We start from the raw sequence: 57,199 nt of genomic DNA on the forward strand, positions 1-57,199 counted from the left end.
GTACTGTTCTTTAAAACCGCGTACGGAGCTTTCCCCGCCGAGCGTCAGGCGCTCGGCGCCGTACAGCCGGTCGGGCGACCACTGGCCGTAGGCGCTGGTCAGCCACCACGCGTTGCGGGCAACAGGACGCTGGAAGCTGGCGTTCAGGCTCCATTTACGGAATTCCGCCCGCGGCATATCCCCGGATTTATTTTCGTCGGTTTCGGCATTGAACCACGGCATGCCGTGGCTCCAGGTCGGGTTGAAGGTCGCCACGCCGCCCAGCATTTTTTGCGTGTGGGTAATTCCCAGGACCAGGCTCGAGAGGTTGCGCGTGCTGCTCTTAAGCGGCGCGTCGTTCAGCCAGTTGCGGCTGGAGCGCTGAACCACGCCCGCCGCAATGCCGGTTTTGACATCCCCGTTGCGGAAAACCACCCAGGACGCGTTAAGGCGGTGGGTTTTCGTATCGCCCGTGGAGAGCCAGTTGAACCCCTGGTTACTGATGGTGGTCCGGTAGTTACTCCAGGCGTAGCTGTAGTCCAGCAGGCCGTAGCCAGACGGCACGCTGACGCCCGCCTGGAAATTCTGCGCATCGTACGCGCTGGCAAAATCGCTGCTGCGCCCGCCGCTGACAAACCATTTATCCGCCAGCCCCAGCATATTATTGGCGGTGAGCACGCCGTTAAGCTGGTTTTCACCGGTGCTCTTCTGCCCGCTATTATCCAGGCTCACGGATGCACTTAACGGAAATTCCGGCTTGCCCGTGAGATTAACGATGGAATATCCGGCCTGCGTTCCCGGCAGAATTTCAATCTGAACCGGTTCGGCGCGCAAACGGTTAATTTGCTCCATCCCCTGTTCGATGTCGCGTAAATTAAGGATACCGCCTGTCCGTCCCGGAAACGCCATTTTCAGCATGCGCGGCGTTTCACCTTCCAGACGGATCGCTTCCAGCCGCCCTTCCAGCACCACAATATTCAGCTGACCGCCGGAGAGATCCTGCTCGGTAAGAAAGGCGCGGCTGGTGATATATCCCCGGCTGATATACCAGTCAGAAATACGGGCGAGAAGCTCCGTTATTTTCGCCATATCCAGACACCGGCCCTGCCACGGCGCAACAAGGGCCTGCCGGGTTTTCGGGGAAATGAGGGTCGTGCCGGAAAGGGTAATGGTATCAATGGTGAAGCAGGGCCCGGCGCCGGCTGCAGGCAGAGGCCTGTCAGGCGCGGGACGAGGAATACTCCGCTCCAGCTCTTCACGCTGTTGCTGGTTCTGTAATAAAAGCTGCTGCTGTTGCTGCTGAATAGTATCGCGATCGGCTGGCGACAAGGGTGCAGCGTTAACGCTTGCTGAAAAAAGCGCACCCGATAAGATAAAAATAATATAATTTGCTAATGAAATTATTCTTCTTTCTATTTTATTGCTATTCATCCATGCCACAAAATTTATTCGCAATTAATATTTTCGAAATATAAGAGCATTCTTAATGCGAGTATATCTAATTTGCGTTAGGGCGAAGCAAATAAAATATTTTTTCAGAAAAATGAGAGGTGGATTAAGAAAAAATAAGAAGTGATTTAACTAACCCTTAAATCTTGAGTTAGCCGTAATACACTAGCTGTGAAGACGGAACGTTTTTCTCCATTCCGCAGGGCTCACCCCAAAACGCGCCTTAAACTGCTGCCGCCAGGTGACGGCGGAATTAAATCCCACCAGTTCGGCCACGCGCTCAATCGGCATATTTCCGGCTTCAAGCAGGAGCTGGCTGCGCCGCAGGCGTTCGGCGGTAAGCCAGTCGGCGACGCTCATCCCCGTGGCTTGAATAAAATGACGGGTCAGGGTGCGGCGGCTCATCGAAACCACCTCCGCCAGTGAGTCCAGGCTATGCGGTTCGGTAATGTGCTGCTGAAGATAATCGATCAGGCAGTTAATGCGTCCGTCGCGGGTATCTTTGGGTACCGGCTGGGCGATGAACTGCGCCTGACCGCCCTCGCGGTGGGGCGGAACAATCATCCGACGGGCAATCTGGTTGGCGACCACGCTGCCAAAGCGCTGACGAATGATATACAGGCAGCAGTCCAGCGCCGCCGCGGTTCCGGCGGAGGTGATGATATTGCCGTCATCCACGTAGAGCGCATTGATATCCAGCTGAACGTGCGGGAAAAGGGACTGGAACTGATGCTCGAACTCCCAGTGGGTGGCCGCACGTTTGCCGTCGAGGAGCCCCGCCCAGGCCAGCACAAACGATCCCAGACACAGCCCGACGATTTCCGCGCCGTTGTCTCTCGCCTGCACCAGGCTGTCGAGCAGCGTCTGGGGCGGGCGTTCAAGGACGTGCTGCCAGTAGGGAACGACGACAATATCGGCCTGACCAATGGCGGTGTAGTCCTGCGTGGCGTTGAGGGCAAATCCGTCTTTTGAGGTGAGAAAACCCGGCGTTTCGGCGCAGATCGTCACGTTAAAGCGCTTTTCGCCGGAGACCGAATCGCCAAACAGAATGCAGGGAACGGAGTAGTGGAACGGGCTGAACCCGTCTACCGCGACAATCGCGACGTTGATTAGCGACATCAGTTCCTCCTTTCCCTTTAATGCACTCAGAATATAACGGTTTCGCCATCCTGGGGAATGCTCACTGCGTCACTCACCTGATTGGCTTCAACGTACTCACGCAGCGCGCTGCGGGTCAACAGGCAGTGGTTAATCGCCTCCATATGGATCGCCACAATGCTGGCCTGCGGCAGCAGGAAATGAACGTTGAGCACGTCCTCCTGCCCCATAATAATGGGCCCAAAACCAATGACGTGGGCATAGCCAGCGTTCAGTACCACCACGTCCGGCTGGTGCTTTTGCAGATCGGCCGCCACCTCGTCACGCCAGACGGTATCCCCGGCAAGATAGAGCGTCTTCTCATCGGGATGACGCAGCACCACGCCGCAGGCCTCGCCCAGACGCTCCGCCAGCTCCGGCACGGCGTAAGCGCGATCGGTGCCGTGCTGCCCGCCGTGGGTTTTCGTAATCTGAATATCGCCGAAGAAGGTCGCGTCGGTCATGACCGTCAGGTTGCTGAATCCCTGGCTTCGCAGCAGCGCGGCGTCACGATCGTTTTGCACGTAGATCGGTTTGTCTTTGGCGATCAGCTCCGCCGCGGTGCGATCCCAGTGATCGTCATGGGTATGGGTGACGATCACCGCGTCGGTATCCAGCAGCGTGTTGACGTCAACGGGGAGTTCGACCGTCGGGTTACGGCGTTCGGCATACGCCGTGCCGGGAAAGCCCGGATAAGCCCCCTTCGGGGCCAGCATCGGGTCGATTAAAAGACGTTTTCCGGCGTAGGAAATCAGCTGGGTGGCGTTGCGAATGTGGGTAATGTTCATGGGCTATCCTCCGGTGGGTGTGATAAGGAGGATAGCCAGCCGTCGCACTTGCCGCAGTGGGTTAAAGGGCGATTACCGATGGAATCGGGCCAATTTAAGCAACCCGTTTTCCGTCAGATCGTTTACCAGCCCGGCACCGCCCCGCCGTTAAAGATCGTCTCAGCCGCTTTTGCCACTTCAGGCGACTGATACGACTGGATAAACGTCTTCACGTTCTCCGCGTCCTTGTTGTCTTCGCGCGTTACCACGATGTTCACGTACGGCGAGTTTTTGTCTTCAATAAAGACGCTGTCATGCACCGGCGACAGCCCGGTTTGCTGAATATAGGTAGTGCTGATGATGGCGACATCCACTTTCGGATCGTCCAGCACGCGCGGCAGCTGTGCCCCTTCCAGCTCCATAATTTTCAGCTGTTTAGGGTTGGCGGTAATATCCAGCGCCGTCGGCAGCAGCCCGGTGTCCGGCTTCAGGGTAATGAGCTTCTCCTTTTGCAGCAGCAACAGCGCGCGGCCAAGGTTGGTCGGGTCGTTTGGAATGGCAATGGTCGCCCCGTCCTTCAGGTCAGAGACGGATTTGATTTTGCGGGAATAGCCGGCCATCGGAAAAACAAAAGTGTTCGCCACGGCCACCAGCTTGTAGTTATGCGCCTTGTTATCCTCAGCGAGGAACGGGCGATGCTGGAAGACGTTGGCATCCAGTTCCCCCTGGTTGGTGGCATCGTTGGGCAACAGCGAGCCGCTGAAGCCGACCAGCTCCACGTCCAGGCCATATTTCTCTTTTGCCACCTTTTTGGCGACTTCCGCCACGTCCTGTTCAGCGCCGTTGATGACGCCCACTTTAATGTGTTTGGCATCGCTGCCACTTTGATCGCACCCTGCCAGCAGCAGGCCAGCAAGTACCAGAGCACCCAATCGACGTTTCACAAGACAGTTCCTTTTGCTAAATGTTGTAGTGACTATATCGACAACGAAGCGGTGAAATAAAAACCGAAAAAGAATCAATAAGAAGGATAAGTTATATGCGGGTTTTGCCGGGTGGCGCTGCGCTTACCCGGCCAACAGATCCGGGGCTTAAAGCGCTTTCGCCAGATAATGCCGCTGCATGCCCGGATAAGGATAATCCTGCAAAGACATCTGCAGCCGGTAGCCCTGTTTTTCATAGAACGGGCGCGCCTGGAAGCTGGCGGTATCGACCAGCGCGTGCTTGCAGCCTTTGCGTCTGGCTTCCTCTTCGGCCGTTTTGATGAGCTGGCTGCCCACGCCGGATCCGCGCACGGTCTCACTGACCCAGAGATAGTCGATATTCAGCCAGTCGCCTTTACGCACCCCAATTAGCCCGCCGAGCATGACGCCTTTATCGTCTCGTACGTAAACGCCAATGTCGCCGCTAAAGGTCGCCATATCCAAAAATTGCCCGTTATAGGCTCTTAACCCCACAAATAACTCTTCTTTTTCAGCGGGCGTTACATTATTTGTTATGCTCAGGTGCATTTTTCTCTCCTTATTTTCTATGCAATCTGAATATCTCATAGCTTAACCTCCACAAAAACTCCTCATTCCCTCCATTTTTTAAATACGGAAACATTCCCTCAATATCTAAATAAAAAAGGCCTTTCCAATACGCACCCAAAACGTATACTGAGAACGATCATTCTCACTTTTACACGGTAGCCGACGATGAGTACGAAACTGGAAGAACGACAAAAACAACGTCAGGACGAGATCATCACCGCCGCGCGTCGCTGCTTTCGCGCCAGCGGATTTCACGCCGCCAGCATGTCGCAGATCGCCAGCGAGGCGAAGCTCAGCGTCGGGCAAATTTACCGTTATTTCAGCAACAAAGACGCGATTATCGAAGAGATGATCCGCCGCATCATCGACTCGCGCATTGAGGAGATGCAGGGTAAAACCCTGGTGGAAGGGATGCCGCAGGCGCTCGCCTGGCGACAGACCCTCAACGAAGATGACGATGCGCTGATGCTGGAAATGTCCGCTGAGGCCACGCGTAATCCGCAGGTGGCGACGATGCTGATCGAAGCCGAATCGCGCATGTTCGCCAACGCCTGTGCGCACCTGAAAAAGCAGTTTCCCCACCTGAGCGACGAGCATATTCGCTGCTGCGTGGAGATTACCGCCGTGATGATTGAGGGGACGATTTATCGTCGATTAACCCCCTTAAAAGTCCCGTCAGAACAATTAGAACCCCTTTATCAGGATATTTTAAATATGCTTTTCTCTGCGAAGTAATCGCATATGAATAATTAGCGGGAATAAGTAATTCCCCTTTTTTACATTTCTGGCTCAGCCGGAGATGCGGTATCGCTGTGCCTTTAAATTGTCCTCCTCCCCGTTAAGCCATTAACGGGGCTGGCGTCGTTCACCCTGGAAAAAGATTATGAAAAACATAACAACCTCCATCGCGGCATTATTTCTCCTGACCGGGTGCGATAATGCGCAAACATCTGCTCCCCAGCGTCCTCTTCCGGATGTGGGGATTGTCACGCTCATGAGCCAGCCTGTTTCCGTCGTCAGCGAACTGACCGGCCGCACCACCGCCGCCATGAGCGCCGAAGTGCGCCCGCAGGTGGGCGGCATTATCCAGAAGCGGCTGTTCACCGAAGGCGATGCCGTGAAAGCCGGACAGGCGCTGTATCAAATTGACCCTTCCAGCTACCGCGCGGCGTTTGATGAAGCCGCCGCGGCGCTGAAGCAGGCTCAGGCGCTGGTAGCGGCCGACTGCCAGAAGGCCCAGCGCTATGCGCAGCTGGTGAAAGACGACGGCGTGTCGCGCCAGGACGCAGAGGACGCGAAGTCCACCTGCGCGCAGGACAAGGCCAGCGTCGAGTCAAAGAAGGCCGCGCAGGAGAGCGCGCGCATTAACCTCAACTGGACCACCGTTACCGCGCCGATTGCCGGACGCATCGGCATCTCCTCCGTCACGCCCGGCGCGCTGGTGACCGCCCAGCAGGATACCGCGCTCGCCACCGTTCGCGGACTGGACAGCATGTACGTCGATCTCACGCGTTCCAGCGCCGATCTGCTGCGTTTACGCAGGCAAATCCTTGCCACCAATAGCGATACGCTAAGCGTCTCCTTAATCCTCGAAGACGGCAGCACCTACGGTGAGAAAGGCCGCCTGGCGTTAACCGAAGTGGCGGTGGATGAATCAACCGGCTCGGTCACGCTGCGCGCCGTCTTCCCGAACCCGCAGCACCAGCTCCTGCCGGGGATGTTCGTTCGCGCCAGGGTGGATGAAGGCATCATGAACGACGCGATCCTCGCCCCGCAGCAGGGCATCACCCGCGATGCCAAAGGCACCGCCACCGCGCTGGTGGTGAATGCCAGCAATAAGGTCGAGCAGCGTCAGCTGGAGACGGGCGACACCTACGGCGACAAATGGCTGGTGCTGAGCGGCCTCAAGGCGGGCGACAAGCTGATTGTGGAAGGTATCGACAAAGTGACCGCCGGGCAGGAAGTGAAGGCCGAAGAGATGAAAGCTGCGGGAGGAAAAGCCTGATGTTTTCCCGCTTCTTCGTGCGTCGCCCGGTCTTTGCCTGGGTTATCGCCATTCTTATCATGCTCGCCGGGATGCTGGCGATCCGTACGCTGCCGGTCGCGCAGTACCCGGACGTCGCCCCGCCGTCGATCAAAATCTCTGCCACCTACACCGGTGCCTCCGCGCAGACGCTGGAAAACAGCGTGACGCAGGTGATCGAGCAGCAGCTGACCGGCCTGGATAACCTGCTCTACTTCACCTCCACCAGCAGCTCGGACGGGTCGGTGAGCATTACCGTCACCTTCGAGCAGGGAACCGACCCGGACACCGCCCAGGTGCAAGTGCAGAACAAAGTTCAGCAGGCGGAATCGCGCCTGCCGACCGAGGTGCAGCAGTCCGGCATTACCGTCGAGAAATCGCAGAGCAACTTCCTGCTGATCATGGGCGTGTACGACAAAACCGACTCCGCCAGCAGCTCGGATATCGCCGACTGGCTGGTGAGCAATATGCAGGACCCGCTGGCGCGCGTGGAGGGCGTCGGCAGCCTGCAGGTGTTTGGGGCGGAATACGCCATGCGCATCTGGCTTGACCCGGCGAAGCTGGCGTCCTACTCGCTGATGCCGTCCGACGTGCAGAGCGCGATTGAAGCGCAGAACGTGCAGGTCTCCGCCGGTAAAATCGGCGCGCTGCCCTCGTCGAACGCCCAGCAGCTGACCGCCACCGTGCGCGCCCAGTCGCGCCTGCAGACGGTCGATCAGTTTAAAAACATCATCGTGAAGAGCCAGTCCAGCGGCGCTATCGTGCGCATCAGCGACGTCGCCCGCGTGGAGATGGGCAGCGAAGATTATACCGCCACTGCGAAGCTGAACGGCCACCCGGCGGCGGGTATGGCGGTGATGCTTTCACCGGGTGCGAACGCGCTCAACACTGCGACGGCGGTAAAAGACAAGATCGCCGAGTTCAAAAAGTCGATGCCGGAAGGCTACGACGTGGCCTACCCGAAAGACAGCACCGAGTTCATCAAGATCTCCGTTGAGGACGTGATTCAGACCCTGTTCGAAGCCATTATCCTCGTGGTGGTGGTGATGTACCTGTTCCTGCAAAACATCCGCGCGACGCTGATCCCGGCGCTGGCGGTACCCGTCGTTCTGCTGGGCACGTTTGGCGTGCTGGCGCTGTTCGGCTACTCCATCAATACCCTGACGCTGTTTGCGATGGTGCTGGCGATAGGGCTTTTGGTGGATGACGCCATCGTGGTGGTGGAAAACGTCGAGCGTATTATGCGCGACGAAGGCCTGCCCGCGCGGGAAGCCACCGAGAAATCGATGGGCGAAATCTCCGGCGCGCTGGTCGCCATTGCGCTGGTGCTCTCTGCGGTATTCCTGCCGATGGCCTTCTTCGGCGGATCCACCGGGGTGATTTACCGTCAGTTCTCGGTCACCATCATTTCGGCGATGTTCCTCTCCGTGGTGGTGGCGTTGACACTGACGCCCGCACTCTGCGGCTCGATCCTGAGCCACACGACGCCGCACAAAAAGGGCTTCTTCGGCGCGTTTAACCGCTTCTACAGCAGGACCGAGCGCGGCTATCAGAACAAGGTCCTGCGCGCCCTGCGCCGTTCCGGCGGCATGCTGGTTATCTATGCCCTGCTCTGCGGCGCGATGGGCTTCGCCATGCTTAAGCTGCCGGGCAGCTTCCTGCCAACGGAAGATCAGGGCGAAATCATGGTGCAGTACACCCTGCCCGCCGGCGCGACGACGGTACGTACCGCCGAAGTCAGCCGCCAGGTGCGCGAGTGGTTCCTCACGAAAGAGAAAGCCAACACCAACGTGATCTTCACCATTGAGGGCTTCAGCTTCAGCGGCAGCGGCCAGAACGCCGGGATGGCGTTTGTCTCCCTGAAAAACTGGTCCGAACGTAAAGGCGATGCAAACACCGCGCAGGCCATCGCCCTGCGCGCCACGCAGGAGCTAAGCGCCATCCGCGATGCGACCATCTTTGCCATGACGCCGCCTGCGGTGGACGGCCTGGGCCAGAGCAACGGCTTTACCTTTGAGCTGATGGCCAGCGGCGGCACCGACCGCGACGCGCTGCTGAAGCTGCGTAACAAGCTGATTGGCGAAGCCAACCAGGACAGCTCGCTGCACGCCGTGCGCGCCAACGATCTGCCGCAGATGCCGCAGCTTCAGGTGGATATCGATAACAACAAGGCCGTGTCGCTGGGGCTGTCCCTGAGCGACGTTACCGACACCCTCTCCAGCGCCTGGGGCGGGACCTACGTGAACGATTTTATCGACCGCGGCCGCGTGAAAAAGGTCTACATCCAGGGCGACAGCGACACCCGCGCCGTGCCGTCGGATCTCAACAAATGGTTTGTGCGCGGCAGTGACAGCACCATGACCCCGTTCTCCGCCTTTGCCACCACCCGCTGGGAGTACGGCCCGGAAAGCCTGGTGCGCTACAACGGCTCGGCGGCGTATGAGATTCAGGGAGAAAACGCTAGCGGCGCGAGCTCCGGCACGGCGATGGGCAAAATGGAGCAGCTGGCAAACAGCCTGCCGTCCGGCAGCACCTGGGCGTGGAGCGGTTTGTCGTTGCAGGAAAAACTGGCGAGCGGTCAGGCGATGAGCCTGTATGCCCTCTCCATCCTCGTCGTGTTCCTGTGCCTGGCAGCGCTGTATGAGAGCTGGTCGGTGCCGATTTCGGTCATCCTGGTGATCCCGCTTGGCGTGCTGGGCGCGGCCATGGCCGCCTCGCTGCGCGGCCTGAACAACGACGTTTACTTCCAGGTGGCGCTGCTCACCACTATCGGCCTGTCGTCGAAGAACGCCATCCTGATTGTCGAGTTTGCCGAAGCCAAAGTCGCTGAAGGGTACTCTCTGACGCGCGCCGCGCTGCGTGCCGCCCAGACGCGTCTGCGGCCGATCATCATGACCTCGCTGGCGTTTATCGCAGGGGTTACGCCGCTGGCCGTGGCAACCGGTGCAGGCGCCAACAGCCGCGTGGCGATCGGTACCGGCATTATCGGCGGGACGCTGGCCGCGACGCTGCTGGCGATCTTCTTCGTCCCCTTATTCTTTGTACTGGTGAAACGTCTGTTCTCCGGTAAGCACGCAAACCGGAGGTCATAATGTTTCGTGTATCTATTTTAGCGTTAGCCCTGCTGAGCGCGGGCTGTGTGTCGTTAGATCCAACCTGGCAACGCCCGGACGCACCCGTCCCGGCAACCTTGCCCGGCGCGCACGGCGAAGCCACCGCCGTGGTGAGCCAGTGGCAGCAGGTGATGAACGATGCGCGGCTGAAAAGCGTGGTGACGATGGCGCTTAACAGCAACCGCGACGTGCAAAAAGCGATTGCTGATATCGACGCCGCCCGCGCCCAGTACGGTGAAACGCGCTCGTCCCTGTTCCCGACGGTGGACGCGGAGCTGAGCCACACCCGCAGCCGCACGCTGGCAAGCGGCGTCGCGACAAGCGATGAAGCCAACGGCGCGGTCTCCAGCTTCGAGCTGGATCTGTTTGGCCGCAACCAGAGCCTCTCCCGCGCCGCGCGTGAAACCTGGCTTGCCAGCGAGTTCACCGCGCAGAACACGCGCCTGACGATGGTCAGCGAGCTGACCACGGCCTGGGTGACGCTGGCGGCGGATAACAGCAACCTGGCGCTGGCGAAATCCACGCTGGAGAGCGCGGCGAATTCGCTGAAGATTGTGAAGCGCCAGCAGGACGTTGGCGTGGCGGCCGCCACGGACGTCAGCTCGGCAATGGCGGTGTACCAGCAGGCGCGCGCCAGCGTCGCAAGCTACCGGACGCTGGTGATGCAGGACAAAAATGCCCTTAATCTGCTGGCGGGCGATACGGTGCCGGACAACCTGCTTCCCGGCACGCTGGAGAGCCTGAGCGACAATGCCATCACGCTGATCCCGGCGGGCGTCAGCTCCAGCGCTCTGCTGCGCCGCCCGGACATTCAGGAGGCGGAACATAACCTGCTGAGCGCCAACGCCAACATCGGCGCGGCGCGGGCCAACTTCTTCCCGACCATTTCACTGACCGCCAGCGCGGGCGTCGGCAGCGACTCGCTCTCCTCCCTGTTCAGCCACAGGATGAAGGTCTGGTCGTTCGCGCCGTCCATCACCCTGCCGCTGTTCAGCGGCGGAAACAACCTGGCGCAGCTGCGCTACGCGGAAGCGGAGAAGAAGGGGCTGATCGCCACCTATGAGAAAGCCATCCAGAGCGCGTTTAAGGACGTGGCCGACGCGCTGGCGCGACGAGAAACCCTGAGCGAACAGCTCGACGCCCAGCGCGAATACGTCGCGGCGGAGCAAAAAACGCTGGACGTGGCAACGCGCAGCTATAAGGCGGGCGCGGGGGATTATCTGACGGTACTGACCGCGCAGCGGTCGCTGTGGTCGGCGCAGGAATCGCTGATCGCGCTGCAGCAAACCGACCTGGAGAACCGCATCACGCTGTGGCAGTCGCTGGGGGGCGGTATTCAGTAGCGCTTGCCGGGAAGTTCATGACAGGCGGTGAAGAGAAAATTCATACTTTCGGCTGGCGTCGCTACACTGAATGTAACGATATATTTCATGGGAAGCATGTGACTTCTAAAGGGGGTTGTTGATGAAAGCTGCGCACCTGGTCTGCCTGCTGGTTTGTCTGCTCTTCGCCGCGTTTGTCCATGCTCAGGAAAAGGATGACCCCGCGAAAGAGGCGCAAATAAAGCAGCAGGTCCTTAAAGATATTAAGAAAACCTGTACGCCACAGAAAAAGCAGAGCGATAAAGCCTGGCAGGAGATGATTTTGTCGTCCGAGGCCAATCAGCTGCTGATTAAAAATGCCATCACCGCCGTGAAGCGCGACAACCTGGATGCCTACTGGGGGGCGATTGGTCAGGTGGATTGTATGGAAGATTATTGAATTCCCGCCGGGTGGCGCTGCGCTTACCCGGCCTGGAAAACATGTTTAACGCTTCCGCATATCCGGAATGATGAGATCCCCGCGCAGAACATAGGACCCGAGCATCTGCGTTTTCTCCGTCAGCCAGCTCACAATACGCGCCGCCATCGCGTCCATGGAATATTCAATCGCCGGGATCACCGGAATGCCCGGCAGGTGCAGCGATCCGGCAAGGCTGAAGACCATAATGTCGTCCGGCACCGATTTATTAAACGCCTGCAGCTGCGGGATCACCCGCTGGGCTTCCTGCTCGTCCGCCACCAGCAGCGCGTTGAAATTCAGGGTGCTGGCGTTGTTAAGCAGCTCCTGCAGCGCAACGGATGAAGAAGTCGCGTCCATAAAGACCAGGCTGCGATTAAAAGGCAGGAAATTTTTCTCCAGCGCGTGCTTGTAGCCGAGCAGCACCTGGTCGGCAAAACCGCTGCCGTGGGGGTGGATCAGCGCAATCTGGCGACGCCCCTGGCTGGTGAGGTAGTTACATGCGGTTTCGGCGGCAAAGGCGTGATCGAACTGAATGCTGTTGGAATTATCAGACTCCATGCAGTCCACCAGAATGACGTTGTCCATCTCCACGTCCAGCGGGAAACGGGCGCCAATCACCAGGATATCATCGCAGAGTCCGCAGGAAAGTTCTTCAAGGGCGTGCATCACTTCCGCCTTGCTGTGCGCGAAGCGCAGCAGGAGGTGTTTTTGATGCTGGCTGAGCTGTTTTTCCAGCGCGTAGAGATAGCCGGTGGTCTGGTTAATATTTTCCTGCGCGCAAATGACTCCAATGCAGCCCGTCGACTGGCTCAGCAGCGACTGGGCAATCACGTTGGGACGATAGTTCAGCTCATCCACGGCCTTCAGAACGGCCTGACGGCTGGCTTCCTTTACGCCACGCGACCCACTCAACACTCGCGATACCGTGGCTTTAGACACCCCGGCAAGACGTGATACATCATTGATTGTCGACATCTCTTTCCCCTGGCAGGCTTACCTCGCGCCTGCAAATTCCATCACCGCTTCGGCTCACATTATAGCCAGAACGGAGTATATCCGTTTCCGTTTTCCATGGAAACCGATTTTCCGTTTCCACTCAAAATGATGTAAAAACAGCCAAATTATGTGACCCACATCCGGTTAATTAGCCTCATAAGTAAGGGATCTTGATGGTTGTCACACTTCTGTCTTTTATGAATGGAAACCGGTTTCCGTATAATGTCCAATCAACCTCGCAATAACTTTTTACATTTAGAGGATGGTTGTCGATGTTCAAGATTATGCTGTGCTGCTCTGCCGGGATGTCCACCAGCCTGTTGGTCAGCAAAATGGTCGATGTCGCGAAAGAGCGTGGTTTGCCGGTGAAGATTGATGCGTACGGTGTTTCCGAATTTGATACGCAGTTTCCGCAATACCAGGTTGTCCTTCTCGGACCGCAAGTGAAATACATGTTACAGACACTCTCAGACAAGGCGGCGACGCAAGGCATTCCGGTGCAGCCCATCGACATGATGGACTACGGCATGCAGCGTGGCGATAAAGTACTGGACTATGCTCTGTCGCTCATCGAAGCGGCACACTAAAAGGTGTTCACATGAGTTCGTTATATCAATCCATGGTCGCGGTGATTGAGCAGTCAATTACCCCGCTGGCCGCAAAGCTGGGCCAGCAAAAGTATGTGATTGCCATCCGCGACGGCTTTACCGCCGCGCTGCCGTTTATGATCATCGGCTCGTTTATGCTGGTGTTCATCTTCCCGCCTTTCTCGGCGGATACCACCAACAGCTTTGCCCGCGGCTGGCTGGATTTCTCCCAGACCTATCGCGAACAGCTGATGCTGCCGTTTAACCTCAGCATGGGCGTGATGACCTTCTTCATTTCGGTGGGGATTGGGGCAAGCCTGGGGCGTCAGTTCAACCTCGACCCGGTGATGTCCGGCCTGCTGGCCTTTATGGCCTTCCTGCTGGTCGCCGCCCCCTATGCCGACGGCAAAATTTCGACCCAGTATCTCTCCGGCCAGGGCATCTTCACCGCCCTGATCACCGCAATTTACGCCACCCGCGTTTACGCGTGGCTGAAGCAGAACAACGTGACCATTCGCCTGCCGAAGGAAGTGCCAACCGGCGTGGCGCGCTCGTTTGAAATCCTGATCCCGGTGATGGTGGTGATCGGCACGCTGCACCCGCTAAACCTTTTCATCGAAGCGCAGACCGGGATGATTATCCCGCAGGCGATCATGCACCTGCTTGAGCCGCTGGTGTCCGCCTCTGACTCCCTGCCCGCCATTCTGCTCTCCGTGCTGCTGTGCCAGATCTTCTGGTTCGCCGGTATTCACGGCTCGCTGATCGTCACCGGCATCATGAACCCGTTCTGGATGGCAAACCTCTCCGCAAACCAGGCGGCGCTGGCGGCCGGCGCGGCGCTGCCGCACGTTTACCTCCAGGGCTTCTGGGATCACTACCTGCTGATTGGCGGCGTAGGCTCCACGCTGCCGCTGGCGTTCCTGCTGCTGCGCAGCCGCGTTACCCACCTGCGCACCATCGGCAAAATGGGCGTGGTGCCAAGCTTCTTCAACATCAACGAACCGATTCTGTTCGGCGCGCCGATCATCATGAACCCGATGCTGTTTATCCCGTTCGTGTTCGTTCCGCTGGTCAACGCCTGCCTGGCGTATGCGGCAACCAAGCTCGGCTGGCTGGCGCAGGTCGTCTCGTTAACCCCGTGGACCACCCCTGCACCGATTGGCGCCTCGTGGGCGGCAAACTGGGCGCTGAGCCCGGTGGTGATGTGCCTGGTCTGTATGGTGATGTCCGCGCTGATGTACCTGCCGTTCCTGCGCGCCTATGAGCGTACGCTCATCAAAAACGAAGAGCAGAAGGCCCAGGCAACCGTCGGCGCCGCCGAGACCGCCAGCAATTAAGTCAAAGAGGAAGAGTCATGAAATACGCATTTCCCGATAACTTCTGGTGGGGCAGCGCAAGCTCCGCTCTCCAGACGGAAGGGGCAAGAGAGGGGGAAACCACGTGGGATTACTGGTTTGCCCGCGAGCCAAACCGTTTTCACAACGGCGTGGGGCCGCAGCAGACCTCCACGTTTTATCAGCACTGGAAAACGGATATTCAGCTGTTAAAGCAGCTGAACCACAACAGCTTTCGCACCTCGATTAGCTGGGCGCGCCTGATCCCCGACGGTATCGGTGAAGTGAACCCGGAAGCGGTCGATTTTTACAATCAGGTCATTGATGAGCTGAATGAACAGGGCATCACGCCGTTTATGACCCTGTTCCATTTCGACATGCCGATGGCGATGCAGGAGATCGGCGGCTGGGAAAACCGCGACGTGGTGGACGCCTACGCCCGCTATGCGCAGATTTGCTTTGAGCTGTTCGGCGATCGCGTGCTGCACTGGTTTACCTTCAACGAGCCGATCGTGCCGGTGGAAGGCGGTTATCTCTACGATTTCCACTACCCGAACGTGGTGGATTTTCGTCGGGCAGCCACCGTGGCGTATCACACCGTGCTGGCCCATGCGAAGGCGGTTCAGGCCTACCGCGCCGGGCATTACGCGGGGGAGATTGGGATCGTGCTGAACCTGACGCCGTCGTACCCGCGTTCGCAGAACCCGGCAGACGTGAAGGCGGCGCACATCGCGGATCTGATGTTTAACCGCAGCTTCCTTGACCCGGTCCTGCGCGGCGAATACCCGGCAGATCTCGTAGCGCTGCTGAAATCCTGCGATCAATTACCCGCCTGTAAACCGGAAGACGGTTTCCTGATAGCGGAAGGGAAAATCGACCTGCTCGGCGTGAACTACTATCAGCCGCGTCGCGTGAAGTGTCGCGACAGCGCGGTGAACCCGCAGGCGCCGTTTATGCCGGAGTGGTTCTTCGATAATTACGAGATGCCGGGCCGCAAGATGAACCCGTACCGCGGCTGGGAAATCTACGAGCCGGGTATTTACGATATTCTGGTCAACCTGCGCGACAATTACGGCAACCCACGCTGCTTTATTTCTGAAAACGGCATGGGCGTCGAAAACGAGCAGCGCTTTATTGAAAATGGCCAGATTAACGATCAATACCGCATCGAGTTTATTTCCGAACATTTAGCCTGGCTGCATAAGGGTATTAGCGAAGGGTGCAATTGTCTCGGCTACCATATGTGGACGTTTATTGATAACTGGTCGTGGTGCAACGCGTATAAAAATCGCTACGGATTTATCCAGCTCGATTTAGAGACGCAGAAACGCACCATTAAGAAAAGCGGAGAGTGGTTTGCCGCCACCGCGTTAAATAATAGTTTTGAAAAAGAGTAATGATGATGATCGCATTAGAAGAAGCCGTAATGGAAATTATCGTCAATGCCGGACAGTCCCGCAGCCTGTGCTTTGAAGCGCTGCACGCGGCGCGCCAGGGCAATATTGACGAAGCCAAAAGCCTGCTGCGCGAAGCCGACGGCTACGCGCGCCAGGCGCACAAGATGCAGACCAAACTGATCGAGCAGGATGCGGGCGAAGGCCGCCAGCCGATGACGTTAATTATGGTGCACGCGCAGGATCATTTAATGAATTCCTTATTAGCGCGTGAACTGTCCGAAGAAATTATTCATTTATATCAGAGATAGTCTATGGCGAAATAATTATTGTAATACCTCTGTACCCTAAATAGAGATCCACTTGTTCTGATGATAGCGACATACTCTGTCAGATCGGAGCGGGATGGTTATTGTCTGAATAAAATTAAACTATATTGAGATAACCATGAATACGATTAAAAAACTTCCATTAACCATGGCGGTTATCGCCGCGCTTTGCCCAATTTCCGTGCTCGCACAGGAATTCACCCAGGAGCAAATCGACGCCATTGTGGCGAAAGCGGTGGATAAAGCCCTGGCCGAACGTCAGGCTAAAATGGATGCGGCGGTCGCGAAAAAAGCGGACGTGGTGACCGAGCCGCAAAGCGCGGCGCAATCTCCGGATATGGCGATCCCGTTCGGAATTAAATTTACCGGCTACGCCCGCTACGGCGCGCACTTCCAGGCCGCCGATCAGAAATACGTGGCGGTGGACGGCTCGTACAACGGCGCGTCCGCCATTGGTCGTCTGGGCAACGAAGGCAACGGCGGGGAATTCCAGCTATCCAAGGCCTTCAAGGGTGAAAACGGCGCCATCTGGGACGTTAACGTGATGATCGACCACTGGGGCGACGAAGTTAACCTGAAAAAAGCCTACGCGGGGGTGACCAACATTATGGCCTCCAACCCGAACGCCTATTTCTGGGCAGGCCGTGACTTCCACCAGCGTCCGCAGCAGGGCATCAACGATTACTTCTGGATGAACCACGACGGCCAGGGCGCCGGGGTGAAGAACTTCGACATCGGCGGCGTGCAGTTCGACGTGGCCGCCGTGGCGGCGGTGGAATCCTGTAGCCCGGAAGTGATGGAAGATGAAGCCAACCCGTCGCGCATCACCTGTACCGGCGGTTCCGGCACGGGCGACAAAGGCAACTACGCCGCGACCTCAAAAATCCACGGCATGAAGCTTGGCCCGATCGACATGGAGCTGTACGCCAACTACGGCTTTGACTCCAAGGCGGTGGAGAGCGACGAGCGTCTGAACGCGTGGCAAGGCGGCGTGGTGTTGAGCCACACCAACGACAGCGGCGTGAACAAGGTGATCGCCCGCTACTCCGATAACGCGGACAACAGCGTGTTCAACAAAACCGAGGATCTGACCACGGTCTACGCCAGCTTCGAAGGGCTGTACAAATTCACCCAGGCCACGCAGGTGGAGTACATCCTCGCCTTCCACGACTACGACAACAGCCGCGATAAGACCGACAACCGCAAAAACTACAACGCCATCGTGCGACCAATGCACTGGTGGAACGACGTTCACTCCACCTGGCTGGAAGCGGGCTGGCAGCATGTTGATTACGACAACGGCGGCGACAACAAGGGCTGGAAGCTGACCCTGTCCCAGAACATGTCTATCGCCATGGGGCCGGAGTTCCGCCCGATGCTGCGCTTCTACGTGACCGGCGGCAAAGTGGATAACGAACGCACCGCGCGCGTGAACAACACCAAAGACGAAACGCTCGACGACTTCAACGTCGGCGCGATGTGGGAGGCGTGGTTCTAGGCAAGGTAGAAGCAAAACGGCAACGCAAGTTGCCGTTTTTAGTGTTTGCTCCCTCTCCCCGTGGGTGTACGGTCCGGGGTGAGGGCATCAGGCCGCACGCAACCATGCTATGCTGTTGACCGAATTAACGACAACATCGCAGGGGAGAAAATGGGTTCCACACGTAAAGGGATGCTAAACGTCCTGATCGCCGCCGTTTTATGGGGCAGTTCCGGCGTTTGCGCGCAGTACATCATGGAGAAAAGCCACATTTCTTCGCCTTACCTGACCATGGTTCGCCTGCTGTTTACCGGCGTGATCCTGCTGACGCTTTCTTTCGTGCACGGCGATAAGATTTTCTCGGTCATCAAACATCGCAAAGACGCCCTCAGCCTGCTGATTTTCTCACTCGTCGGCGCGCTCACCGTGCAGCTCACCTTCCTGCTGACGATTGAGAAATCCAACGCAGCCACCGCTACCGTGCTGCAGTTCCTCTCGCCGACCATTATCGTGGCCTGGTTCGCCCTGGCGCGGAAAAAGCGTCCCGGCGTGTTTGTGCTGTCGGCCATCATGACGTCGCTTGTCGGTACGTTTCTGCTGGTCACCCACGGCGACCCAACCTCGCTCTCCATCTCGCCTGCCGCGCTGTTCTTCGGCATCGCCTCGGCGTTTGCCGCCGCGTTTTACACCACCTATCCGTCAACGCTGATCGCCCGCTACGGCACGCTGCCGATTGTCGGCTGGAGCATGTTGATTGCCGGGTTAATGCTGACGCCGTTCTACGCCGGGCGCGGGACCACCTTTGTGATTGACGGCAGCCTGCTGCTGGCGTTTTTCTACCTGGTGGTGATTGGCACGGCGCTGACGTTCAGCCTGTATCTGAAAGGCGCGCAGATGATTGGCGGGCCGAAGGCGAGCATTCTGAGCTGCGCCGAGCCGCTGAGCAGCGCGCTGCTGTCGGTGATTTTGCTGGGAGTGGCGTTCACCCTGCCGGACTGGCTGGGGACGCTATTGATTGTGTCGTCGGTAGTGTTGATTTCAATGGATTCGAGAAGACGGGTTCAGACATCGGCGTAGCCTGATGTCCCCTCACCCTAACCCTCTCCCCACAGGGGAGAGGGGACGGCTCGGTGCTGTCTTTTCACCCTCGCCCCTTTGGGGAGAGGGCCGGGGTGAGGGGGGAAATTGACTTACTTCGCCTTAACCTTCCCCGCCACCAGCAGCGCGGTCAGCAGCATCAGCGTGCCGGAGATCACCAGAGGTGACGTCAGCCCCAAATGGTCGAGCGCCACGCCGCCAATGGCCGCGCCGCAGGTGTTCGCCAGCTGGATCACCGCCACCTGAATCGACCCGGCTTTTTCCGCCTGATCGGCCAGCGTGCGGGTGATCCACGTCGACCAGCCCACCGGCACCAGGGCAAAGGCCAACCCCCAGATAATCGCGATGGCAGACGCCACCCACTTATCGCTGCCCCACAGCACCAGCACCGCCGCGCTCGCTGCCAGCACCAGCGGCGCACCCGCCAGCGCCACCTTCAGGGAGCGTTTCAGGAACTGGGAAGACAGCGAGGTGCCGACAAAGCTGGCGATACCAAAGCTCAGCAGCACCAGCGTCAGGCCGTCCACGTCAAAGCCCGCCATGGTCATAAACACCGGGCGGATATAGGTGAAGAAGGCAAACTGCCCGGCAAAGGACATAAAGATGGCGGTCATCCCCGCCAGCACGCCGGGGCGCTTCAGCAGCGCGAACATGTTCTGTTTGTGGTGCGCCGCTTCGCCCGGCAGGGACGGCAGCGCTTTCCACACCCAGATGATGCAGAGCAGGCCCATCACCGCCGCCGCGTTAAAGACGTTACGCCAGCCGATAATCCCGCCGAGGAAACTGCCTAACGGCGCGGCGATCACCAGCGCGATAGAGACCGCACCGAAGATAACGGAAAGCGCTTTTGGCACCGTCCGCGCGGGCACCAGGCGCATGGTCAGCGAGGCCGACATCGCCCAGAAGCCGCCTAATCCCAGCCCCAGGCAGGCGCGCCCCAGCAGCAGCAGGGTGAAGCTTTCCGCGAAGGAGACCAGCAGGCAGGAGAGCGTCAGCAGCACGCTGAACAGAATGACCACCTTGCGGCGGTCGATGGTGCCAATCACCTGGGTGATAAACAGGCTGGCGAACATCGCCACGAAGGCGGTAACGGTGACGGACTGCCCCGCCACGCCCTCAGAAATGCCCAAATCCTGCGCCATCGGCGTCAGCAGGCTCACCGGCAGAAACTCAACGGTAATCAGGCAGGCGACGCAGAACGCCACGGCGAAAACGGCCGACCAGTTGGGGCGAGAAACCTCTTTGGTCTGCGGTCTGGTCGTGGGCTGGATATGTTCTGTCATGGCGTCACCTGAAGATAAAAACGTGCGGAAAAGTCGCGCAGTTTATCATCAAAAGTGTGACGGATTTAACGATTTGACAACTTTTGTCGTTTTTACAGGGGATCAGTGCAGGTAAAACACGCCCTCTTCCGGCAGGAAGAGCTGGTTATAGCGAAGCTGGAAAGCGTTTAGCTCCTGCGGATCGGGCTCCATCTCGCGCATGAAGCCAAGCGCCTGACGAATTTGCGCATCGGTAATGGGTGCGGCAAGGCGGGCTTTACGCAGCATGCGGTGCCAGGCGTGCAGGTTCTCCTCGCTGCCGTCGACGATGCAAACCTGCCAGATCAGCAGCACCTGCGCAGCGTTTTGCAGATGCGCCTCGTCGGGTCGCTCAAGGTAGCGGATAAACTCATTGCCGGGCGTTTTACCGAACTGGTCGATCATCGACTCGACCGGCATCGGGGTGATCCCCAGACGCTCGCTCAAACGTTTGATGGCGCGGCGGGAATCTGAGGTCAGGACGCGAAATCCCACCACAAACACCACGGCAAGCGTTGCCAGCATTATCCAGACCATGCGTTCTCCTATGAATAGCCGCTCATCATAGCGGGAAACGCAGGGCGTCGACAGCGACAGCCATAAAAAAGCCCGGCATCACACACCGGGCAAAGAAGTTACCTGCATACTCAGGCTGTTTTTAATTTCTGCGCACGATTCTCACGGCGAATTTTACGTTCTTCCAGCACCGCTACCATCGCCATCAGGACGATACAGCCGATGGCTGCCGCATCCAGCGCCGCGAAGGTGCCCGCCCAGCCGGTGAGGCCGAAAATTGGCGTGCCGTCGGCGATCATCCCCAGACCCAGCTTGGCGAAGCTGTCGCCGATCAGGTAGGCGAAGGTGCCTTTAATCCCATCGGCGGCGCCGATCGCTTTTTTCGGTACGAAGCCGACTGCCGCCACGCCGATTAGCAGCTGTGGACCAAACACCAGGAAGCCGAGCGCGAACAGGGACGCCAGGTAAATGTACTGGTTACTGGCGTGCTGGTAGACGCCGAGCGTGGCGATAATCAGCGCCAGCGCGACGCAGGCCACCAGCGCACGACGACCGTTGGCGAGATCCGAGAGCCAGCCCCACAGCAGGGTGCCGACCAGGGCGCCCACTTCAAACAGGGTGAAGCCCTGAATCGCCACTTCTTTAGAGAGCTTCAGCTCCTGGAAGGCATATACGGTCGACCACTGGTCAATACCAATACGCACCACGTACAGGAAGATGTTTGAGAAGCACAGCAGCCAGATCACTTTGTTTTTCAGCACGTACTCAACAAAGATCTGCCATTTGGACATCTCGTTTTCTTCGGTCTCTTTGTCCTCTTCGCTGATCTCCTCGCCGAACAGCTCTTCGGCTTTGCCGAGGCCGTAAGATTCCGGGGAGTCGCTGCCGTAGCGCAGGCCGATAAAGCCGACAATCAGGGCGATAATCGACGGGAAGATAAACATGCCGATCACGTGGCCGTCGAACAGGTAGTTTGCGCCAAACAGCGCTACGCCAGCCGCCCCCGCCCCGCCGAGGTTGTGGGAGATGTTCCACATGCCGAGGTACGAACCACGCTTGCGGCGCGGGGTCCATTTGGTGATGGTGGAATAGCTGCACGACCCGCCGGTACTCTGGAAGAAGCCGCTCAGGGCGTAGAAGGCGATCATCATGAACAGGCTGACGGAGCCCGCGCCCATGCTGGCGCTGAAGCCGAGCATACAGATGGCGGAGAGGATCAGCATAAACGGCAGGAACTGCTTGGTGTTTTTGCCGTCCGCATAGTAGGAAACGACGGTTTTACCCACGCCGTAGGTGATGGAGAAGCCCAGGCCAATCATCCCCAGCTGCGTCATGCTCAGCCCGTAGGTTGAGATCATGTCGTTCTGCGCGATGTTAAAGTTTTTGCGGATCAGGTACATGGTCAGGTAGCCGATGAAGACCACCAGATAGGACTGCATGAACGGTTTGAACCACATCTTGCGCCGCACGTCGAGCGGCAGATCCAGGGTCGGCTTGCGCACCTGGTTGAGGAAGGCCAGCATGGTTTGCTCCTGAGCTGATTTTTACCTGCGAATGGCAGGCATTGTAAAAATCAGCCGGGAGAGATGCCTGAGACAGCGTCCAGGTAAAACCGGGAAAATTTCCTGGTTTTGCGCCATTCGGGGTGAAAAGGTGAGACGCATCACGCTTCGCTCACCTCGCGCGGCGCCTGCGCGTGCAGGAAGGGCAGCAGCAGCAGCGCGGAAATCCCCGCCGCGATGGCGATCACCGCAAAGAATCCGCTCCAGTGCCAGACGTCGATCACCCGCGCCAGCGGCCAGCCGGAGAGCGATGCGCCGAGGTAGGCAAACAGCCCGACAAAGCCCGTCGCCGCGCCTGCCGCCTCTTTGTGCGAACACTCTGCCGCCGCCATGCCGATCAGCATCTGCGGGCCAAACACGAAGAAGCCGGTGGTGAAGAAGCACGCCGCCTGCATCACGTAGCTGGCGAACGGCATCAGCCACAGCGAGCCGACGGAGAGCAAAATCCCGGCGGCGAAAATCAGGTTCATCGGTCCACGATTGCCGTTGAACAGCTTGTCCGATCCCCAGCCCGCCACCAGCGCGCCGATAAACCCGCCCAGCTCGAACATCGTCACCGCCGAGTTGGCGGTCACCAGATCCACGCCGAGCGTCTCGGACATGTACAGGTTGCCCCAGTCGTTGATCGCCGCGCGCACCACGTAGACCAGCACGTAGCAGAGCGACAGCAGCCAGATGTAAGGGTTTTTCAGCACGTACTTGGTGAGGATCTCCCTGCGGGTCAGCCCCGCGCCCTCCTGCTGCTGGGCAATCTCCATTTCGTCATGCCGCCAGTCGCCCACCGCAGGCAGGCCGACGGTTTGCGGCCGGTCGCGCAGGCGCCAGCAGAGAAACAGCCCGGCAATTATCGCCAGGCCACCGGCAATCATCATCCCCGCGCGCCAGCCGTAGTGCAGCGCCGCCGCCCCCACCACCATCGGAATCAGCGCCCCGCCGACGTTATGCGCGGTGTTCCAGATTGCCCACCAGCCGCCGCGCTCGTTGCGCGAATACCAGGCGGTGAGCAGGCGGGCGCAGACCGGCGCGCCCCAGCCCTGGAAAAAGGCGTTCAGCGCCCACAGCAGGGCAAAGGCCCAAAGCGACGTCGAAAAGCCAAACAGGATATTCACCACCCCGGTGGCGATCAGCCCAACGCCCATGAAATAGCGCGCATTGGAGCGGTCGCTGACGATGCCGGAGAAGAACTTCGACAGGCCGTAGGTGATGTAAAACAGCGTCGCCAGCAGGCCGATATCGGTGCGCGTCATCACGCCGCTGGCGAGGATTTCAGGCGCGGCGGCGTTGAAGCTTTTGCGGGTGAAGTAGAACAGCGCGTAGCCGAGCCAGATGGTCATCAGGATATGGCGACGCCAGTAGCGGTAGCGGGCGTCGATTTCCGCTTTATCGCCAATCGGCGCGGCGCTGGCAGGGGTTTTAAACATGGTAACTCCGTAGCGGCAGGCTGACGCTGACGCGCGTCCCGTGGGTGCAGGAGAGGTTCAGCGTGCCGCCCAGCGCCTTCACGCGCTCGCGCATGCCCGCCAGGCCAAAGCCCTGCTGGCCGGAACCCGGCGGCAGGCCGCAGCCGTCGTCTTCAATTATCAGCTTCAGGCTGTCGTCCTGCTGCCAGCCCTGGATCGTGACCGCGCTGGCGCTGGCGTGCTTGACGATGTTGTTCAGCCCCTCCTGACAGACGCGGAACAGCGTCACGCGCTGGCCTTCGCTGAGCGTAGATTCGTTAATGCGCCAGTCGAGATGGCTGACTATTCCGCGGCTTTCCAGCTCCATCTCGCGCATCAGGGAACGCACCGCCTGCTCCAGCGTAAGGTCGTCAAGCTGGCGCGGGCGCAGCCGTCCTAACAGGCGACGAACGGAATCATAGACGCCCAGCGAAAGCTGTTCGATATGCGCCCCGCCCTGCTTCACGCCTGCGTTTTCTGCCGCCAGGCGCTGGACAATGCCCGCCTGGGTGCGGATGGCGGTGATGGTCTGGCCGATATCGTCGTGCAGCTCGCGGGCGACCTCCTGCCGCACGCTCTCTTCGGTTTCCAGCAGACGCTCCGCCAGACGGCGGTTGCGCGCCAGCTCGGTTTGCAGGGACTGGTTCAGCTCGCGCAGGCGCTGAATGCCCGCGCCGAGCAGCAGCCCGGTCAGGCTCTGTGCCAGCAGGGAAAGCAGTAAATCCACAGGGTGATCGTGCCAGGTCTGGCTGGCGATCAGCGCGATGGCGTTCATCAGCGTGGCGATCAGCGCCCCCTGCCAGCCGTAGTGCCAGGCCAGGGCGATAATCGGCAGCGCCAGACAAAACGGCGTGAAGCGAGAAAGCTCGGCGGGCAGGCCAAGCTGGAGCCACAGGCTCACCACAAACAGCAGCAGATACCAGATGAGGTGCCGGGCGCGCCAGTTCACCGGCTGGGAAACCAGCGCCGGGCCGAGAGGCTGCCAGACGGTGCTGGTGAGGTAGTGCCAGATCACCAGACAGGTTGGCGCGAGCGTCAGGCCGCCGGTGAGGGTCAGCAGCAGGGCGTTGAGCATCTCCTTCTCGCCGATCCACGGAAGCGACTGCAGCAGCAGCGTGCGCCAGTCGCGCTGGTGGCGGTAGCGGGAAATGAGGGCAACCGGGAGAAGCGTGAGCAGGCTTCCGGTCATCAATAAGGGCAGGTGCGCGAGGGCAACCTCCTGCGCCAGCCAGACCAGCATCAGCCATTCAGCACCGAGCAAAACGGGCCAGTAGGCGCGCGGACACTGGAGCATTAACCCCAGACGCAGGCCGAAGGGAAACAGCAGCACCGCCAGCTCCGGGCGTTCCACCAGGTGCAGGCTGATGCTCCACAGGCAAAACCAGGCGGCGGAGAAGATAAAAAAGCTGGCGACAACGGCGATCAGCCGTGAAAAAGCGGAACTCATTGCCAGCTGTCAAACATGCGGCGCGCCAGCTCGACGTCGTTGCTGACGTTGAGTTTTTCCATCAGGTTGGCGCGGTGGACGTGCACGGTTTTCGGGGACAGCTCCAGCTCGGCGGCAATCTCTTTCACCGACATCCCCTGCGCGAGCTTCTCAGCCACCTGGCGCTCGCGTCGGGTGAGCGGATCCTGACGTCCGGCCGCCAGCTTGATGGCGATATCCGGCGTTAAATAGCAGCCGCCGGTGGAGACGGTTCGCACGGCGGCGATCAGTTCGTCGGGGCTACAGCGCTTGGAGAGAAAGCCGCGCGCGCCCGCGTTGAGGGCCTGCTCGACCAGCGCCGGGCTGTCGTGGACCGACAGCATGATCGTCGCCATCCCTTTCGGCAGCTGGCTTAGCAGCTCCAGCCCGGAGAGATCCGGCATCGAGATGTCGCAGATACAGACCTGCACCCCGCGCCCCGGCAGGCCCGCCAGCGCCTCGCGACCGGAGCCAAACTCGGCCACGACCTGAAAATCCGGTTCGAGGTTTAAAAGCTGGGCAAAGCCGGAGCGGACGATAAGGTGGTCGTCGATGAGAGCGATGGTGGTCATGTGTCTTCCTGCGGTCTGAAAACGCCGGATGGCGCTGCGCTTATCCGGCCTGCAAGCGCGACGCCTACAGGCCGACCAGGGCGCTTACCTTAAGCGATTTATTCGAAAAACACCGCAATTTTGTTAAACATGGTGGGATCGGACTGGTTGCGCGCCACTCTGGTGACGTCTTCCAGCTTGTCGATCTGCGCCATCATCTGCTCCAGACGCTGGTCATCGTTGACCAGCAGCCAGATGCGGCTGTGCTCGCTGCCCTGAATCGGCAGACAGAGAATGCCTTCCACGTTAAACGCCCGGCGGGCAAAGAGCCCGCAGACGTGGGTCATGACGCCAGGGTGGTTGCGGACGGTGAGTTCCAGAATGACGTTATCATGTTGTTTCTGCATGGCTTATTCTCCCACCATCTCAGTATTTGCCGCTCCCGGCGGCACCATCGGATACACTTTTTGTTCAGGGTCGATACGCACGTGGATCAGCGCCGGGCCGGGGCGAGAAATCGCGTCCTGCAGCGCCGCGTGGGCATCCTCTTCGGCGTTCAGATCGCAGGTGTGCAGGCCAAAGCCGGCGGCAATCTGCATGAAGTTAATCATCCCCGGGTAGGTCGCGGCAAACACGCCCTGCTTGTAGAACAGGCTCTGCTGCTGGTGCACCAGCCCCAGCGCCTCGTTGTTCATCAGGATGATTTTCACGTCTAACTGGTTTTCGGCCGCGGTCGCCATTTCCTGAATGTTCATCATCAGGCTACCGTCGCCGGAGAAGCAGATGACCTTGCGGTCCGGGTTGGCGAGCGCCGCACCCACGGCTGCGGGCAGGCCGAAGCCCATGGTTCCCAGACCGCCGGAGGTCAGCCACTGGCGCGGACGGTTCAGCGGGTAGGCCTGGGCGGTCCACATTTGATGCTGGCCCACGTCGGTGGTGATAATCGCGCTGTCGTCCACGCAGGCTGCCACGGCGTTGATCAGTCCGTAGTGGCTCAGCGGGTCGCCTTCGGTTGGGATGGCGCCCGGGAACTCGCGCTGCAGATCGGCCACCAGCTGGCGCCAGTCGGCGCGGTCGGCTGCGTCCGTCTGCGGGATCAGCTGCGCCAGAACCTCGGCCACGTCGCCCTGAATCGCCACGTGCGGCTGCTTGATTTTACCCAGCTCGGCGCGGTCGATATCCACGTGAATGATTTTGGCGTTCGGGCAGAACTGCTCGGTTTTGCCGATCGCCCGGTCATCAAAACGCGCGCCCATAACAATCAGCAAATCAGCCTCTTGCAGGATGTAGTTGGTGCTGCGCGCGCCGTGCATGCCCAGCATGCCGAGAGAGAGCGGGTGCGCTTTAGGCAGCATGCCCAGCGCCATCAGAGTCATGGTGGTCGGCAGGTTGGCTTTCTCTGCAAACTGGCGGATTTCATCCGCAGCGTTAATCGCTCCGCCGCCCAGATAGAGCACCGGGCGTTTGGCGGCGTTAATCATGTCGGCGGCATCGCGCACGCTCTCAGCGCTGAATTCCGGCGCGGGGGCACGCTCGCCCGGCTCCGGCAGGACGTCGATCTCGATCTCAGCGGTCTGGACATCCTTAGGAATGTCTATCCACACCGGGCCCGGGCGGCCGGACTGCGCAATGCGGAACGCATCGCTGATAACCTGAGGAAGCTCGCTGATGTCGCGAACTAAATAGTTATGTTTGGTGATGGGGATAGAGATGCCGTAGGTGTCCACTTCCTGGAACGCATCGGTGCCGATCATTGAGGACGGTACCTGGCCGGTAATGCAGATCAGCGGAATGGAGTCGAGACGCGCGTCGGCGATGGCGGTCACCAGGTTGGTTGCGCCCGGGCCGCTGCAGGCCATACAGACCGCCGGTTTACCCTGCGTACGCGCCATGCCCTGAGCAATAAAGCCTGCCCCCTGCTCGTGGCGCGCCAGCACGTGGCGGATCTGCGTGCTTTGGCTTAACGCATCGTACAGCGGCAGCACCGTGCCGCCCGGGATGCCCGCAACCGTGGTGATGCCCTGCCGTTCCAGCAGATGAACGATCAGCTGCGCGCCAGTAAAACGCGTCTTGGTGGATGTTGTGCCCGAACTTGCCATGCTCCAGTCCTTTTCTTCTGGGCCGACGTTCCGGGGAGGGTCCTAAACGAAAAACCCCGCCCGGTTTGCGCCGGCGGGGTTTTGGATTCGTGTGTTGATCCAGTCCCTACGGCGCATTGCCGACGACCACCACCACACGCACGACGACCACTGCGGCTGGTTGCGCAGTTTTTAGTAGGGTCGAAGTGAAGATGGATGAAGTCATTGGGGACCTGTGTTTGGAATCATTGATGGAATTTATACAAACACAGGTTTTCGGGCGTGACAATGGAAATATTTTCATCTGCGCAAAAATGCGTCAGGGATCACGTTTCAGTAAGTTGCTCGCTCATTCCAGGAGTCACTATAGATGACATTGCCGTCGCAATGCTTCCAGGTGATTTTCTCGTAGCGGATGAGAACCGTCTCAAGGTGTGTTCCGGTGTTTGCGCCTGGGTACAGGTCTGGTGTGATTGAGGTGATTTTCACATTCTCGAGGAGGATATTAAAATATTCCTGTTCTAAACCCGCCTCATTAATCTGGTACATCTTAATGGTGGCTGACTGGAGCGTTCTTCCTGTACTCAGCGCCCGAAATAAAATCGGGGTTACACGATCAAATTCCTTCTGAAACATGACGGGCATGTGTATGCGCGTCCCCGTCAATTTTCCGGTATTCCCGTCGACTGGAATGTTAACATTATGAGTGAACGATTTGAGTTCAATTGCACCTTCACGCCCTGACACAAGGCAAGGTCCAACCATGGGAGAACCATTTTCATCTGTTAGAAACAAATAAGCTGGGTTTGACATATAAAATCCTTTTTATAAAATTTAATCGTACTTATCAAAGCGGCCGAAAATTATCGGATGCACAATAATAAATACAACAATAGAAATGAATGTTAGTAATACCCAGTGGTCAGGCATCAACCACAGGAACAAAGAGGCGCACGCAAAAATATAAACGGGGAATAAAACATCCGAAAACAGAATTGATAGCAGACTCTTAAACATGCTCCTTGTCCTTTAAGTCGTCATAAATTGTATCGAAATCCTTATAGAATCCCATTTGCACCTTCTTAATGAGTTCAGACAGGAAAGGCTCAAAAAAGTAGTAAAGCATCTCCAGTTGTGCGGCATACAGGGTCGCGTAATACCTGGGGTCCAACGTTTTCAGGCGACGGGCAGCAAAAGCGCACTTCTGTTCCGTTCCAATCAATTGAAGCGCCATGACAACGTTAGGTACGCGGCGTGCAAGCCGTTCGACGACGATTTCAGAGAGCAGGCCAGATTCGGAAAGGGATTTGGCCAGCCCCAATGCTATCGCTAAACGCGCGGCCTTGTTTGTTGGTATGTTTTTAACAAGCCCGGTGACTTTTGAATCCATCTTACGAACGCGATTTTGTTCATTTCCATTTTCAGAATCGGTAATAACACGTTCAAAATAAAGATAGAGCATGTGTTCTATTACATCGCGATAACGGTAAAGCGAGAGAATTGAGAGATACATCCTCTTTTCTTCTGAGAGAAGCTCATCACACACATCGTGATAGCTGGGGATTAAGCATGATGAGTACCAGCTTACACGCTCGATTCCTGAGTAAATATCAGAACCGATCTCCTTTAATGCTCTCCATGTCCCTGCAACGCCTTGCTGTCCATAAATAGCCAACTGCCTGTCACTCTGGAACTTCATCTTTAAATAATCAGATGCTTGCATAATGTATCCATACAATATTTGCGACTCCTGGAATATACATTGGAAAGCGCTGAGTTTCAAACAAGTGAAATTATTTCAACTAAACATTCACGTAAAAAATAAGTTGGCTCACTTTTATTTATTAGTGTTATACGCGAAGTAATTAAATTACTTGAGAGGTATTAGTAAGTTATATTAGTTTACATATTAAGTGGTGTTATCTTACAAAATGAATCTAATACCTCTCCATTAAACAGAGCGGCTTAAGCAATCCGGCTAGCCCACATCGAAGCCAAACAGCAGAACCCTCGCTCATCCAGCAGTTTTTTATGAGGCACATCAGAAAACAAAAAACCCCGCCGGAGCGAGGTTTTTATCAGGGTTTTGCGGTTGGTCGCCGCAGAACACACTGTGTTACGTCAACGCAAAAAGTATACGCGATCGAAGACGAACGCGCAATTCAGGCACGGATTTTGACGTTTTTGAGTATGGATCGCCTTCCTGATTTTGTCCAAAAAATACTGTTCATACATACAGTATTTATCTATACTGAGGGTGTTCGCAGTGAGCGAGGGGGCCGCAGTTTTACCGGCGCAACGAAGTCCTGGCTGAAACGGGTGGTGCCGTCAGTGCCTTAACCCCTGAAGTGAGCACACTGTGTTACGTCAATCCAGGTGCTGGCAACAGGCGGCGGAAAGGTACGCCAGCATCGTGCTCCTTTTAACCAAAAGGAGACGCGTATGAGCGTAGTGGATATGGTGATACTTATCCTCAAACTCATTGTTGCAGTACTGCAACTGCTTGATGCTGTCCTGAAATTCCTTCGGTAATTCAGGTTCAAGTCGCACCTGAGAGGGGCGGGCAACCGCCCCTCTTTAATAACGAGGGAATGCTATGTCGCGTCTGTTAATTGAGCCCGTCACACCGGATGAACCGGGGTATATCGCCCTGAAGGCTGAAAGTATCGCACTGAATTTCAACATGCTGCGCAGGCTGGAAGAGAACTGGCAGCGCGGCGAGAACCGCTTTAACGCGCCGGGAGAAAAGCTGCTGGGCGCGTTTCTTAACGGCAAGCTGGTCGGCGTATGCGGCCTCAACCGCGATCCGTTCAGCCAGCAGCCGCGCGCCGGACGTATTCGCCATCTCTACGTCAGCGAGAAGTGCCGCGGGCTGGGCATTGGCAAACAGCTTTTAACCGTGGTGATGGCCGATGCCAGCATCTGGTTTGATTTTCTGAATACCCACGCGCCGGACAGTGCCTACGGGTTTTATAATCGGGCGGGTTTTACGCTGGTCTCGGACGAACCGCGGGTGACGCACCGCCTTTTTTGTGCCGTGTAACCGGCTGGCAGCATCAGGGTGTGAATGTTACAGTTGAGTGACAATTCATCACCCGATACGCCATGACCACCACCGTTTTCTGCATTTTGCTCTTCGCCGCGCTGCTGCATGCCAGCTGGAACGCCATCGTTAAGGCCGGAACGGACAAGCTCTATTCCGCGATAAGCGTCAGCGGATCCGCCACGCTTATCGCTCTGGTCTTACTGCCGTTTTCCCCACAGCCATCTGCTGCAAGCTGGCCGTTTTTGATCGTCTCCTGCGCCTTACAGGTGGTGTACACCGTGCTGGTAGCGAAGACCTATCAGGTCTCCGATATGAGCCAGACCTATCCCCTGATGCGCGGCACCGCCCCGCTGCTGGTGGCGCTGATCGGCGTGCTGGCGCTCGGCGATCGTCTCTCCTGGCTCGCCTGGTCCGGCATCGGGGTAATTTGCCTTTCGATTCTGGCGATGGCGATGCATGGCCGCATGCAGTCACGCAAAGGGATCTGGCTGGCGCTGCTGAACGCCTGCTTCATTGCCGGGTATACGCTGGTGGACGGCACCGGCGTGCGGCTGTCGGACACCGCGCTGGGCTACACGCTGTGGACCTTCTTTATGAATGGCTTCTGCCTGCTGAGCTGGGCGATGGTGGCGCGTCGGCGCGAGGCGTCCGGCTACCTGCGCCTGCACTGGAAAAAGGGGTTACTCGGCGGGGTGGGCACCATGGGCTCTTACGGTCTGGCGCTTTGGGCCATGACGCAGGCACCGCTGGCGGTGGTCGCGGCGCTGCGTGAAACCTCGATTCTTTTCGGGGCGCTGATCGCGTTTGTCCTTTTAAAAGAGAAGGTTGCGGGCCTGCGCATCGCGGCGGCGCTGGGTATTGCCGCCGGAGCCATTCTGCTGCGCCTGGCGTAAATCACTGGCAACATTAGTTGCCGTTCTTGTTTACAAATCCTGCCTTTCCCGGTTTTTTCATTCACCACGACAATGCTTAAATTGTCATCTCTCTGTGGTAGATTCCTCGCGCATTTATGGGAATGCTCAGTCACTTATTCTTCATTTTTCTCTTTTGGCAAAAGTATTCAGCGACATGAAAAAACAAAGGAACGTTAACTTATTGTTGATGCTGGTGTTACTGGTGGCCGTCGGTCAGATGGCGCAAACCATCTACATTCCGGCGATTGCCGACATGGCAAAGGAATTGAACGTCCGCGAGGGCGCGGTGCAGAGCGTGATGGCAGCCTACCTGCTGACCTATGGCGTTTCGCAGCTCTTTTACGGCCCGCTGTCTGACCGCATCGGGCGTCGCCCGGTGATCCTGGTGGGCATGAGCATTTTCATGGTGGCGACGGTGATTGCCATTACCACGCACAGCCTGACCGTACTGATTGCCGCCAGCGCCCTGCAGGGCGTCGGGACCGGCGTCGGTGGGGTGATGGCGCGAACCTTACCGCGCGATATGTATCAGGGCACCCAGCTCCGTCATGCCAACAGCCTGTTGAATATGGGTATTCTGGTCAGCCCGCTTCTCGCCCCGCTGATTGGCGGCCTGCTGGACACGATGTGGTCCTGGCGCGCCTGCTACGCCTTCCTGCTGGTTCTGTGCGTGATTGTCACCTTCAGCATGGCGCGCTGGATGCCGGAAACGCGCCCGCAGGACGCGCCGCGCACGAAGCTTATCACCAGCTATAAAACGCTGTTCGGCAACGGGTCGTTTACCTGCTACCTGCTGATGCTGATCGGCGGCCTGGCGGGCATTGCGGTGTTTGAAGCCTGTTCCGGCGTGCTGCTGGGCGCGGGTCTGGGCCTGAGCAGCATGGTAGTGAGTATTCTGTTTATTCTGCCGATCCCGGCGGCGTTCTTCGGCGCGTGGTTTGCCGGACGCCCGAACAAACGCTTCTCCACCCTGATGTGGCAGTCGGTGATCAGCTGTCTGCTGGCGGGTCTGATGATGTGGATACCGGGGCTGTTTGGCGTGATGACGGTCTGGACGCTGCTCATCCCGGCAGCGCTGTTCTTCTTCGGCGCGGGGATGCTGTTCCCGCTGGCGACCAGCGGCGCGATGGAGCCGTTCCCGTTCCTCGCTGGCACGGCTGGCGCGCTGGTAGGCGGTTTGCAGAATATCGGCTCCGGCGCGCTGGCCTGGCTCTCGGCCATGATGCCGCAGACCGGGCAGGCTAGTTTGGGCCTGCTGATGACGCTGATGGGGCTGCTGATTTTACTGTGCTGGCTGCCGCTGGCGTCGCGTGTTCCGCATCACGAGCAGCCGGTTTAACCGCATGATGGCCCGGCTTCTCGCCGGGCTTTTCACAAACGGGCGCAATCATCGCCTGCAACAACGGCTCCGGCGCGGGCCGCCAGGCCCCCTCTTCCCCGTCGTAAAACTGGAAATCCGCGTTCAGCGCATACGGGATTTTCGCCTTTTGCAGCTCGCAGGCCATAAAGGTGGAGAACGCCATTTGCGAAGCGGTTGGCGTAAGGTGGTTTGACTCTCCCACGCCCCAGCCCCCGACCCAGCTCACGTGTCCGGTTTTTTGCTGCCAGCGCAGCGCGGTATTGATGCGATTATGGATAGCCGCTTTCTCCGCCGCCGTGCCGGACGTCCACGGATATTTACCGCTATTTTTCAGCGGCCCCCACGGGAAAATATGCCACTCCGCCAGCAGGTAGTTTTGGCTGTGCGCGGGCAGCTTCAGGCTGGATAAATCCTCCGGCGCGGCGCGCAGGCGTGGCGCAATAAAGATCATCCGCTGCGGGTCCATGTCGTGGATCGCTTTAATGGTTTTTTCATATACCCGGTTTAGCGACGCGAGGTTGTGGTTAAGCTTGTCGGCTGGCTCATAAATGAGATCAAAACCCAGCAGCGGATAGCTCTGACCGAAATAGTGCGCCACGGCAATCCACCAGTTAATCGTCTCTTTCTCGTTATCGGCTTTCGGGTCGTTTTTATACTCATCAGCCTGATAAGCGATAATCGGGATCACGCCATACTGCTCGCAGGCTTCCACCAGCTTGCGCAGGTGAATTAGCCGCGCTTCCGTCGGCTCATCGGCGACGCGAATGCGCACGTGGGTAATGCCTTTTGCACGAAAATCGCGTACTACCAGCGGGTCGAATTCGCGTATGCCGCGCTCGGTGCGCGCCCAGTCCACATCCATCCCGACGCCCAGCTGCTGCGCATAACGGGCAGCCGTCAGCGGCGGCTCAGCGGCAATCGCCCAGCCGGAAGAGATCAGTAATGCACAGGCAATAAAAGGCTTTAACACGGTTTACCCTGGATAAATCGAAAGCATTACCTGTATTTAGCACGCTTTTTCACATTTCGTGTAGAGCGAAAGCGTAATAATTCTTCAACCTGCCAGTTCTCTCAGCCAGCCGATAAAGGCGTCTATTTTCGGCCACTGTCGGCCAGAGAGCGTCGAGATATAGTAGTGCTGATGGCATTTCAGGGTCTTTTCACCAAACGGGGCGATAAGCTCGCCCCGTTCGAGCCGTTTCTGCACCAGCCGCTTTCTGCCCATCGCGACGCCGACGTGGTTGATGGCCGCAATAATCGCTAAATCGGAACGATCGAAACCAATACCCGACGATGGCGGCATATTCACCGCAAAATGTTGCGCCCAGCTCAGCCACTCATCCGTACCGGAATCGTTGCTCCAGGCCTGACGGTCGTGCAGCAGCGTGCAGTGGCTGAGGTTATCGGGGTTTTTCAGCAGCTCATGCTCGCGGGCATACTTCGGCGAGCAGACGGGCAAAATCTCCTCGTCCATCAGGAAGTGATGAGAGAGGTGGTTTGGCGGCGTATCGTCGAAATAGAGCGCCAGATCGACGCCCGTTCGCTGCATATTGACGTAATCATTGCCGGTCAGGATGGTGAGTGAAATCGACGGATAGCGGCGGGTAAAGTCCCCCAGCATGGGCACCAGCCAGCACTGAGCGATCGACGGCCGGGAGTAGACCGTCAGCGTGCCGGACAGCGCCTGGTTTTTGATGTCCAGGATCTCCTGATTCAGGGTGTCGAGGGACGACTTAAGCGTCCAGTAAACACGCTTTCCCTCCTGCGTCAGCTCAACTTTACGGTGCGAGCGGACGAACAGCTGAATGCCCAGCTCCTCTTCCAGCAGGTTGATGCGGTGGCTCACCGCGCTTGGGCTGAGCGACAGCTCCTCCGCCGCCAGGGCGAAAGACTCATGCCGGGCGGCCACTTCAAAGGTGTACATTTTCGACAGCTGCCAGCCGTTTAACAGGCGGTTTCTGGCTTCATTCGCATCGGTCATCACAATTCTCACGCGAGTTTTCTGCGCTCAGCATACCGCTCAAGGGTGAATTTATGTGAACCTAATACGAATTAAGTGCGCTTTTTAGACCGCAGTCACTCAGTTGATCCAATCTGGCTCACCTGAACGCCAATTTATATCGTTTGTCAGCCCACGCCGTTTTTTCGTCCAATACCCACAGATGACATAAGGGTGAGGTGAGATATGGGATCTCAGGTCTGGGTTGTGGCAACGCTGCTGGTCAGCATTGTGTTAATTGTTTTAACCATCGTTAAGCTGAAGTTTCACCCGTTCCTCGCGCTGCTGCTGGCGAGCTTTTTCGTCGGCGCGATGATGGGGATGAGCCCGCTGGATATGGTGAATGCCATTGAGAGCGGAATTGGCGGTACGCTGGGCTTCCTGGCGGCGGTGATTGGTCTGGGCACCATTCTCGGCAAGATGATGGAAGTCTCCGGCGCGGCCGAGCGCATCGGGATCGCACTGCAGCGCTGCCGCTGGCTATCCGCAGACGTGATTATGGTGCTGGTGGGTCTTATCTGCGGGATCACGCTGTTCGTGGAAGTGGGTGTGGTACTGCTGATCCCGCTGGCGTTTTCCATCGCCAAAAAGACCAACACGTCGCTGCTCAAGCTGGCCATTCCGCTCTGTACCGCGCTGATGGCGGTGCACTGCGTGGTGCCGCCGCATCCGGCCGCGCTGTTTGTGACCAATAAATTAGGCGCGGACGTCGGAACGGTCATTGTCTACGGTTTGATGGTAGGCCTGATGGCCTCGCTGGTCGGCGGCCCGCTGTTCCTGAAACTGCTCGGCAACCGTCTGCCGTTTAAACCGGTTCCGGCGGAATTTTCAGACCTGAAGGTGCGGGAAGAGCACACCCTGCCGTCGCTGGGCGCCACGCTGTTCACGGTGCTGCTGCCGATTGCCCTGATGCTGGTGAAAACCATTGCCGAGCTGAATATGGCAAAAGAAGGCACGCTGTATACGCTGCTGGAGTTTATCGGCAACCCGATCACCGCGATGTTTATCGCCGTGTTTGTCGCCTACTACCTGCTGGGGATACGCCAGCATATGGGCATGGGCACGATGCTGACGCACACCGAGCACGGCTTCGGCTCTATCGCCAACATTTTGCTGATTATCGGCGCGGGCGGCGCGTTTAACGCCATCCTGAAAACCAGCGGGCTGGCAGACTCGCTGGCGCATATTCTCTCGAACCTGCACATGCACCCTATCCTGCTCGCCTGGCTGGTGGCGCTGGTTCTGCATGCCGCCGTCGGCTCCGCGACGGTGGCGATGATGGGCGCGACGGCGATAGTCGCGCCGATGCTGCCGCTCTATCCGAACGTGAGTCCGGAGATCATCACCATTGCCATCGGTTCCGGCGCCATTGGCTGCACGATCGTGACCGATTCCCTCTTCTGGCTGGTGAAGCAATACTGCGGCGCGACCCTGAATGAGACCTTCAAATACTATACGACGGCGACGTTTATCGCCTCGGTGCTTGCACTTGGCGGCACATTCCTGCTTTCCTTCATTATCTGAGCGCGAAGAGACGTATTATGGAAAACGCAACTATCACTACTTTAACCGCACAGTTTCCTCTGGTTGAGGATCTGATCGCCCTGAAAGAAACCACCTGGCTTAACCCGCGCACCACGACGCTTGCAGAAGGGTTGCCCTATGTCGGGCTGACCAAAGACGACGTGGACGACGCGCACGCGCGCCTCAACCGCTTCGCGCCGTATCTGGCGAAAGCCTTCCCGGAAACGGCGGCAACGGGCGGGATTATCGAATCCGAACTGGTCGCGATCCCGGCGATGCAAAAGCGGCTGGAGAGAGAATCTGGTAAGCCTATTCCCGGCACGCTGCTGCTGAAAAAAGACAGCCATCTGCCGATTTCCGGCTCGATTAAAGCGCGCGGCGGCATCTATGAGGTGCTGACCCATGCGGAAAAACTGGCGCTGGAAGCCGGGTTGCTGAGCATAGACGACGACTACAGCATTCTGCTGGAGCCGCGCTTTAAGGACTTCTTCAGCCAGTACAGCATTGCGGTAGGCTCAACCGGCAACCTCGGGATGTCCATCGGCATTATGAGCGCACGCATCGGCTTTAAGGTGACGGTGCATATGTCCGCCGACGCCCGAGAGTGGAAGAAAGCCAAACTGCGCAGCCACGGCGTCATCGTCGTGGAATATGAGCAGGATTACGGCGTGGCGGTGGAGCAGGGACGAAAAGCGGCGGAAAGCGATCCGAACTGTTCCTTCATTGACGATGAAAACTCCCGCACCCTTTTCCTGGGCTACGCCGTTGCAGGCGAGCGGCTGAAGGCGCAATTTGCCGAACAGGGCCGCGTGGTGGATGCGGACCATCCTCTGTACGTTTACCTGCCGTGCGGCGTCGGCGGCGGCCCCGGCGGCGTAGCATTTGGCCTGAAGCTGGCCTTTGGCGATAACGTCCACTGCTTCTTCGCGGAGCCAACGCACTCCCCGTGCATGCTGCTTGGCGTCTACACCGGCCTGCACGATGAGATCGCGGTGCAGGATCTGGGCATTGATAACGTGACGGCGGCGGACGGGCTGGCGGTAGGACGCGCCTCCGGCTTCGTGGGCCGCGCGATGGAGCGCCTGCTCGACGGGTTCTACACCCTTTCCGACCAGAGCATGTATGACATGCTCGGCTGGCTCGCTCAGGAGGAAGGGATCCGCCTGGAGCCGTCGGCGCTGGCGGGGATGGCCGGGCCGGTGCGCGTTCATTCGCATACCAACGTTACCCACCTGGTGTGGGCGACCGGCGGCGGAATGGTGCCGGAAGACGAGATGGCGAAGTATTTAGCAAAAGGCCGTTAATCGTAGGCCCGGTAAGGCGTAGCCGCCACCGGGCTTACAGGCTCAAAATTTGCTGAATATGGGTTACCGCAAACAGCAGCGACAGCGAGAGAACAGCGAGCGCGATCAGGAACTTATCCCGCATCGCTTTCGGCTGTACAAAATCGTTCTGCGCCACGTCCATCAGGTTACGGCTGCGGGTATAGCGCCATAAAATGATGGCCACCAGCGCCAGCACAACAATAGAAATCCAGAATGGCACCCCCGTGCGGTGCCAGTTGTGCTTAATCGCCAGGGCAATCAAAGCGCCATACCCCAGCAGCGTGCGCAGCCAGGCCAGCGACGTCCGCTCCGGCTGCAGGCCGGGGTCCGCCTCGCGCCGCGCTTTGCGGCTATCCGCCATAGAACACCAGCACCATCACCACGCCCGCCACCGTCAGCAGAATCGTGCTGATAATCAGCAGCCCGCGCGTATAGGGCAGATCCTGCTTCAGACGCATCGCCTTCTCATTGCGCAGCCAGCGCAGGTAGCCGTAAATCGCCAGCACGCCCGCAAACAGGCACAGCAGCAGCGCCAGCACTTCACGGATCGGCGGCGTGGCGAAATCGGGCGCGAGCTGGTCGAGGCCGACGCCGGCGGCAAGAAAGCCCAGCGCGGTGCGGATCCACGCTAAAAAAGTGCGTTCATTAGCCAAAGAGAAGCGGTAGTCCGGCGCTTCGCCGAGGCGGGAAATTTTCATGAGGGTTCCTTGTCGTGCTCCAGGCAGGCTTCAGCATAGCGTAAATCGACAAGGACAAGGAGACCGGCATCGGGCGATGCCGGTCAGGACGATTAGTGCAGCGCTGGCCAGAAGTCCTTATTGGCCTCGATCAGGTCATCCAGAATCGCTTTCGCGACGGACGCGCTCGGCACGGTTTTCGACAGGGTGATCGCCTGCCAGAGTTTCTGGTACGAGCGCTGCTCCCAGGCATCCACCACCAGTTTTTCCACCGCCACCTGCTGGCTCATCAGCCCTTTCTGGAAGTGTGGAATATCGCCCACCGTAAGCGGCTCTGGGCCGTTATGGCCTACCAGGCAAGGGATCTCCACCATCGCGTCGGCATCAAAGTTATGGATGGCCCCGTTGTTTGGCACAATCAGCAGCATCCGCTCCTGGGTGTTGAAGGCAATCGCCGTCGCCAGATCGACGATGTACGACGCATGTTCGTCGATTTCCAGCTCACCGGCGGCGGAGTGACCGGCTTCAATAATCGCCCGGCAGGCGCTGAACACGTGCTTTTCACGGTGATCCATGACCTCATTGGCGCGGGTGCGTTCCGGGTTGGAGTGGGCGACCACGTAGTCCGGGAACAGGTAATACTTCAGGTAGGTGTTTGGCATGGTATCCGGATCAAGCGCCTGTACGTCTCTGGCTTTGGCAAAGGTATCGTTCCAGCTCGCTTCGGTATGCGCATCTTCCGAAGGCGGCACATAGCCGTTTTTCGCCACGTATTCGCGCAGTTTCGGCATCAGATCGTTGCCGTTGAGATCTTCAATCGACGTCCACCAGCCGAAGTGGTTCAGGCCGTAGTAGCGCACGCGCATCTCTTTGCGGTTTTTCAGGCCGACAATCTGCGCCATGCGCCCTTCAATGCCGATCGGCATATCGCAGATGTTGAGGATTTTGGCGTTCGGACGCAGGCGGCGCGTGGCTTCCGCGACAATCGCCGCCGGGTTGGAATAGTTCAGCATCCACGCGTTCGGGGAGTACTGCTGCATATAATCAACCAGCTCCAGCACGCCGCCGATAGAGCGCATGCCGTAGGAGATGCCGCCCGGTCCGCAGGTTTCCTGGCCCAGCACGCCGTGGCGCAGCGGGATTTTTTCATCTTTTTCACGCATCGGGTATTTGCCCACGCGGATATGCGCCATCACGAAATCCACGTCGGTAAACGCCGCTTTAGGATCGGTGGTGTAGCTGAATTCAATCTCCGGCGCCTGCTCCCTGAGGATGATTTTGCACGCTTCGGCGATGGTCTCTTGACGTGCGCCGTCGTTGTCATAGAACTTCAGCGCGCGCAGCGGGAAACGGTCACGGTTGGCTAACAGCATCAGGACGATACCAGGCGTAAAGGTGCTGCCGCCGCCTGCAATAACAACTGAGAATTTTTTCATGATATAGCCTCTGTCAGGGTGGTTTGTTCATTTGTTAAAGGGGTTTTCATCAGCGATTCCAGCTGGTCGCGCACCTGAGGAACGTGCAGGCCGACAATCACCTGAATGCCGTTGCCGCGTCGCACCACGCCGTGGGCGCCGAGGGCTTTGAAGACGTCATCGCTTTGGGTTTTCGCCATATCCACCAGCGCAATGCGCAAGCGGGTGGCGCAGTTGTTGATGCTTTCGATGTTGGCCGCGCCGCCGAGAGCCTGCAGGAATCCGGCGGCCTGCCCTACCTGCTGGCTGGCCGCCGCCGGGGCGGTGGTTTGCCCGCGCGCCGCCTTATAGTCGGCCTTGCTGTAGAGTTTGATTTCGCTCTCTTCCCGGCCCGGCGTTTTCAGGTTCAGACGTTCGATCAGCGTTTTGAAGACCACGAAGTAAATCCCGGTGAAGCAGACGCCAATGCCGATCTGGGTGAATACCGTCGAGGCGTGGTTGTGGAACATTGGGATCCAGTTTTGCGGCAGGAACTGGTCCAGCAGGCCGCCGCCCATGTTCCCGACCACGCCAAAGGCGTACATCACCGTTGCCATAGTCGCCGCCAGCACGGCGTGCACGGCAAACAGCAGCGGCGAGATAAACAGGAAGGTGAACTCAAGCGGTTCAGTGATGCCCACCAGCACGGCGGTGAGCGTGGCCGGGACCAGCAGCCCCGCCACCTTGACGCGGTTTTCCGGCGACGCGGTATACCAGATCGCCAGCGCAATCCCGACCGAGCCAAACACTTTTGAGTTGCCGTGCAGCGCGAATCCGCCTTCCGGGAAGAGGGTTTTCAGCGGCAGGGTGCTCTGGCTGAATTCCTGCAGGTGCTGTGCCCAGTAGACCTGAATGCCGCCTTCTACCGCCGCCGGGCCGAAGATGAACGGACCGTAGACGAAGTGGTGCAATCCGGTTGGGATCAGAATGCGTTCCAGGAAGGTATACACCCACACGCCCAGCGCACCGGCGGAGCGCAGAAACGCCTGCAGGGACTCAATGCCCATCTGCACTTTCGGCCAGCCCAGCAGCGTCAGCCAGGCGCAGGGGATCATGACGAAGAACGCGAGGATAACGACAAACGAGCTGCCCTGGAAAATCCCCAGAAACACCGGCAGCGGCTTGTCGAAGTAGCGGTTGTGGATGGCGGTGACGATGCCTGAGATCACAATGGCACCGATGATGCTGGTATCGAGCGTTTTGATACCGGCAATCATCGCCAGCCCGCTTCCGGCCGTCGGTTCGGCGGAGAAGTCGACGCCGAAGAAGTGGCCCCAGGTCATCCCCATCGCGTTAATAAAGTAGTTCCAGGTCAGGAAGCTAATCAGCACCGCAAGACAGGCGCGGCCCTGCGCCTGCTTCGCCAGGCCAATCGGTAAGCCAACGGCAAAAATCAGCGGCATATTGCGAAACACCGCCCAGCCGCCCTCTTCAATGATGTGAACAATCTGCGCGAAAAGATGATCGGGGGCCGTTAAGGCTTCGCCGACAAACAGCGGGTTGCGAAGCATGATGGCGATTCCCACCACGATCCCGGCGAACGGAAACAGCAACACCGGGGTAAACATGGCACCGCCAAAACGTTGTATTTGACTGAGCATTTTTAAATCCTCATGAAACAACCTGTAGGGGTAGAGGCCTTTATGGTTTTTTGCTGGCCTGAGGTGAGCATAAGAAGTTACTGATGCGCGAACATGGCGTGCCGCTGCGATTCGTGATCGCATTCATGGTTTTATTTTGACCAATCAGGTCTACTTTTTGACGTAAATATGGACATGTCAGAACGCAATCCACACCCTGATAACGGCAGAGAGGTCTACTGGTGATCTACAAATCCATTGCTGACAGATTGCGGCTGCGGCTGAATTCGTCGGACTACAACGTCGGCAGCCCGCTGCCCGGCGAAAAAGCGCTGGCGCAGGAGTTCGGCGTGGCGCGAATGACCATCCGCAAGGCGCTGGATCTGCTGGTGAGCTGGGGGCTGGTTGAGCGTCGGCACGGCAGCGGAACCTTTGTCTCACGCAAAGACGTTCACCACGAAACCACCAACCTGACCGGGCTGGTGGAGGTGCTGCGTCAGCAGGGAAAAGAGGTGCAGAGTAAGGTCTTACAGTTTGAAGTGATGCCCGCCCCGCCCGCCATCGCCAGCCAGCTGCGGATTCAGGTGGATGAACGGATCTACTTTTCCCGGCGGGTGCGCTACGTGGACGGGAAGCCGCTGATGCTGGAGGACAGCTTTATGCCGGTGAAGCTGTTCCGCAATCTGTCGCTGGCGCATCTTGAGGGGTCTAAGTTTGATTACATCGAGAAGGAGTGCGGGATCACCATCAGCGGCAACTACGAGAGCCTGACGCCGGTGCTGGCAGATAAAACGCTGGCCGGTTATATGAACCTGCCGGAACAGACGCCGCTGCTGCGAATTACCTCTCTCTCCTACAGCGACAGCGGCGAGTTCCTCAATTATTCCGTGATGTTCCGAAATACCAGTGATTACCAGGTGGACTACCATCTGCGGCGCATCCACCCGGATGACCTGCTAGCTCATCCCCCAGAACAGCACCGCCAGTAGCTGCGGGGTGATGATGCGCAGGAACATCACCAGCGGATAGACGGTGGCATAGGAGAGCGCGGCCGCACCGCTGGTGGTGTGCAGGTTGTTGGCAAAAGCCAGCGCTGGCGGATCGGTCATGGAGCCCGCCAGCATCCCGCACAGCGTCAGGTAGTTCATTTTGGCGAACATCCGCGCCAGTATTCCCACCGTCAACAGCGGGATCGCCGTGATAAAGATGCCGTAGCCTACCCAGCTCATCCCTTCGCCCTTGACCAGGGTATCGACAAAATCACCGCCGGATTTCAGGCCGACCACCGCCAGGAACAGCACGATGCCCAGCTCGCGCAGCGCCAGGTTGGCGCTCGGCGGCATAAACCAGTAGAGCTTGCCGATACAGCCGATACGCCCGAGGATCAGCGCCATAATCAGCGGCCCGCCCGCCAGGCCCAGCTTGAGCGCCACCGGGAAGCCCGGCACGTACACAGGAATAGAACCGAGCAGCACGCCGAGCCCGATACCGATAAACACCGGCAGCATCTGCACCTGCTGCAGTTTTTGCTGGGCGTTACCCACCATATCCGCCACGGCGTCGATGGACGACGGGCGCCCGACCAGGTTGAGGATATCCCCGAACTGCAGGCTGGCCTCCGGGCTGGCGACCAGTTCAACACCCGCACGGTTAAGGCGAGAGATCACCACGTCATAGCGCTCTTTTACCTGCAGATCGCGTATTTTCTTGCCAAGAACGTGTTCGTTAGTCACCACAACGCGTTCCACGCGCATATCGGTGCCGCGGGTTGAGAGTGAAGTATCCACTTCCTGGCCAATCACCAGCCGCGCGTTGTTTAAATCCCCGGGCTGCCCGACCAGGTGCAGCAGATCGCCCTGCCGAATGACGGTGCCGGGCGCGGGCACCATCAGCATATCGTCACGCTTGAGGCGGGAGCAGATGATATTGGCGCTGTTGAGGATCGGCACGTCCTGAATCGCCATATTGTTCAGGTTGGGGTTATCGACCCGAATGTTGATGGTTTTGATCGGCATATGGCCGTTGGTGAGCGTGGTTTCGTGGTCCTTTGCCTCTTTGTCGACGTTAATGCGAAACAGGACGCGTACCAGCCACATGGAAAGCAGAATGCCGCAAATCCCAAACGGGTAGGCCATGGCGTAGCTCATCCCCATCTGGTCGACGATGCCGGGTTCGATACCCAAATCGCGCAGGATTTGCTGCCCGGCGCCGAGCGCAGGCGTGTTGGTAACCGCCCCGGAGAAAATGCCCAGCACCACGGGAAGCGGGATATCGAAGATTTTGTGCAGAATTGCGGTGACCAGCCCGCCCATCACCACTATGCCGAGGGCAAACAGGTTGAGCCGTAATCCGGAGACCCGAAGTGAGGCGAAAAAGCCCGGTCCCACCTGAATACCGATGGTATAAACGAAGAGGATCAGGCCGAACTCCTGAGTGAAGTGGAGCATTTCGGCGCTGAGGACCAGCCCGAGCTTGTCGGCGAAGTGCCCGACAAAAATGCCGCCAAACAGCACCCCGCCTATCCCAAACCCGACGCCACGGATTTTGATATTCCCTATCCACAGGCCAACAACAGCGACCAGGGCCAACACGCTTACGGTTAACGCGATATCACTCATGATCCACTTCCTGTGCATAACCTTAGTTATGCTAAGGATTCTCTCAGAGCCGGATGCGATTGTATGGGCGATGGCGCACAAAAAAGCCCTGCCGGGGCAGGGCTTTATCTTTTCACCCTCTCCCTACAGGAGAGGGCCGGGGTGATGGCATCAGCCCGCACGCTATTAGCTATTCAACGCAGGCCGCTCGCTAATGGCGATACGCTGCGGCGCGATGGCTTCCGGCACGTTGCGGATCAGGTCGATATGCAGCAGACCGTTGGTAAACGTTGCGCCGGACACTTCCATATGGTCTGCCAGGGTAAAGCTCAGGCTAAACGGCTGATTAACCAGCCCCTGATGCAGGCATTTGGTCTCGGTCTCTTGTTTTTCCGGCGTACCTTTCACGGTCAGGCGAGTGCCTTCAAGCTGGATGTCCAGATCGTCCTGGCGGAAACCGGCAAGCGCAAGGGTGATGCGATAGTGGTTATCGTCGCTTTTTTCGATGTTGTACGGCGGAAACGTCTGTTGCTCGGTGGTGCTTTGCAGGGCGTTAGCCAGTTTGTCAAAACCAATCCACTGACGCAGCAGGGGGGATAAATCGTAGTTACGCATACTAAATCTCCTTCTGAGAAGCGAGTTCGGCACAGTGTAATTTTGTGCACAGTTGTTCCTGCAAATCCTGATGGATTCGCATATGCTCCCGTTACGGCAAGCAAGTCTGGGTGGGCCGCTTACGCGACCCGCGTAATTAGTTAATTTCGATACGACGCGGTTTTTTCTCTTCCGGAATCACACGTTCCAGTTCGATAAACAGCAGGCCGTTAACCAGGTTCGCGCCTTTAACATGAATGTTCTCGGCTAACTGGAACTTGCGTTCAAAGTTGCGCTCGGCGATGCCCTGATAAAGATAGGTACGTTCTTTCTGCTCGGCCGTATGGGAACCTTTCACCACCAGCAGGTTGTCCTGCGCGGTGATCTCCAGTTCGTTTTCTGCAAAACCGGCGACGGCAATAGCGATGCGGTAGTGGTTTTCGTCAACCAGCTCAACATTGTATGGAGGGTAGCCGTTGCTCTGGCTTTGGTTATTTTCTAAATGGTTAAACAGGCGGTCAAAACCAATTGCAGAACGGTATAGCGGAGAAAGATCGAAGTTACGCATAAATAAAACTCCTGAAATCAGCGAGAAATTGTAGCCTTCCACCATGGACAGGCCTTTGCGCCCCCGAACACCCATCAGGCGAGTTCGTTATCGGGCCACATTCTTAAAATGGGTCTGCAATCGGGCTTTTCAAGAACGACAGCTGCACTTTTTTTTGCACTTTCCTGCATCTCGCTTAGACTGGGACAACAGCACAAAGGGTTAAATTGCGATGGCTGCCACAGTGCGGGGTTATCGGGCTATCCATTTTGGATAAGGCTCGCTATAACCCTGAGTTGCAGGTCTATGCAGTGCCATTAACGATGACTGAGTGATGATGAAAAATGTTCTGATAAAGCTGACGACGTTCAGCGGGGTAGTTTTACTTTGCGGGTGTTCGAGCGTGATGTCTCACACCGGCGGTAAAGAAGGAACATATCCGGGGACGCGCGCCAGCGCGGCGATGCTCTCCGATGACGATACAAACTGGGGCACCAAATCCCTGGTTATCCTGGATATGCCGTTTACGGCCGTGGCGGATACGCTTCTGCTGCCGTGGGATATGTTTCGTAAGGACAACTCCGTACGCTCGCGTGTAGAGAAAAGCGAGCAGGAAAATCTGGCGACAAACGCCGTCATCCCGCCCGCTGAAATGCCTCCACGCTAGTACTGCGCGGTTTCCGTCACCCAAAGCTGACGGAAACCGGCTGTCTCCTCCATCCACGCAATAACGCGCCCGTCAGGGGAAAACACGACCGCATCAGCAGACGGTGGGTTGCCATGATCGGACGTCAAAAACGTCACCTCTCCGGTCCGTGCGTCGCAGCAGGCGATCCGATTTTCGAGCACAAACCCCAGACTGTCGCCCGCAGGATGCCAGTTAAATGCTGACTGAATATCACTCCCGGTACGCGTCAACTGGCGCGGCTCGCCGCCCTCAGGAGAGATCAGCCACAGCTGCACAATGCCGTTATCATCCCGCATCAGAAACGCAATCTGCGTCCCCTGCGGGTTGCTGCGAACCCAGTGACGCGGCACGTTCACCAGGCCCGGGTACGCCCTCTGATGCGTAAAGGTCAAACGACGCTGATTCACACCCGCAGGCGGCGCAGGCAGGGTCTCCGTCGTGCCCTGTAGCGGCGCATCGCCCGCACGCTTCCAGCCCTGCTCGTCTTTCGGCAGGTCGACGATAAACAGTTCGGGTACTTTTTCGCCCTGCGCGGAAAGGGTATCGCCGATAAACGCCAGCCTGCCGTTGCCCACCCAGCCCTCTTCGTAAGCGCGGTTGATTTCATCGCTGCCCGGCCGTGGGTTGTGCGTGGTGCGGCTAACCAGCACGCTCCAGAAGGTTCCCGAATATTCACGGGGGTGGTTCCCCTGCGGGTTCACCGGGCCGTAAGGCGCAGCCACGCCGACGTTGCGTAAATCAAGTTTAGGATCGCGCTCGTGCAGAACATGGTCGTTATAGGTAAAGCTGACGAGCTGCCCGTTCGGGCTGAAGACATGGACGTGGCTGCCGCCGCGCAGCGCGCCTGCGGTGTAAGGCGCTGTGATATCCATCGCGTCTAGGTTGCTCACCTGACCGTTTTGTGCAACCACTCCCTGACGATGATGAAAATCGTAGTGCCAGTCCGCATCCGGGTTTTTCGGGCCGTGGATAAAGACATATTTCTCTTCTGCAGGATGAACGGTCACCACGCCGACATGCGCGCCGTCAGTCGCGCGATAAACCACCTCTACCTCACCCGTCGCGACATTGACCCGTTCGATGGTTTCACCGGTGAACGACGCACCGGACGGGCGCACGTCGTAGACCAGCCACTGGCTGTCCGGCGTCCAGGTATTGATGTTGGTCAGCTGGTGGTTGCGGGAAGCGAAGGTGATTTGTTTCATGAGGATACCCTGATGCGCAGTTATCGCATCAGGGTATCGCAAGCGGGTTTTTAGTTCAGCACAAACTTCTCGATGGCATAAGCCACGCCGTCTTCGAGGTTGGATTTGGTCACGAAGTTAGCCACTTCTTTCACCGATGGGATCGCGTTATCCATCGCCACGCCCATACCGGCGAATTCAATCATCGCGATGTCATTTTCCTGGTCGCCCAGCGCCATGATCTCGTCCTGTTTAATGCCCAGCGCATCGGCCAGTGATTTGACACCGGTGCCTTTATTGACGCGTTTATCGAGGATTTCGAGGAAGTACGGTGCGCTTTTCAGCACGGTGTACTTCTCTTTTACCTCCGCCGGAATGCGCGCAATCGCTTTATCCAGGATCTCCGGCTCGTCGATCATCATCACTTTCAGGAACTGCGTCGCCGGGTCCATTTTCTCCGCTTCACAGAACACCAGCGGAATGGTCGCAACGTAGGATTCATGTACCGTGTAGTAGCTGATATCGCGGTTGGCGGTATAGAGCGTATTGCGATCGAGCGCGTGGAAGTGGGAACCCACTTCACGGGACAGTTTTTCCAGGAACAGATAGTCATCGTAGCTCAGCGCGGTTTGCGCAACCGTACTGCCATCTGCGGCTTTCTGCACCAGCGCGCCGTTATAGGTGATGCAGTAGTCGCCCGGCTGATTCATGTGCAGCTCTTTCAGGTAGCTGTGTACACCCGCATACGGACGCCCCGTGGTCAGGACCACATTCACGCCCTTAGCGCGCGCCGCGGCGATCGCGTTTTTAACGGCTGGAGAGATGGTGTGGTCTGGCAGCAGCAGCGTGCCGTCCATGTCGATTGCAATGAGTTTGATAGCCATGAGTTCCCCGGAATAAATGAGTGCTGCCTCATGCTAACGCGATTAAGCACACAAAAATAGAGCTATATTGCGCAACAGGAATGCCCCTTTTACGCTTATTCCGGGGAACAAAGGCTTACTCGCGGGTGAGCACAATTTTACCGAACGCGCCGCGATCCAGATGTTCAAACGCCTGTTCAAGCTCGTTAAAACGGTAGCGATGCTCAATCACCGGCTTCAGCCCCGTGACGTCAACAGCGCGGACAAAATCTTCCAGCGCCCGGCGGTGCCCCACGCCAATCCCCTGAATGACGGGGGATTTCAGCAAAAGTTCGCCAGCAGAGAGGGTAATCTCCGTCCCGGCCAGCACGCCAATGACGGAGATACGTCCGTGAACGGCAACGGCGCGCAGGGAATGCTTCAGATTCTCTCCACCGACGGTTTCAATAATATGGTCGATACCGCGATCCTGCGTGAGCGCCAGCGTATTTTCAGCCCAGTCGCCTTTCAGCCGGTTGATGCCGTGGCTGGCCCCCAGCGTTTTGGCCAGCGCCAGTTTCTCATCGCTCCCCGAGGTGACAAACACCTCCGCGCCGTGCGCTTTTGCAATCTGAAGGGCGAATATCGCCACGCCGCCCGTGCCCTGCACCAGCACCGATTGCCCGGCGCGGAGCTGGCCGCGTTCCACCAGCGCAAACCAGGCGGTAAGCCCTGCGCAGGGTAAGGTGCTGGCCTCGGCGTCATCCAGGGTCTCCGGAGAGGCCACCAGCGCGTCTTCCTTCACAATCACATGCTCGGACAGCATGCCCTGGAAGTATCCACCGGACGTTTTATAGGGCAGATTGCGCGCGTCCGCCTGCGGCTTACCGTCGATCCACTCCGGGAAGAAGGTTGAGATGACGCGCGCGCCGGGCTGGAAGCGCGTAACGCCTTCACCAATGCTGTCCACCACGCCCGCCATGTCAGACGCCGGGGTAAACGGGAAGGAAAGCGGGATCGGCATTGTGCCTTCAACAACCATTTTATCGCGATAGTTAAGCGCAACGGCATTTACCCTTACGCGCACTTCACCCGGACCTGGCTGTGGAACGGGCGCCTGAGTCAGCTGGAGGTTCTCGCGCCCGAGGGCATCCATGGACCAGCGTTGCATTGTCTCTGTCATTTTATTTCTCCTGCCATCAGATAAGCTTTAGTCCTGACAGTCTACCGTTGACTAAAGGTCGCCAGTGGCGATAAGTTTTCTCTTTATTGACGCCATAACAGATACAATCCATGACCGATACGCTGAAGGATATTCCTGTTTTCGTGGCCGCCGTTGAGGCGGGAAGTTTCGCGCAGGCCGCGATTCGCCTGCATTTGTCACGTTCGGCGGTCGGAAAAAGCATCGCTCGCCTCGAACAGCGGCTTGGGGTACGTCTTTTTCAGCGCACCACCCGCAGCCAGAGTCTGACCGATAACGGCGCCCTTTTTTATGAACGCTGTCTGCGCGCGCTGGAGGAGATTCGGGGTGCGGAATCGCTGCTTGAAACGGGGAAACAGCAGGTCAGCGGCCGCCTGCGCGTTTCCATGCCGGTGCTGTTTGGTCGCCAGTGCGTCGCCCCCTTGCTGATAGCGCTGGCGCAGGAACACCCCGGGCTTGAACTGGAAATGTCATTCAGCGACCGCGTGGTGGATCTGGTTGAGGAGGGGTTTGATATGGCGGTGCGTAACGGCACGCTTCAGGACAGCAGCGTGCTGGTCGCCAGAAAGCTGGGAGAACACCGCATGGTGCTGTGCGCCGCGCCGGAGTATCTGCTGAAGAAAGGCCAGCCACAAAGCGTTAATGATTTATCCCAGCATACGGCCATTAACTATTTGAGCGCAGGCAGAGTGTTGTCCTGGCAGCTGATGGATAACGAAGGAACGTCGCACACCTTTACACCCCGATCGTCGCTCAATATGGATGATTTGCAGGCGATCTGCGACGCCGCGCTGGCCGGACACGGCATTGCATGGCTGCCCTGCTGGATGGTCGTCAAAGATATTCACCAGGGTAAACTCGTCCCGCTCCTGAAGCAGGCACCGGATGTGCATTTCAACGTTCATGCGGTGTGGCAGCAGACGCCGCATCTGCCGCTGAGGGTAAGAATAGCGATAGATACGCTGGCGAGCCGTTTACCGGCAGCGATGTCACTGGACCTTCCAGCGCCCATAAAAAAGCCGCGCTAAAAGCGCGGCCAGTTATCGTGCGGTATAACGACGATTAAATATCGATATTTGCCGCTTTCAGGGCGTTCTCTTCGATGAAGGCACGACGTGGTTCAACCGCATCGCCCATCAGGGTCGTGAACAGCTGGTCCGCGGCAATCGCGTCCTTAACGGTCACGCGCAGCATGCGGCGGCTTTCCGGATCCATGGTGGTTTCCCACAGCTGGTCCGGGTTCATTTCGCCCAGACCTTTATAGCGCTGGATCGCAAGACCACGACGAGACTCTTTCACCAGCCAGTCCAGCGCCTGCTCGAAGCTGGCTACCGGCTGACGACGTTCGCCACGCTCGATGAACGCATCGTCTTCGATCAGGCCACGCAGCGTCTCGCCGAGCGTGCAGATACGACGGTATTCCGGACCGGTCACAAACTCGTGCTCCAGCGGATAGTCGGTGTCAACGCCGTGGGTACGCACGCGAATAATAGGCTCGAACTGCTTATCGGCGTTCTGCTGGATATCGCATTTCCACATGCTGCCGTGCTGCTCTTTCTCGTTGAGATCGGTCACCAGGGCATTCACCCAGCGGGTCACGGTCTGCTCGTCGCTCAGATCGGCTTCGGTCAGGGTTGGCTGATAAACCAGCTCCTTCAGCAGCGTTTTCGGATAACGGCGTTCCATACGCGTAATCATTTTCTGCGTGGCGTTGAACTCGGACACCAGACGCTCCAGCGGCTCACCGGCCAGTGCAGGGGCGTGCGAGTTCGCGTGCAGGGTCGCGCCATCAAGGGCGATCGCGATTTGGTACTGATCCATCGCTTCGTCGTCTTTAATGTACTGTTCCTGCTTGCCTTTCTTCACCTTGTACAGCGGCGGCTGTGCAATGTAGACGTGACCACGCTCAACGATTTCAGGCATCTGACGATAGAAGAAGGTCAACAGCAGCGTACGAATGTGCGAGCCGTCGACGTCCGCATCGGTCATGATGATGATGCTGTGGTAGCGCAGTTTGTCCGGGTTGTACTCATCACGGCCGATGCCGCAGCCCAGCGCGGTAATGAGCGTCGCCACTTCCTGAGAAGAGAGCATCTTGTCGAAACGGGCTTTCTCAACGTTGAGGATTTTACCCTTCAGCGGCAGGATAGCCTGGTTCTTACGGTTACGGCCCTGCTTCGCAGAACCGCCCGCGGAGTCCCCTTCCACGAGGTACAGTTCGGACAGCGCCGGGTCACGTTCCTGGCAGTCAGCCAGTTTGCCCGGCAGGCCTGCTAAGTCCAGCGCGCCTTTACGACGGGTCATTTCACGGGCTTTACGCGCCGCTTCACGGGCACGCGCCGCATCAATAATTTTACCCACCACGATTTTCGCGTCGGACGGGTTTTCCAGCAGGTATTCGCTCAGCAGTTCGTTCATCTGCTGTTCAACCGCCGATTTCACCTCGGAAGAGACCAGCTTGTCTTTGGTCTGTGAGGAGAACTTCGGATCCGGCACCTTCACGGAGACAACGGCAATCAGGCCTTCACGGGCGTCATCACCGGTGGCGCTGACTTTTGCTTTCTTGCTGTAGCCTTCTTTGTCCATGTAGGCGTTCAGGGTACGGGTCATCGCCGCACGGAAGCCTGCAAGGTGCGTACCGCCGTCACGCTGTGGAATATTATTGGTGAAGCAGTAGATGTTTTCCTGGAAACCGTCGTTCCACTGCAGCGCCACTTCCACACCGATACCGTCTTTTTCGGTGGAGAAGTAGAAGATATTCGGGTGAATAGGCGTTTTGTTCTTGTTCAGATACTCAACGAACGCCTTGATACCGCCTTCGTAGTGGAAGTGGTCTTCTTTGCCGTCACGCTTGTCGCGCAGGCGAATAGAGACGCCGGAGTTCAGGAACGACAGTTCACGCAGGCGTTTCGCCAGGATGTCGTACTCGAATTCGGTGACGTTGGTGAAGGTTTCATGGCTCGGCCAGAAACGCACCATGGTACCGGTTTTGTCGGTATCGCCGGTAACGGCCAGCGGTGCCTGCGGCACGCCGTGCGTATAGAGCTGACGGTGAATTTTGCCTTCTCGCTGGATAACCAGCTCCAGCTTCTGCGACAGGGCGTTAACCACGGAGACGCCTACGCCGTGCAGGCCGCCGGAAACTTTATAGGAGTTATCGTCAAACTTACCGCCTGCGTGCAGCACGGTCATGATCACTTCCGCGGCAGAGACGCCCTCTTCCGGGTGAATACCGGTTGGGATGCCACGACCATCATCGGTGACGGAGACGGAGTTGTCCGCATGGATGGTGACCACGATGTCTTTACAGTGACCCGCGAGCGCTTCGTCGATAGCGTTATCTACCACCTCGAATACCATGTGGTGCAGACCGGTGCCGTCATCCGTGTCGCCGATATACATACCCGGGCGCTTACGCACCGCATCCAGCCCTTTCAGGACTTTGATACTGGAGGAGTCATAAGAATTCGACATCAACGTTTCTCGCTCATTTCAACTTGGGTTAATCCGTTATTTTACCCTTTTCCACGGTAAACATCTTCGAATTTTCGTCCGACATGTCTATAACGTGTTCAGCGCTAATGGCGCTGACGAAAACCTGCGACTGAGTGGCTTTTAAGCGGCTGGCAAGCAGCCCGCGCCGCGCGTCGTCAAGTTCCGAGGCAAAATCATCTATCAGGTACAGGCAGCGTCTTCCGCTCTCGCGTGTGAGAAACTCTCCCTGTGCCAGGCGCAGCGCACACATCAGGAGCTTGAGCTGCCCGCGCGACAGCGTGTCTTCCACCGGTGCACCGTCGGCACGAATGCGGAAATCCGCCTTGTGCGGGCCGTGCGCGGTGTAGGTCAACATGCGGTCACGCTCGAAGCTTCTCTCTAACACCTCGGCATAATCCGTCTCTTTCTCCCAGCCGCGCTGGAAAGAGAAGGTGAGAGAGAACTCGGGTAAAAACTGTTTGCAGGTGTCGGCCATGTCTTCGGCGATACCTGCGCTGTATTCGGCACGCCAGTTGCTGATTTGTTCCGCGAGAGGGATTAACTCCATGTCCCACGGACGCAGCTGGGCGTAACGGGTAACCTGGCGCAGTGCAGCGTTACGCTGCTTGAGCAGACGCTTCAGGTTGCTCCAGGCGTTAAAGAAACCGGCTTCGTTGTGAAAGCATCCCCAGTCGAGGAACGCTCTTCTGTATTTGGGGCCGCCGTTGAGTAAAGTAAACCCCTCCGGCGTAATCAGCTGCATTGGCATCAGCAGCGCCAGCTCCGCCACTTTATGGCCGTCGGTGCCGTCGATGCGCACCTTGCTGTCGCCCTGCTTGTCTTTGGTCAGGCCGATAGCGGTTTCCCGCTCCGCCCCCTGCAAACGCCCGTGCAGAACAAAGGATTCCTGCTCGTGGCGAATGACGCGACCAATCTGCAAACTGCGAAACGCCCGACCGTGGCCGAGCGTATAGATGGCCTCAAGCACGCTGGTTTTGCCGCTGCCGTTTGCGCCAACCAGGAAGTTAAAGCCAGGAGATAAAGCGAGATCCGCGCTTTCGATATTGCGAAAGTCGCGGATCAACAGACGGGTGAGCGACATTACAGTCTCATTGGCATAACAACATAGGCAGCCGACTGTGATGCGGCATCTTCAATCTGTACGCTTGAAACGGAGTCGGTCAGCAGAATGCGTACGTTTTCGCATTTCAGCGCATTCAGCACATCCAGTACGTAGCTGACGTTAAAGCCGATTTCCATCTCAGCGCCGGCGTAGGTGACGTCCAGAATCTCTTCTGCCTCTTCCTGCTCCGGGTTGTTAGCGGTGATTTTGATCTGGTTTTCACTCACGTACAGGCGCACGCCGCGGAATTTCTCGTTGGAGAGAATGGCTGCACGGGCAAAGGCCTGCTTGAGGCTATCGCAGCCCGCTTCCAGCGTTTTGTCCGGATTCTTCGGCAATACGCGGCGATAATCCGGGAAACGACCGTCAACCAGCTTCGAAGTGAAAACAAAATCGCCCACGTGTGCGCGGATGTTGTTGCTGCCGATCTGCACGCGCAGCGGCGTGTCGCCGCCGTCGAGCATACGCATCAGCTCAATCACCCCTTTACGCGGCACGATCACCGAATGGTTTGGCAGCGCGTCGCCAATCGGCATAGAACAGACCGCCAGACGGTGGCCGTCGGTGGCTACGGTACGCAGCTCTTCACCTTCGGTTTCGAACAGCATGCCGTTTAAGTAGTAACGGACGTCCTGATGCGCCATGGAGAACTGCGTGGCTTCAATCAGACGCTTCATCGTCGCCTGCGGCAGGGTGAATTCAACTTCGCTCTGCCAGTCGTCCAGGTTCGGGAAGTCCGCAGCAGGCAGCGTGGAGAGCGAGAAACGGCTGCGGCCAGAGCGCACCAGCATACGGTCGCCTTCCAGCTGCACGGCGATTTCAGCGCCTTCCGGCAGCCCGCGGCAGATATCAAAGAATTTACGTGCCGGAACCGTGGTCGCGCCCGCGTCGTGCGGCTGCGTCAGCGTAACGCGCGCGATCATTTCCATTTCCAGATCTGTACCGGTCAGCGACAGCGTACCGTCCGCGACCTGAAGCAGCAGGTTTCCGAGAATAGGCAGCGTTGGGCGGCCACCTAATGGGCCACTCACCTGTTGCAGCGGTTTTAATAAATGTTCACGTTCAACGGTAAATTTCATAGCGTCACGATGATAATGTTCTGATTAAATTGGAAAAATCTTCTTTTATGTCGTGGCTTTCTTCGCGTAACTGCTCAATCTTACGACAAGCGTGCAGCACGGTCGTATGGTCACGGCCACCAAACGCATCCCCGATTTCCGGCAGACTGTGGTTGGTTAACTCCTTTGCCAGCGCCATCGCCATCTGACGCGGACGCGCCACCGAGCGGGAACGACGTTTAGACAGTAAATCTGCCACTTTGATCTTGTAGTACTCAGCCACCGTCTTTTGAATATTGTCGATAGTGACCAGTTTTTCCTGCAATGCCAGCAAATCGCGCAGCGCTTCACGCACAAAATCGATGGTGATCGCACGACCGGTAAAGTTGGCATTGGCGATAACGCGGTTCAGCGCCCCTTCCAGCTCGCGCACGTTGGAGCGCAGACGCTTGGCAATGAAGAACGCCACTTCGCCCGGCAGGCGAATGTCGTTTTCATCGGCTTTCTTCATCAGGATCGCGACGCGGGTTTCCAGCTCCGGTGGCTCGATCGCCACGGTCAGGCCCCAGCCGAAGCGGGATTTCAGACGATCTTCAACGCCGTTGATCTCTTTTGGATAACGATCCGAGGTCAAAATGATCTGCTGATTGCCTTCCAGCAGGGCATTGAAGGTGTGGAAAAACTCTTCCTGCGATCGTTCTTTATTCGCAAAGAACTGGATGTCATCGATGAGCAGCGCGTCAACGGAACGATAGTAGCGTTTAAACTCTTCGATCGCATTGTTTTGCAGGGCTTTTACCATGTCCTGAACGAAGCGCTCGGAGTGCATATACACCACTTTGGCATTGGGCTTGCGCGCCATAATGCCGTTACCCACTGCATGCAGCAGGTGCGTTTTACCCAGACCCGTGCCGCCGTAAAGGAACAGCGGGTTGTAGGCCCCACCGGGATTATCAGCAACCTGACGAGCCGCCGCGCGCGCCAGCTGGTTCGACTTACCTTCAACGAAGTTATCGAACGTGTGTTTCACGTTAACGTTAGAGCGGTAGGTTGGCTCAGCCGGTGCGGGGACATTATCCCAGCCCTGACGAGCGGGTGCGACGCGAGGGGCTGGAGCAGGCGCGGCCTGAGCGGGCGCTGCTACGTTCACGGTTTCACGGACGGTTTGGGTCACCGGCTTTGTGCCCACTTCAAAGCGCAGCTGCGGGGCATCTGACCCGCAGAAATCGTTCAGCAGTCCATTGATGTTATTAAGGTACTTGTCCCTTACCCAATCGAGCACAAAACGGTTTGGCGCATACAAAGCCAGCGTGTTATCGCTCAGTTCCGCCTGCAATGGGCGGATCCACATACTGAATTCTGTGGCTGGTAACTCATCCTGCAATCGGGCAAGACACTGCTGCCAAAGCGAAAGTGACACGGCGGACTCCACTCGAACAATAAAAGAAAACTATTGAATATTCATGATTGTTGGCGCACATCGACATGACCCTGTGCAAAAGGGTGATGTGCGAACCGCTATCTGCGGTTATACACTTCATCGTTCAAGCCGTCTCTGCGTTGGCTGCACTCGCTCGCCCCAGTCACGTACTTGCGTACGCTCCAGGGGACTCGCTCCTTTGCCGCCTTGATACAGCGTGAACGATTTTGTGTCATACCCGGCCAGGATCGCTGGATCCCGATCGGGACCGCGGATCATAGCCTAAACTGAGCCAGAGATCTTCTGTTTCTCACAGATTCTTCCCGATTTATCCACAGGAAGATCCGGAACCGGATAAGTGTAAACGATCCTGGCGCCAGTGCCCCACGATTTAGTCCGCATATTGGAAAAATTAATGAGCACAGACAATTTATTGCTTAAATGATCTAACGAAGATCCGGGACGATCCTTGCGCTTTGTTGGCGAGGCCGTATAATCCTCGACCCGGCGCGTGATGCTCATCTTCCTGCGTCGTCCGTTGCTCATTTTCCACGCGAAAACGTGCGGAAATACGCGGGAAATAAGGAAAGAGAATTGACTCCGGAGTGTACAATTATTACAATCCGGCCTCTTTAATCACCCACGCTGAGGCGTTAGTCGTTCGAAACTCGTTCGGGTATACG

Annotated in this window: 53 protein-coding genes and 1 other annotated feature; of the genes, 20 read left to right on the top strand and 33 right to left on the bottom strand. The window is 57.8% G+C overall.

What is annotated here, in order from left to right:
• From IM317_RS20820 to IM317_RS20840, 5 genes are all read right to left on the bottom strand, one after another.
• A partial coding sequence (locus IM317_RS20820) for a ShlB/FhaC/HecB family hemolysin secretion/activation protein (protein ID WP_227010967.1) occupies positions 1 to 1,410 on the bottom strand: 1,410 nt, incomplete at its 3' end.
• Positions 1,411 to 1,593: 183 nt separating this feature from the next.
• A complete protein-coding gene (locus IM317_RS20825) occupies positions 1,594 to 2,547 on the bottom strand; it encodes a GlxA family transcriptional regulator (protein ID WP_033144318.1) in 954 nt (317 codons plus the stop codon).
• Positions 2,548 to 2,573: 26 nt separating this feature from the next.
• The gene (locus IM317_RS20830) at positions 2,574 to 3,353 is read right to left on the bottom strand and encodes an MBL fold metallo-hydrolase (RefSeq protein WP_033144319.1); all 780 of its coding nucleotides are present in this window, start codon (positions 3,351 to 3,353) and stop codon (positions 2,574 to 2,576) included.
• Between the two features lie 122 nt (positions 3,354 to 3,475).
• The gene (gene nlpA, locus IM317_RS20835; RefSeq protein WP_033144320.1) at positions 3,476 to 4,276 is read right to left on the bottom strand and encodes a lipoprotein NlpA; all 801 of its coding nucleotides are present in this window, start codon (positions 4,274 to 4,276) and stop codon (positions 3,476 to 3,478) included.
• A 147-nt stretch (positions 4,277 to 4,423) separates the two neighbouring features.
• On the bottom strand, positions 4,424 to 4,843 hold the full coding sequence (locus IM317_RS20840; protein ID WP_033144321.1) for a GNAT family N-acetyltransferase: 420 nt from the start codon (positions 4,841 to 4,843) through the stop codon (positions 4,424 to 4,426).
• A 186-nt stretch (positions 4,844 to 5,029) separates the two neighbouring features.
• Here IM317_RS20840 and IM317_RS20845 point away from each other — a divergent pair, with 186 nt between their 5' ends.
• The 5 genes from IM317_RS20845 (at position 5,030) to IM317_RS20865 (ending at position 11,761) form a co-directional block, all read left to right on the top strand.
• On the top strand, positions 5,030 to 5,599 hold the full coding sequence (locus IM317_RS20845) for a TetR/AcrR family transcriptional regulator (protein WP_033144322.1): 570 nt from the start codon (positions 5,030 to 5,032) through the stop codon (positions 5,597 to 5,599).
• Positions 5,600 to 5,747: 148 nt separating this feature from the next.
• A complete protein-coding gene (locus IM317_RS20850) occupies positions 5,748 to 6,869 on the top strand; it encodes an efflux RND transporter periplasmic adaptor subunit (RefSeq protein ID WP_033144323.1) in 1,122 nt (373 codons plus the stop codon).
• Entirely contained in the window at positions 6,869 to 9,979 is a 3,111-nt protein-coding gene (locus IM317_RS20855) for an efflux RND transporter permease subunit (protein WP_033144324.1), read from the top strand. Before IM317_RS20850 ends, IM317_RS20855 begins: the two co-directional genes overlap by 1 nt.
• The gene (locus IM317_RS20860; protein ID WP_033144325.1) at positions 9,979 to 11,343 is read left to right on the top strand and encodes an efflux transporter outer membrane subunit; all 1,365 of its coding nucleotides are present in this window, start codon (positions 9,979 to 9,981) and stop codon (positions 11,341 to 11,343) included. Before IM317_RS20855 ends, IM317_RS20860 begins: the two co-directional genes overlap by 1 nt.
• Before the next feature lie 121 nt (positions 11,344 to 11,464).
• Positions 11,465 to 11,761, top strand: coding sequence for a YicS family protein (locus IM317_RS20865; RefSeq protein WP_023309843.1), 297 nt, complete (start codon positions 11,465 to 11,467; stop codon positions 11,759 to 11,761).
• Between the two features lie 45 nt (positions 11,762 to 11,806).
• Here the strand turns inward: IM317_RS20865 and IM317_RS20870 are convergent, their stop codons facing one another.
• Positions 11,807 to 12,757, bottom strand: a complete 951-nt coding sequence (locus tag IM317_RS20870; RefSeq protein WP_033144326.1) for a LacI family DNA-binding transcriptional regulator — start codon at positions 12,755 to 12,757, stop codon at positions 11,807 to 11,809.
• Between the two features lie 293 nt (positions 12,758 to 13,050).
• On the opposite strand from IM317_RS20870, the gene IM317_RS20875 reads away from it, so the two are divergent.
• The 6 genes from IM317_RS20875 (at position 13,051) to IM317_RS20900 (ending at position 18,976) form a co-directional block, all read left to right on the top strand.
• The gene (locus IM317_RS20875; RefSeq protein WP_023333974.1) at positions 13,051 to 13,365 is read left to right on the top strand and encodes a PTS sugar transporter subunit IIB; all 315 of its coding nucleotides are present in this window, start codon (positions 13,051 to 13,053) and stop codon (positions 13,363 to 13,365) included.
• Positions 13,366 to 13,376: 11 nt separating this feature from the next.
• Positions 13,377 to 14,702, top strand: a complete 1,326-nt coding sequence (locus tag IM317_RS20880; protein WP_023309840.1) for a PTS sugar transporter subunit IIC — start codon at positions 13,377 to 13,379, stop codon at positions 14,700 to 14,702.
• A gap of 17 nt (positions 14,703 to 14,719) precedes the next feature.
• Positions 14,720 to 16,096, top strand: a complete 1,377-nt coding sequence (locus IM317_RS20885; RefSeq protein WP_033144327.1) for a glycoside hydrolase family 1 protein — start codon at positions 14,720 to 14,722, stop codon at positions 16,094 to 16,096.
• Between the two features lie 5 nt (positions 16,097 to 16,101).
• A complete protein-coding gene (locus IM317_RS20890; RefSeq protein ID WP_029741865.1) occupies positions 16,102 to 16,404 on the top strand; it encodes a PTS lactose/cellobiose transporter subunit IIA in 303 nt (100 codons plus the stop codon).
• A gap of 136 nt (positions 16,405 to 16,540) precedes the next feature.
• The gene (locus IM317_RS20895) at positions 16,541 to 17,920 is read left to right on the top strand and encodes a carbohydrate porin (protein WP_033144328.1); all 1,380 of its coding nucleotides are present in this window, start codon (positions 16,541 to 16,543) and stop codon (positions 17,918 to 17,920) included.
• 150 nt (positions 17,921 to 18,070) lie between these two features.
• Positions 18,071 to 18,976 (top strand): DMT family transporter, encoded by a 906-nt coding sequence (locus tag IM317_RS20900; protein WP_029741863.1) that lies wholly within the window; start codon positions 18,071 to 18,073, stop codon positions 18,974 to 18,976.
• 113 nt (positions 18,977 to 19,089) lie between these two features.
• On the opposite strand, the gene nepI is transcribed toward IM317_RS20900, so the two are convergent.
• From nepI to IM317_RS20955, 11 genes are all read right to left on the bottom strand, one after another.
• Complete coding sequence (gene nepI / locus IM317_RS20905) at positions 19,090 to 20,280, bottom strand: purine ribonucleoside efflux pump NepI (RefSeq protein ID WP_033144329.1); 1,191 nt, start codon at positions 20,278 to 20,280, stop codon at positions 19,090 to 19,092.
• 102 nt (positions 20,281 to 20,382) lie between these two features.
• Complete coding sequence (locus IM317_RS20910; RefSeq protein ID WP_033144330.1) at positions 20,383 to 20,835, bottom strand: DUF1198 domain-containing protein; 453 nt, start codon at positions 20,833 to 20,835, stop codon at positions 20,383 to 20,385.
• Positions 20,836 to 20,945: 110 nt separating this feature from the next.
• A complete protein-coding gene (gene uhpT / locus IM317_RS20915) occupies positions 20,946 to 22,337 on the bottom strand; it encodes a hexose-6-phosphate:phosphate antiporter (RefSeq protein WP_033144331.1) in 1,392 nt (463 codons plus the stop codon).
• A gap of 140 nt (positions 22,338 to 22,477) precedes the next feature.
• A complete protein-coding gene (locus IM317_RS20920) occupies positions 22,478 to 23,797 on the bottom strand; it encodes an MFS transporter (RefSeq protein ID WP_033144332.1) in 1,320 nt (439 codons plus the stop codon).
• Positions 23,790 to 25,262 (bottom strand): signal transduction histidine-protein kinase/phosphatase UhpB, encoded by a 1,473-nt coding sequence (uhpB, locus tag IM317_RS20925; protein WP_033144333.1) that lies wholly within the window; start codon positions 25,260 to 25,262, stop codon positions 23,790 to 23,792. Before uhpB ends, IM317_RS20920 begins: the two co-directional genes overlap by 8 nt.
• On the bottom strand, positions 25,259 to 25,852 hold the full coding sequence (gene uhpA / locus IM317_RS20930; RefSeq protein WP_032626676.1) for a transcriptional regulator UhpA: 594 nt from the start codon (positions 25,850 to 25,852) through the stop codon (positions 25,259 to 25,261). The genes uhpB and uhpA overlap by 4 nt, the downstream gene beginning before the upstream one ends.
• 98 nt (positions 25,853 to 25,950) lie before the next feature.
• Positions 25,951 to 26,238 (bottom strand): acetolactate synthase small subunit, encoded by a 288-nt coding sequence (ilvN, locus tag IM317_RS20935; protein ID WP_033144334.1) that lies wholly within the window; start codon positions 26,236 to 26,238, stop codon positions 25,951 to 25,953.
• 3 nt (positions 26,239 to 26,241) lie between these two features.
• Entirely contained in the window at positions 26,242 to 27,930 is a 1,689-nt protein-coding gene (ilvB, locus tag IM317_RS20940) for an acetolactate synthase large subunit (protein ID WP_033144335.1), read from the bottom strand.
• A 106-nt stretch (positions 27,931 to 28,036) separates the two neighbouring features.
• A complete protein-coding gene (gene ivbL / locus IM317_RS20945) occupies positions 28,037 to 28,135 on the bottom strand; it encodes an ilvB operon leader peptide IvbL (RefSeq protein ID WP_057979964.1) in 99 nt (32 codons plus the stop codon).
• Between the two features lie 107 nt (positions 28,136 to 28,242).
• Positions 28,243 to 28,722: a type VI secretion system tube protein TssD gene (locus IM317_RS20950; RefSeq protein WP_033144336.1), complete on the bottom strand. Its 480-nt coding sequence runs from the start codon at positions 28,720 to 28,722 to the stop codon at positions 28,243 to 28,245.
• Between the two features lie 196 nt (positions 28,723 to 28,918).
• Positions 28,919 to 29,632 carry a hypothetical protein gene (locus IM317_RS20955; protein ID WP_033144338.1) on the bottom strand — a complete coding sequence of 238 codons (714 nt, stop codon included), beginning with the start codon at positions 29,630 to 29,632 and terminating at the stop codon, positions 28,919 to 28,921.
• A gap of 719 nt (positions 29,633 to 30,351) precedes the next feature.
• Between IM317_RS20955 and tisB the strand changes: the two genes are divergently transcribed.
• The 4 genes from tisB to emrD all read left to right on the top strand — a co-directional run bounded on the left by tisB (position 30,352) and on the right by emrD (position 33,208).
• Entirely contained in the window at positions 30,352 to 30,441 is a 90-nt protein-coding gene (gene tisB / locus IM317_RS20960) for a type I toxin-antitoxin system toxin TisB (protein WP_023309830.1), read from the top strand.
• Between the two features lie 64 nt (positions 30,442 to 30,505).
• A complete protein-coding gene (locus IM317_RS20965) occupies positions 30,506 to 30,952 on the top strand; it encodes a GNAT family N-acetyltransferase (RefSeq protein ID WP_033144339.1) in 447 nt (148 codons plus the stop codon).
• Between the two features lie 62 nt (positions 30,953 to 31,014).
• On the top strand, positions 31,015 to 31,848 hold the full coding sequence (locus tag IM317_RS20970; RefSeq protein WP_033144340.1) for an EamA family transporter: 834 nt from the start codon (positions 31,015 to 31,017) through the stop codon (positions 31,846 to 31,848).
• A gap of 175 nt (positions 31,849 to 32,023) precedes the next feature.
• Positions 32,024 to 33,208: a multidrug efflux MFS transporter EmrD gene (gene emrD, locus IM317_RS20975; RefSeq protein WP_033146466.1), complete on the top strand. Its 1,185-nt coding sequence runs from the start codon at positions 32,024 to 32,026 to the stop codon at positions 33,206 to 33,208.
• On the opposite strand, the gene IM317_RS20980 is transcribed toward emrD, so the two are convergent.
• Both IM317_RS20980 and dsdC read right to left on the bottom strand, forming a co-directional pair.
• The gene (locus tag IM317_RS20980) at positions 33,111 to 34,199 is read right to left on the bottom strand and encodes a cellulase family glycosylhydrolase (protein ID WP_033144341.1); all 1,089 of its coding nucleotides are present in this window, start codon (positions 34,197 to 34,199) and stop codon (positions 33,111 to 33,113) included. The two genes, emrD and IM317_RS20980, sit on opposite strands and share 98 nt — an antisense overlap.
• Before the next feature lie 84 nt (positions 34,200 to 34,283).
• Complete coding sequence (gene dsdC, locus IM317_RS20985; RefSeq protein WP_033144342.1) at positions 34,284 to 35,210, bottom strand: DNA-binding transcriptional regulator DsdC; 927 nt, start codon at positions 35,208 to 35,210, stop codon at positions 34,284 to 34,286.
• A gap of 204 nt (positions 35,211 to 35,414) precedes the next feature.
• Here dsdC and dsdX point away from each other — a divergent pair, with 204 nt between their 5' ends.
• Both dsdX and dsdA read left to right on the top strand, forming a co-directional pair.
• On the top strand, positions 35,415 to 36,752 hold the full coding sequence (dsdX, locus tag IM317_RS20990) for a D-serine transporter DsdX (protein ID WP_023309824.1): 1,338 nt from the start codon (positions 35,415 to 35,417) through the stop codon (positions 36,750 to 36,752).
• Between the two features lie 17 nt (positions 36,753 to 36,769).
• On the top strand, positions 36,770 to 38,056 hold the full coding sequence (dsdA, locus tag IM317_RS20995; protein WP_033144343.1) for a D-serine ammonia-lyase: 1,287 nt from the start codon (positions 36,770 to 36,772) through the stop codon (positions 38,054 to 38,056).
• 34 nt (positions 38,057 to 38,090) lie between these two features.
• Here dsdA and IM317_RS21000 read toward each other — a convergent pair whose 3' ends face one another.
• From IM317_RS21000 to IM317_RS21015, 4 genes are all read right to left on the bottom strand, one after another.
• Entirely contained in the window at positions 38,091 to 38,438 is a 348-nt protein-coding gene (locus IM317_RS21000) for a DUF202 domain-containing protein (protein ID WP_033144344.1), read from the bottom strand.
• Positions 38,428 to 38,775, bottom strand: coding sequence for a YidH family protein (locus IM317_RS21005; RefSeq protein ID WP_033144345.1), 348 nt, complete (start codon positions 38,773 to 38,775; stop codon positions 38,428 to 38,430). The genes IM317_RS21000 and IM317_RS21005 overlap by 11 nt, the downstream gene beginning before the upstream one ends.
• 92 nt (positions 38,776 to 38,867) lie before the next feature.
• A complete protein-coding gene (locus IM317_RS21010; protein WP_033144346.1) occupies positions 38,868 to 40,190 on the bottom strand; it encodes a 6-phospho-alpha-glucosidase in 1,323 nt (440 codons plus the stop codon).
• Positions 40,187 to 41,809: an alpha-glucoside-specific PTS transporter subunit IIBC gene (locus IM317_RS21015; protein ID WP_033144347.1), complete on the bottom strand. Its 1,623-nt coding sequence runs from the start codon at positions 41,807 to 41,809 to the stop codon at positions 40,187 to 40,189. The genes IM317_RS21010 and IM317_RS21015 overlap by 4 nt, the downstream gene beginning before the upstream one ends.
• Before the next feature lie 221 nt (positions 41,810 to 42,030).
• On the opposite strand from IM317_RS21015, the gene IM317_RS21020 reads away from it, so the two are divergent.
• Positions 42,031 to 42,777 carry a GntR family transcriptional regulator gene (locus IM317_RS21020; protein ID WP_033144348.1) on the top strand — a complete coding sequence of 249 codons (747 nt, stop codon included), beginning with the start codon at positions 42,031 to 42,033 and terminating at the stop codon, positions 42,775 to 42,777.
• On the opposite strand, the gene IM317_RS21025 is transcribed toward IM317_RS21020, so the two are convergent.
• The 3 genes from IM317_RS21025 to ibpA form a co-directional block, all read right to left on the bottom strand.
• The gene (locus tag IM317_RS21025) at positions 42,745 to 44,406 is read right to left on the bottom strand and encodes a putative transporter (RefSeq protein ID WP_033144349.1); all 1,662 of its coding nucleotides are present in this window, start codon (positions 44,404 to 44,406) and stop codon (positions 42,745 to 42,747) included. The two genes, IM317_RS21020 and IM317_RS21025, sit on opposite strands and share 33 nt — an antisense overlap.
• A 165-nt stretch (positions 44,407 to 44,571) precedes the next feature.
• Complete coding sequence (gene ibpB, locus IM317_RS21030) at positions 44,572 to 45,000, bottom strand: small heat shock chaperone IbpB (protein WP_033144350.1); 429 nt, start codon at positions 44,998 to 45,000, stop codon at positions 44,572 to 44,574.
• Positions 45,001 to 45,136: 136 nt separating this feature from the next.
• A complete protein-coding gene (gene ibpA / locus IM317_RS21035) occupies positions 45,137 to 45,547 on the bottom strand; it encodes a small heat shock chaperone IbpA (RefSeq protein ID WP_008500162.1) in 411 nt (136 codons plus the stop codon).
• Positions 45,541 to 45,612: a sequence feature (ROSE (Repression Of Heat Shock gene Expression) occurs in the 5'-region of heat shock genes and acts as an RNA thermometer to modulate expression.), on the bottom strand. (Overlaps the previous gene by 7 nt.)
• Before the next feature lie 248 nt (positions 45,613 to 45,860).
• Between ibpA and IM317_RS21040 the strand changes: the two genes are divergently transcribed.
• Positions 45,861 to 46,193 carry a YceK/YidQ family lipoprotein gene (locus IM317_RS21040; RefSeq protein ID WP_033144351.1) on the top strand — a complete coding sequence of 111 codons (333 nt, stop codon included), beginning with the start codon at positions 45,861 to 45,863 and terminating at the stop codon, positions 46,191 to 46,193.
• Here IM317_RS21040 and IM317_RS21045 read toward each other — a convergent pair.
• The 3 genes from IM317_RS21045 to IM317_RS21055 form a co-directional block, all read right to left on the bottom strand.
• Positions 46,190 to 47,419, bottom strand: coding sequence for a DUF3748 domain-containing protein (locus tag IM317_RS21045; protein ID WP_033144352.1), 1,230 nt, complete (start codon positions 47,417 to 47,419; stop codon positions 46,190 to 46,192). The two genes, IM317_RS21040 and IM317_RS21045, sit on opposite strands and share 4 nt — an antisense overlap.
• A 50-nt stretch (positions 47,420 to 47,469) precedes the next feature.
• Complete coding sequence (gene yidA / locus IM317_RS21050) at positions 47,470 to 48,282, bottom strand: sugar-phosphatase (RefSeq protein ID WP_033144353.1); 813 nt, start codon at positions 48,280 to 48,282, stop codon at positions 47,470 to 47,472.
• Between the two features lie 115 nt (positions 48,283 to 48,397).
• Complete coding sequence (locus tag IM317_RS21055) at positions 48,398 to 49,423, bottom strand: NAD(P)-dependent alcohol dehydrogenase (RefSeq protein WP_033144354.1); 1,026 nt, start codon at positions 49,421 to 49,423, stop codon at positions 48,398 to 48,400.
• A gap of 110 nt (positions 49,424 to 49,533) precedes the next feature.
• On the opposite strand from IM317_RS21055, the gene IM317_RS21060 reads away from it, so the two are divergent.
• The gene (locus tag IM317_RS21060; RefSeq protein ID WP_033144355.1) at positions 49,534 to 50,469 is read left to right on the top strand and encodes a LysR family transcriptional regulator; all 936 of its coding nucleotides are present in this window, start codon (positions 49,534 to 49,536) and stop codon (positions 50,467 to 50,469) included.
• Positions 50,470 to 50,503: 34 nt separating this feature from the next.
• Here IM317_RS21060 and gyrB read toward each other — a convergent pair whose 3' ends face one another.
• From gyrB to dnaA, 4 genes are read right to left on the bottom strand one after another with little or no spacing between them, the layout of a single operon-like run.
• A complete protein-coding gene (gene gyrB, locus IM317_RS21065) occupies positions 50,504 to 52,915 on the bottom strand; it encodes a DNA topoisomerase (ATP-hydrolyzing) subunit B (protein ID WP_023333933.1) in 2,412 nt (803 codons plus the stop codon).
• A 28-nt stretch (positions 52,916 to 52,943) separates the two neighbouring features.
• Entirely contained in the window at positions 52,944 to 54,017 is a 1,074-nt protein-coding gene (gene recF / locus IM317_RS21070) for a DNA replication/repair protein RecF (RefSeq protein ID WP_023309805.1), read from the bottom strand.
• A complete protein-coding gene (gene dnaN, locus IM317_RS21075; RefSeq protein WP_014830028.1) occupies positions 54,017 to 55,117 on the bottom strand; it encodes a DNA polymerase III subunit beta in 1,101 nt (366 codons plus the stop codon). The genes recF and dnaN overlap by 1 nt, the downstream gene beginning before the upstream one ends.
• A 4-nt stretch (positions 55,118 to 55,121) precedes the next feature.
• Positions 55,122 to 56,516 carry a chromosomal replication initiator protein DnaA gene (gene dnaA, locus IM317_RS21080; protein ID WP_010426558.1) on the bottom strand — a complete coding sequence of 465 codons (1,395 nt, stop codon included), beginning with the start codon at positions 56,514 to 56,516 and terminating at the stop codon, positions 55,122 to 55,124.
• Between the last annotated feature and the right edge of the window lie 683 nt (positions 56,517 to 57,199).

The organism is Enterobacter cloacae complex sp. S3, assembly GCF_014930495.1.
Classification (GTDB): domain Bacteria; phylum Pseudomonadota; class Gammaproteobacteria; order Enterobacterales; family Enterobacteriaceae; genus Enterobacter; species Enterobacter asburiae_B.

Coding starts and splice junctions, on each gene's coding strand:
- IM317_RS20825 (WP_033144318.1), bottom strand. CDS start 2,547: ATGTCGCTAATCAACGTCGCGATTGTCGCGGTAGACGGGTTCAGCCCG.
- IM317_RS20830 (WP_033144319.1), bottom strand. CDS start 3,353: ATGAACATTACCCACATTCGCAACGCCACCCAGCTGATTTCCTACGCC.
- IM317_RS20840 (WP_033144321.1), bottom strand. CDS start 4,843: ATGCACCTGAGCATAACAAATAATGTAACGCCCGCTGAAAAAGAAGAG.
- IM317_RS20845 (WP_033144322.1), top strand. CDS start 5,030: ATGAGTACGAAACTGGAAGAACGACAAAAACAACGTCAGGACGAGATC.
- IM317_RS20850 (WP_033144323.1), top strand. CDS start 5,748: ATGAAAAACATAACAACCTCCATCGCGGCATTATTTCTCCTGACCGGG.
- IM317_RS20855 (WP_033144324.1), top strand. CDS start 6,869: ATGTTTTCCCGCTTCTTCGTGCGTCGCCCGGTCTTTGCCTGGGTTATC.
- IM317_RS20860 (WP_033144325.1), top strand. CDS start 9,979: ATGTTTCGTGTATCTATTTTAGCGTTAGCCCTGCTGAGCGCGGGCTGT.
- IM317_RS20865 (WP_023309843.1), top strand. CDS start 11,465: ATGAAAGCTGCGCACCTGGTCTGCCTGCTGGTTTGTCTGCTCTTCGCC.
- IM317_RS20870 (WP_033144326.1), bottom strand. CDS start 12,757: ATGTCGACAATCAATGATGTATCACGTCTTGCCGGGGTGTCTAAAGCC.
- IM317_RS20875 (WP_023333974.1), top strand. CDS start 13,051: ATGTTCAAGATTATGCTGTGCTGCTCTGCCGGGATGTCCACCAGCCTG.
- IM317_RS20880 (WP_023309840.1), top strand. CDS start 13,377: ATGAGTTCGTTATATCAATCCATGGTCGCGGTGATTGAGCAGTCAATT.
- IM317_RS20885 (WP_033144327.1), top strand. CDS start 14,720: ATGAAATACGCATTTCCCGATAACTTCTGGTGGGGCAGCGCAAGCTCC.
- IM317_RS20890 (WP_029741865.1), top strand. CDS start 16,102: ATGATCGCATTAGAAGAAGCCGTAATGGAAATTATCGTCAATGCCGGA.
- IM317_RS20895 (WP_033144328.1), top strand. CDS start 16,541: ATGAATACGATTAAAAAACTTCCATTAACCATGGCGGTTATCGCCGCG.
- IM317_RS20900 (WP_029741863.1), top strand. CDS start 18,071: ATGGGTTCCACACGTAAAGGGATGCTAAACGTCCTGATCGCCGCCGTT.
- nepI (WP_033144329.1), bottom strand. CDS start 20,280: ATGACAGAACATATCCAGCCCACGACCAGACCGCAGACCAAAGAGGTT.
- IM317_RS20910 (WP_033144330.1), bottom strand. CDS start 20,835: ATGGTCTGGATAATGCTGGCAACGCTTGCCGTGGTGTTTGTGGTGGGA.
- uhpT (WP_033144331.1), bottom strand. CDS start 22,337: ATGCTGGCCTTCCTCAACCAGGTGCGCAAGCCGACCCTGGATCTGCCG.
- IM317_RS20920 (WP_033144332.1), bottom strand. CDS start 23,797: ATGTTTAAAACCCCTGCCAGCGCCGCGCCGATTGGCGATAAAGCGGAA.
- uhpB (WP_033144333.1), bottom strand. CDS start 25,262: ATGAGTTCCGCTTTTTCACGGCTGATCGCCGTTGTCGCCAGCTTTTTT.
- uhpA (WP_032626676.1), bottom strand. CDS start 25,852: ATGACCACCATCGCTCTCATCGACGACCACCTTATCGTCCGCTCCGGC.
- ilvN (WP_033144334.1), bottom strand. CDS start 26,238: ATGCAGAAACAACATGATAACGTCATTCTGGAACTCACCGTCCGCAAC.
- ilvB (WP_033144335.1), bottom strand. CDS start 27,930: ATGGCAAGTTCGGGCACAACATCCACCAAGACGCGTTTTACTGGCGCG.
- ivbL (WP_057979964.1), bottom strand. CDS start 28,135: ATGACTTCATCCATCTTCACTTCGACCCTACTAAAAACTGCGCAACCA.
- IM317_RS20950 (WP_033144336.1), bottom strand. CDS start 28,722: ATGTCAAACCCAGCTTATTTGTTTCTAACAGATGAAAATGGTTCTCCC.
- IM317_RS20955 (WP_033144338.1), bottom strand. CDS start 29,632: ATGCAAGCATCTGATTATTTAAAGATGAAGTTCCAGAGTGACAGGCAG.
- tisB (WP_023309830.1), top strand. CDS start 30,352: ATGAGCGTAGTGGATATGGTGATACTTATCCTCAAACTCATTGTTGCA.
- IM317_RS20965 (WP_033144339.1), top strand. CDS start 30,506: ATGTCGCGTCTGTTAATTGAGCCCGTCACACCGGATGAACCGGGGTAT.
- IM317_RS20970 (WP_033144340.1), top strand. CDS start 31,015: ATGACCACCACCGTTTTCTGCATTTTGCTCTTCGCCGCGCTGCTGCAT.
- emrD (WP_033146466.1), top strand. CDS start 32,024: ATGAAAAAACAAAGGAACGTTAACTTATTGTTGATGCTGGTGTTACTG.
- dsdC (WP_033144342.1), bottom strand. CDS start 35,210: ATGACCGATGCGAATGAAGCCAGAAACCGCCTGTTAAACGGCTGGCAG.
- dsdX (WP_023309824.1), top strand. CDS start 35,415: ATGGGATCTCAGGTCTGGGTTGTGGCAACGCTGCTGGTCAGCATTGTG.
- dsdA (WP_033144343.1), top strand. CDS start 36,770: ATGGAAAACGCAACTATCACTACTTTAACCGCACAGTTTCCTCTGGTT.
- IM317_RS21000 (WP_033144344.1), bottom strand. CDS start 38,438: ATGGCGGATAGCCGCAAAGCGCGGCGCGAGGCGGACCCCGGCCTGCAG.
- IM317_RS21005 (WP_033144345.1), bottom strand. CDS start 38,775: ATGAAAATTTCCCGCCTCGGCGAAGCGCCGGACTACCGCTTCTCTTTG.
- IM317_RS21010 (WP_033144346.1), bottom strand. CDS start 40,190: ATGAAAAAATTCTCAGTTGTTATTGCAGGCGGCGGCAGCACCTTTACG.
- IM317_RS21015 (WP_033144347.1), bottom strand. CDS start 41,809: ATGCTCAGTCAAATACAACGTTTTGGCGGTGCCATGTTTACCCCGGTG.
- IM317_RS21025 (WP_033144349.1), bottom strand. CDS start 44,406: ATGAGTGATATCGCGTTAACCGTAAGCGTGTTGGCCCTGGTCGCTGTT.
- ibpB (WP_033144350.1), bottom strand. CDS start 45,000: ATGCGTAACTACGATTTATCCCCCCTGCTGCGTCAGTGGATTGGTTTT.
- ibpA (WP_008500162.1), bottom strand. CDS start 45,547: ATGCGTAACTTCGATCTTTCTCCGCTATACCGTTCTGCAATTGGTTTT.
- IM317_RS21040 (WP_033144351.1), top strand. CDS start 45,861: ATGATGAAAAATGTTCTGATAAAGCTGACGACGTTCAGCGGGGTAGTT.
- IM317_RS21045 (WP_033144352.1), bottom strand. CDS start 47,419: ATGAAACAAATCACCTTCGCTTCCCGCAACCACCAGCTGACCAACATC.
- yidA (WP_033144353.1), bottom strand. CDS start 48,282: ATGGCTATCAAACTCATTGCAATCGACATGGACGGCACGCTGCTGCTG.
- IM317_RS21055 (WP_033144354.1), bottom strand. CDS start 49,423: ATGACAGAGACAATGCAACGCTGGTCCATGGATGCCCTCGGGCGCGAG.
- IM317_RS21060 (WP_033144355.1), top strand. CDS start 49,534: ATGACCGATACGCTGAAGGATATTCCTGTTTTCGTGGCCGCCGTTGAG.
- gyrB (WP_023333933.1), bottom strand. CDS start 52,915: ATGTCGAATTCTTATGACTCCTCCAGTATCAAAGTCCTGAAAGGGCTG.
- recF (WP_023309805.1), bottom strand. CDS start 54,017: ATGTCGCTCACCCGTCTGTTGATCCGCGACTTTCGCAATATCGAAAGC.
- dnaN (WP_014830028.1), bottom strand. CDS start 55,117: ATGAAATTTACCGTTGAACGTGAACATTTATTAAAACCGCTGCAACAG.